The 57671-nt window shown below is 51.9% G+C and carries 53 protein-coding genes, 5 tRNA genes and 4 pseudogenes (1 of these 62 running past the window's edge); 39 read left to right on the forward strand and 23 right to left on the reverse strand.

Translation table 11 applies throughout. The annotated features are described in order from the left end of the window. From ABRZ28_RS11105 to ABRZ28_RS11145, 9 genes are all read left to right on the forward strand, one after another. The coding region (locus ABRZ28_RS11105) for a DUF2345 domain-containing protein (RefSeq protein WP_330520278.1) at positions 1-1133 on the forward strand (1133 nt) is incomplete at its 5' end. Positions 1134-1450: 317 nt separating this feature from the next. Continuing rightward, entirely contained in the window at positions 1451-2356 is a 906-nt protein-coding gene (locus ABRZ28_RS11110) for a MurR/RpiR family transcriptional regulator (RefSeq protein WP_319606054.1), read from the forward strand. A gap of 18 nt (positions 2357-2374) precedes the next feature. After that, complete coding sequence (locus ABRZ28_RS11115) at positions 2375-3337, forward strand: N-carbamoyl-D-amino-acid hydrolase (RefSeq protein ID WP_319606053.1); 963 nt, start codon at positions 2375-2377, stop codon at positions 3335-3337. A gap of 112 nt (positions 3338-3449) precedes the next feature. Continuing rightward, positions 3450-4229 (forward strand): ABC transporter substrate-binding protein, encoded by a 780-nt coding sequence (locus ABRZ28_RS11120; protein WP_319606052.1) that lies wholly within the window; start codon positions 3450-3452, stop codon positions 4227-4229. A 16-nt stretch (positions 4230-4245) separates the two neighbouring features. Continuing rightward, the gene (locus ABRZ28_RS11125; RefSeq protein ID WP_319606051.1) at positions 4246-4908 is read left to right on the forward strand and encodes an amino acid ABC transporter permease; all 663 of its coding nucleotides are present in this window, start codon (positions 4246-4248) and stop codon (positions 4906-4908) included. 8 nt (positions 4909-4916) lie between these two features. Then, positions 4917-5648, forward strand: a complete 732-nt coding sequence (locus ABRZ28_RS11130) for an amino acid ABC transporter ATP-binding protein (RefSeq protein ID WP_330520386.1) — start codon at positions 4917-4919, stop codon at positions 5646-5648. Positions 5649-5752: 104 nt separating this feature from the next. Next, positions 5753-6967, forward strand: a complete 1215-nt coding sequence (gene dpaL / locus ABRZ28_RS11135) for a diaminopropionate ammonia-lyase (RefSeq protein ID WP_330520279.1) — start codon at positions 5753-5755, stop codon at positions 6965-6967. A 141-nt stretch (positions 6968-7108) separates the two neighbouring features. Further along, on the forward strand, positions 7109-8293 hold the full coding sequence (locus ABRZ28_RS11140) for a YgeY family selenium metabolism-linked hydrolase (RefSeq protein ID WP_330520280.1): 1185 nt from the start codon (positions 7109-7111) through the stop codon (positions 8291-8293). A gap of 358 nt (positions 8294-8651) precedes the next feature. Continuing rightward, positions 8652-9629, forward strand: coding sequence for a chemotaxis protein (locus tag ABRZ28_RS11145; RefSeq protein ID WP_319606048.1), 978 nt, complete (start codon positions 8652-8654; stop codon positions 9627-9629). 66 nt (positions 9630-9695) lie between these two features. Here the strand turns inward: ABRZ28_RS11145 and ABRZ28_RS11150 are convergent, their stop codons facing one another. Next, positions 9696-10985: a histidine-type phosphatase gene (locus ABRZ28_RS11150; protein ID WP_330520281.1), complete on the reverse strand. Its 1290-nt coding sequence runs from the start codon at positions 10983-10985 to the stop codon at positions 9696-9698. Between the two features lie 822 nt (positions 10986-11807). Here ABRZ28_RS11150 and ABRZ28_RS11155 point away from each other — a divergent pair. Further along, on the forward strand, positions 11808-13430 hold the full coding sequence (locus tag ABRZ28_RS11155; protein WP_330520282.1) for a dipeptide ABC transporter ATP-binding protein: 1623 nt from the start codon (positions 11808-11810) through the stop codon (positions 13428-13430). Here the strand turns inward: ABRZ28_RS11155 and ABRZ28_RS11160 are convergent. From ABRZ28_RS11160 to ABRZ28_RS11190, 7 genes are read right to left on the reverse strand one after another with little or no spacing between them, the layout of a single operon-like run. Further along, positions 13418-14245, reverse strand: a complete 828-nt coding sequence (locus ABRZ28_RS11160) for a sulfurtransferase (RefSeq protein WP_330520283.1) — start codon at positions 14243-14245, stop codon at positions 13418-13420. The two genes, ABRZ28_RS11155 and ABRZ28_RS11160, sit on opposite strands and share 13 nt — an antisense overlap. Then, positions 14235-15242 carry an ornithine cyclodeaminase gene (locus tag ABRZ28_RS11165; RefSeq protein ID WP_330520284.1) on the reverse strand — a complete coding sequence of 336 codons (1008 nt, stop codon included), beginning with the start codon at positions 15240-15242 and terminating at the stop codon, positions 14235-14237. The genes ABRZ28_RS11160 and ABRZ28_RS11165 overlap by 11 nt, the downstream gene beginning before the upstream one ends. Position 15243: 1 nt before the next feature. Then, on the reverse strand, positions 15244-16242 hold the full coding sequence (locus tag ABRZ28_RS11170; protein ID WP_330520285.1) for a 1-aminocyclopropane-1-carboxylate deaminase/D-cysteine desulfhydrase: 999 nt from the start codon (positions 16240-16242) through the stop codon (positions 15244-15246). A gap of 42 nt (positions 16243-16284) precedes the next feature. Next, the gene (locus ABRZ28_RS11175; RefSeq protein WP_330520286.1) at positions 16285-17658 is read right to left on the reverse strand and encodes a M20/M25/M40 family metallo-hydrolase; all 1374 of its coding nucleotides are present in this window, start codon (positions 17656-17658) and stop codon (positions 16285-16287) included. Further along, positions 17655-18569, reverse strand: a complete 915-nt coding sequence (locus tag ABRZ28_RS11180) for an ABC transporter permease (protein ID WP_319606041.1) — start codon at positions 18567-18569, stop codon at positions 17655-17657. Before ABRZ28_RS11180 ends, ABRZ28_RS11175 begins: the two co-directional genes overlap by 4 nt. Position 18570: 1 nt before the next feature. Next, positions 18571-19431 carry an ABC transporter permease gene (locus tag ABRZ28_RS11185; protein WP_330520287.1) on the reverse strand — a complete coding sequence of 287 codons (861 nt, stop codon included), beginning with the start codon at positions 19429-19431 and terminating at the stop codon, positions 18571-18573. Further along, positions 19428-20921 (reverse strand): ABC transporter substrate-binding protein, encoded by a 1494-nt coding sequence (locus tag ABRZ28_RS11190; RefSeq protein ID WP_330520288.1) that lies wholly within the window; start codon positions 20919-20921, stop codon positions 19428-19430. Before ABRZ28_RS11190 ends, ABRZ28_RS11185 begins: the two co-directional genes overlap by 4 nt. A 185-nt stretch (positions 20922-21106) precedes the next feature. Between ABRZ28_RS11190 and ABRZ28_RS11195 the strand changes: the two genes are divergently transcribed. From ABRZ28_RS11195 to ABRZ28_RS11205, 3 genes are all read left to right on the forward strand, one after another. Further along, positions 21107-21769 carry an FCD domain-containing protein gene (locus ABRZ28_RS11195; RefSeq protein WP_319606038.1) on the forward strand — a complete coding sequence of 221 codons (663 nt, stop codon included), beginning with the start codon at positions 21107-21109 and terminating at the stop codon, positions 21767-21769. Positions 21770-21916: 147 nt separating this feature from the next. Continuing rightward, positions 21917-22240 carry an antibiotic biosynthesis monooxygenase family protein gene (locus tag ABRZ28_RS11200; RefSeq protein ID WP_319606037.1) on the forward strand — a complete coding sequence of 108 codons (324 nt, stop codon included), beginning with the start codon at positions 21917-21919 and terminating at the stop codon, positions 22238-22240. A gap of 114 nt (positions 22241-22354) precedes the next feature. After that, complete coding sequence (locus tag ABRZ28_RS11205; protein ID WP_330520289.1) at positions 22355-23056, forward strand: ArsR/SmtB family transcription factor; 702 nt, start codon at positions 22355-22357, stop codon at positions 23054-23056. Between the two features lie 213 nt (positions 23057-23269). On the opposite strand, the gene ABRZ28_RS11210 is transcribed toward ABRZ28_RS11205, so the two are convergent. Beyond that, positions 23270-24091, reverse strand: coding sequence for a class I SAM-dependent methyltransferase (locus ABRZ28_RS11210; protein ID WP_330520290.1), 822 nt, complete (start codon positions 24089-24091; stop codon positions 23270-23272). Between the two features lie 487 nt (positions 24092-24578). Then, positions 24579-25712 (reverse strand): MFS transporter, encoded by a 1134-nt coding sequence (locus tag ABRZ28_RS11215; RefSeq protein WP_442878688.1) that lies wholly within the window; start codon positions 25710-25712, stop codon positions 24579-24581. Positions 25713-25844: 132 nt separating this feature from the next. On the opposite strand from ABRZ28_RS11215, the gene ABRZ28_RS11220 reads away from it, so the two are divergent. Then, on the forward strand, positions 25845-26843 hold the full coding sequence (locus ABRZ28_RS11220; RefSeq protein WP_330520292.1) for an AraC family transcriptional regulator: 999 nt from the start codon (positions 25845-25847) through the stop codon (positions 26841-26843). Between the two features lie 66 nt (positions 26844-26909). On the opposite strand, the pseudogene ABRZ28_RS11225 reads toward ABRZ28_RS11220, so the two are convergent. Further along, positions 26910-27152, reverse strand: a pseudogene (locus ABRZ28_RS11225) (Arm DNA-binding domain-containing protein); the annotation flags it as partial. 162 nt (positions 27153-27314) lie between these two features. Continuing rightward, positions 27315-27390, reverse strand: a tRNA-Asn gene (locus ABRZ28_RS11230). Between the two features lie 378 nt (positions 27391-27768). Here ABRZ28_RS11230 and ABRZ28_RS11235 point away from each other — a divergent pair. Further along, positions 27769-28035 (forward strand): annotated as a pseudogene (locus tag ABRZ28_RS11235) (LysR family transcriptional regulator); the annotation flags it as partial. Between the two features lie 291 nt (positions 28036-28326). Continuing rightward, entirely contained in the window at positions 28327-28593 is a 267-nt protein-coding gene (locus tag ABRZ28_RS11240) for a sigma-S stabilization anti-adapter protein IraP (RefSeq protein WP_319606597.1), read from the forward strand. 157 nt (positions 28594-28750) lie between these two features. On the opposite strand, the gene cycA is transcribed toward ABRZ28_RS11240, so the two are convergent. Beyond that, positions 28751-30154 (reverse strand): D-serine/D-alanine/glycine transporter, encoded by a 1404-nt coding sequence (gene cycA, locus ABRZ28_RS11245; protein ID WP_319606598.1) that lies wholly within the window; start codon positions 30152-30154, stop codon positions 28751-28753. A 334-nt stretch (positions 30155-30488) separates the two neighbouring features. Here cycA and ABRZ28_RS11250 point away from each other — a divergent pair. Then, positions 30489-30564: transfer RNA gene (locus ABRZ28_RS11250), tRNA-Lys, on the forward strand. Positions 30565-31058: 494 nt separating this feature from the next. Here ABRZ28_RS11250 and ABRZ28_RS11255 read toward each other — a convergent pair. Next, complete coding sequence (locus tag ABRZ28_RS11255) at positions 31059-31283, reverse strand: DUF2594 family protein (RefSeq protein WP_319606599.1); 225 nt, start codon at positions 31281-31283, stop codon at positions 31059-31061. Between the two features lie 545 nt (positions 31284-31828). Between ABRZ28_RS11255 and uvrY the strand changes: the two genes are divergently transcribed. From uvrY to ABRZ28_RS11285, 6 genes are all read left to right on the forward strand, one after another. Continuing rightward, positions 31829-32485: a UvrY/SirA/GacA family response regulator transcription factor gene (gene uvrY / locus ABRZ28_RS11260; protein WP_319606600.1), complete on the forward strand. Its 657-nt coding sequence runs from the start codon at positions 31829-31831 to the stop codon at positions 32483-32485. Further along, complete coding sequence (gene uvrC / locus ABRZ28_RS11265; RefSeq protein ID WP_330520293.1) at positions 32478-34310, forward strand: excinuclease ABC subunit UvrC; 1833 nt, start codon at positions 32478-32480, stop codon at positions 34308-34310. Before uvrY ends, uvrC begins: the two co-directional genes overlap by 8 nt. 58 nt (positions 34311-34368) lie before the next feature. Beyond that, positions 34369-34917 (forward strand): CDP-diacylglycerol--glycerol-3-phosphate 3-phosphatidyltransferase, encoded by a 549-nt coding sequence (gene pgsA, locus ABRZ28_RS11270; protein WP_319606602.1) that lies wholly within the window; start codon positions 34369-34371, stop codon positions 34915-34917. A 141-nt stretch (positions 34918-35058) separates the two neighbouring features. Further along, positions 35059-35134, forward strand: a tRNA-Gly gene (locus tag ABRZ28_RS11275). Between the two features lie 40 nt (positions 35135-35174). Beyond that, positions 35175-35248: transfer RNA gene (locus tag ABRZ28_RS11280), tRNA-Cys, on the forward strand. 8 nt (positions 35249-35256) lie between these two features. Next, positions 35257-35343: transfer RNA gene (locus ABRZ28_RS11285), tRNA-Leu, on the forward strand. 209 nt (positions 35344-35552) lie between these two features. Here ABRZ28_RS11285 and ABRZ28_RS11290 read toward each other — a convergent pair. Genes ABRZ28_RS11290 through ABRZ28_RS24290 form a run of 3 tightly spaced genes read right to left on the reverse strand, consistent with a single transcriptional unit; the run spans position 35553 to position 37160 of the window. Beyond that, entirely contained in the window at positions 35553-35753 is a 201-nt protein-coding gene (locus ABRZ28_RS11290) for an ogr/Delta-like zinc finger family protein (protein ID WP_330520294.1), read from the reverse strand. Further along, on the reverse strand, positions 35714-36946 hold the full coding sequence (locus ABRZ28_RS11295; RefSeq protein ID WP_330520295.1) for a phage tail protein: 1233 nt from the start codon (positions 36944-36946) through the stop codon (positions 35714-35716). The genes ABRZ28_RS11290 and ABRZ28_RS11295 overlap by 40 nt, the downstream gene beginning before the upstream one ends. A gap of 1 nt (position 36947) precedes the next feature. Beyond that, positions 36948-37160, reverse strand: coding sequence for a hypothetical protein (locus ABRZ28_RS24290; RefSeq protein ID WP_413556483.1), 213 nt, complete (start codon positions 37158-37160; stop codon positions 36948-36950). Between ABRZ28_RS24290 and ABRZ28_RS24295 the strand changes: the two genes are divergently transcribed. From ABRZ28_RS24295 to ABRZ28_RS11315, 4 genes and pseudogenes are all read left to right on the forward strand, one after another. Next, a complete protein-coding gene (locus ABRZ28_RS24295) occupies positions 37159-37575 on the forward strand; it encodes a hypothetical protein (protein ID WP_413556481.1) in 417 nt (138 codons plus the stop codon). The two genes, ABRZ28_RS24290 and ABRZ28_RS24295, sit on opposite strands and share 2 nt — an antisense overlap. 289 nt (positions 37576-37864) lie before the next feature. Beyond that, a complete protein-coding gene (locus tag ABRZ28_RS11305) occupies positions 37865-38272 on the forward strand; it encodes a putative T6SS immunity periplasmic lipoprotein (protein ID WP_319606697.1) in 408 nt (135 codons plus the stop codon). Between the two features lie 181 nt (positions 38273-38453). Continuing rightward, positions 38454-38630 (forward strand): annotated as a pseudogene (locus ABRZ28_RS11310) (tyrosine-type recombinase/integrase); the annotation flags it as partial. Then, positions 38627-39157: a hypothetical protein gene (locus ABRZ28_RS11315; protein WP_319606696.1), complete on the forward strand. Its 531-nt coding sequence runs from the start codon at positions 38627-38629 to the stop codon at positions 39155-39157. The pseudogene ABRZ28_RS11310 and the gene ABRZ28_RS11315, both read left to right, overlap by 4 nt. A 58-nt stretch (positions 39158-39215) precedes the next feature. Here the strand turns inward: ABRZ28_RS11315 and ABRZ28_RS11320 are convergent. Beyond that, a protein-coding gene (locus tag ABRZ28_RS11320; RefSeq protein ID WP_330520296.1) for an IS5 family transposase occupies positions 39216-40060 on the reverse strand; the annotation gives its coding sequence in 2 pieces (ribosomal slippage) (positions 39216-39715 and positions 39715-40060; 846 coding nt in all). Positions 40061-40312: 252 nt separating this feature from the next. Further along, positions 40313-40452, reverse strand: a pseudogene (locus tag ABRZ28_RS11325) (integrase); the annotation flags it as partial. 110 nt (positions 40453-40562) lie between these two features. On the opposite strand from ABRZ28_RS11325, the gene ABRZ28_RS11330 reads away from it, so the two are divergent. Both ABRZ28_RS11330 and ABRZ28_RS11335 read left to right on the forward strand, forming a co-directional pair. Continuing rightward, the gene (locus tag ABRZ28_RS11330) at positions 40563-40808 is read left to right on the forward strand and encodes a hypothetical protein (RefSeq protein ID WP_319602957.1); all 246 of its coding nucleotides are present in this window, start codon (positions 40563-40565) and stop codon (positions 40806-40808) included. 205 nt (positions 40809-41013) lie between these two features. Continuing rightward, positions 41014-41211: an antitoxin VbhA family protein gene (locus ABRZ28_RS11335; protein WP_319602907.1), complete on the forward strand. Its 198-nt coding sequence runs from the start codon at positions 41014-41016 to the stop codon at positions 41209-41211. A 181-nt stretch (positions 41212-41392) separates the two neighbouring features. Here ABRZ28_RS11335 and ABRZ28_RS11340 read toward each other — a convergent pair whose 3' ends face one another. From ABRZ28_RS11340 to ABRZ28_RS11355, 4 genes are all read right to left on the reverse strand, one after another. Continuing rightward, on the reverse strand, positions 41393-42424 hold the full coding sequence (locus tag ABRZ28_RS11340) for a S66 family peptidase (RefSeq protein ID WP_330520297.1): 1032 nt from the start codon (positions 42422-42424) through the stop codon (positions 41393-41395). 197 nt (positions 42425-42621) lie between these two features. Continuing rightward, entirely contained in the window at positions 42622-42840 is a 219-nt protein-coding gene (locus tag ABRZ28_RS11345; protein WP_319602905.1) for a KTSC domain-containing protein, read from the reverse strand. Between the two features lie 187 nt (positions 42841-43027). After that, positions 43028-44698: a methyl-accepting chemotaxis protein gene (locus ABRZ28_RS11350; protein ID WP_330520298.1), complete on the reverse strand. Its 1671-nt coding sequence runs from the start codon at positions 44696-44698 to the stop codon at positions 43028-43030. A gap of 334 nt (positions 44699-45032) precedes the next feature. Next, on the reverse strand, positions 45033-46445 hold the full coding sequence (locus ABRZ28_RS11355) for a diguanylate cyclase (RefSeq protein WP_330520299.1): 1413 nt from the start codon (positions 46443-46445) through the stop codon (positions 45033-45035). A 198-nt stretch (positions 46446-46643) separates the two neighbouring features. On the opposite strand from ABRZ28_RS11355, the gene dsrB reads away from it, so the two are divergent. The 10 genes from dsrB to ABRZ28_RS11405 form a co-directional block, all read left to right on the forward strand. Next, on the forward strand, positions 46644-46844 hold the full coding sequence (gene dsrB / locus ABRZ28_RS11360) for a protein DsrB (protein WP_330520300.1): 201 nt from the start codon (positions 46644-46646) through the stop codon (positions 46842-46844). Between the two features lie 1589 nt (positions 46845-48433). Beyond that, complete coding sequence (gene flhD / locus ABRZ28_RS11365) at positions 48434-48787, forward strand: flagellar transcriptional regulator FlhD (protein ID WP_319602901.1); 354 nt, start codon at positions 48434-48436, stop codon at positions 48785-48787. Continuing rightward, a complete protein-coding gene (flhC, locus tag ABRZ28_RS11370) occupies positions 48787-49365 on the forward strand; it encodes a flagellar transcriptional regulator FlhC (RefSeq protein ID WP_319602900.1) in 579 nt (192 codons plus the stop codon). Before flhD ends, flhC begins: the two co-directional genes overlap by 1 nt. A 131-nt stretch (positions 49366-49496) precedes the next feature. Beyond that, entirely contained in the window at positions 49497-50387 is an 891-nt protein-coding gene (gene motA, locus ABRZ28_RS11375) for a flagellar motor stator protein MotA (RefSeq protein ID WP_319602899.1), read from the forward strand. Next, a complete protein-coding gene (gene motB / locus ABRZ28_RS11380; RefSeq protein ID WP_330520301.1) occupies positions 50384-51433 on the forward strand; it encodes a flagellar motor protein MotB in 1050 nt (349 codons plus the stop codon). Before motA ends, motB begins: the two co-directional genes overlap by 4 nt. A gap of 37 nt (positions 51434-51470) precedes the next feature. Next, the gene (gene cheA, locus ABRZ28_RS11385; RefSeq protein WP_442878689.1) at positions 51471-53468 is read left to right on the forward strand and encodes a chemotaxis protein CheA; all 1998 of its coding nucleotides are present in this window, start codon (positions 51471-51473) and stop codon (positions 53466-53468) included. Positions 53469-53501: 33 nt separating this feature from the next. After that, a complete protein-coding gene (gene cheW, locus ABRZ28_RS11390; protein WP_319602897.1) occupies positions 53502-53999 on the forward strand; it encodes a chemotaxis protein CheW in 498 nt (165 codons plus the stop codon). 137 nt (positions 54000-54136) lie between these two features. Beyond that, positions 54137-55828: a methyl-accepting chemotaxis protein gene (locus ABRZ28_RS11395; protein ID WP_330520302.1), complete on the forward strand. Its 1692-nt coding sequence runs from the start codon at positions 54137-54139 to the stop codon at positions 55826-55828. A 345-nt stretch (positions 55829-56173) separates the two neighbouring features. After that, complete coding sequence (cheR, locus tag ABRZ28_RS11400; protein ID WP_319602895.1) at positions 56174-57049, forward strand: protein-glutamate O-methyltransferase CheR; 876 nt, start codon at positions 56174-56176, stop codon at positions 57047-57049. Continuing rightward, positions 57049-57671, forward strand: partial view of a protein-glutamate methylesterase/protein-glutamine glutaminase gene (locus ABRZ28_RS11405; protein WP_319602894.1) — the 5' portion only. It continues 430 nt past the right edge of the window; the window shows 623 of its 1053 coding nt (coding positions 1-623); it begins with the start codon at positions 57049-57051; its stop codon lies beyond the right edge, outside the window. Before cheR ends, ABRZ28_RS11405 begins: the two co-directional genes overlap by 1 nt.

Raw genomic sequence — 57671 nt, forward strand, 5'->3', positions numbered from 1 at the left:
TCGGGGAGGGCAACCCGGACCGGCCGTACATTGCGTATGCGCTGCACGACTCCAGGCACCCGGACCACGTAACGCAGGCGAACAACAAGCGCAACGTCATCCGCACGCCGGCGAACAACAAGCTGCGGATGGAGGACGAGCGGGGCAAAGAGCATATCAAGCTGTCGACCGAGTACGGCGGCAAGTCGCAGCTGAACCTGGGGCATCTGGTGGACGGCAGCCGTCAGCGGCGGGGCGAAGGGTTTGAGCTGCGCACCGACCAGTGGGGCGCGATACGGGCGGGGAAAGGGCTGTTCATTAGCGCGGAGAAACGGGAACGCGCCAGCTCCGCTCAGTTGGATATGAAGGAAGCAATAGCGCAACTGGAGCAGGCGTTGCATCAGGCTGAATCGTTGCGTGCGGCGGCGGAAACGGCGCAAGCGGAACTGGCGGATGTGGAGCGGCAAAAGGCGCTGTTGACGGAAACGCTGGACGCGCTGAAACAGCAGGCGATAGTGCTATCGGCCCCGGAAGGGATAGCACAGGTGACGCCTAAAAATCTACAGATCTCGGCAGGTGAAAACGTGACGGTTACCAGCGGCGGTAGTACCGATATGAGCGTACTGAAAAAGTTCACCGTGGCGGCGGGCGAACGGATAAGCCTGTATGCGCAGAAAGCGGGCATGAAGTTATTTGCCGCCAGAGGCAAAGTGGAGTTGCAGGCGCAGGGCGATGAAATGGCGTTAGATGCCTTGAAAGATGTGCAGATAAGAAGCAGTGAAGGCCGAATCATCATCAGCGCGAAAAAAGAAATCATCCTGAGCAGCGGCGGCGGCTACCTGCGGATCGGGAATGGCGAAGTGGAAAGCGGCGCGCCGGACAAAATCATTCAGCGGGCGGCGGTGTGGCAGAAGTTCAGCGGGCAAAGCGCCAGCCAGATGTTTAATCAGTACCAGCAGGGGGATTATGAACTTCAGCCGCAAATGGCGTGGGTCGGTTCAGGTGAACCGGTAGCGGGTCAGCAGGTGGCGCTGCACGGCGAATCGGGAAACAGTACGCTGACCACCGCCGCCAGCGGGGAAACGGATAAGCAAAACCTGCTTTACGTGGATAGCGTGAAAGCTATTTTGAAAAATAAGGAAAAGGATGTCTGAGTCATCGCGAATGATAAAGATATCCCCGATTTTTGATCATTCCCCCCTGATGTTGACACGGCGCTGAAACATGCGGGGGCGTTTGACGCTGACGCCAGAGGCGAGCGTTGACGCTCCATTGTGGTGCGATGAATGCGTTTTTATGGGGCAGTGCGGCGTTAAATCGCATCTCTTTTAGCGACGTTAAAAATAAAATATTTATTTATTAGTATCTTATATATTTATTTTTTTATATGGCCCGTTAATTGCTTTTATTGGTTCATCTGTTTCATGATTTGTTTTTTCAAGAAACAATGGTGCCAAAGAGGCTAACGACCATGTCCAGCTATTCAGATAACCATTCGGCGGAAGCCATCGGCGAGCTACAGGATCTGATCCGTCAGATCCATCCGATGCTTTCTCCGGCCGAGAAAAAATTCGTTACGGTTCTGCTGCGCTATCAGCACAACCTCGCCAGCTATAGCGCAACCGAGTTGGCCAAGCAGGCCGGCGTGTCAAAATCGACGGCGGCGCGCTGTTTTCGTCATCTCGGCTTTACCGATTTTAATCATTTTCGCCGCACATTCAGGCCCGCGATGGTCACCGGTAAATCGCCGCTGACCCATCTTGAGAATACGGCGCCGGGCGCGGCGGATACTTATGAGCGTCTGGCGGCGCACGTTGAAACGGACAAGAAAAATATTGATAACGCGCTGGATAGCGTGTTCGCCGATAATCTGACCCAAGCGGTGGAACTGCTGGGGGGCGCCCGCCGTATCTGGATCACCGGATTCAGAAACAGTTATATCTCCGCCTATTATGCGTTGTCGATTTTTTCCAATATCTGCCCTGATGTTCGCCTGGTCAACGACAGCGCCGGTCGTTTTGTCGATAACTTGGCCGATCTGCACGCGGACGATGTCATGCTGGTGGTGGATTTCCCCAGACGCGTCAACATGCTGGATAAAATTGTCAACGTCGCCAAAAGCAGAAACATCAAAATGATCTGTTTATGCGATAGATTGATTTCTTCACTGAATGCGCAGGTGGACGTGGTGTTGGCCTGTCATACCGCCAGCCGAACGATTTTCGATTCTTATACGGTCGGCATCAGTATGATTAATTTTCTGGCCGGCGAGCTGGCATTACAACATCCGCAAAAAGCAAAGGAAAGAATGCAGGAAATCGAAAGAATACATCAAATGACCGGTGATCTATTTATTAATAATGATGAACAGGTTTGAAATACAGGAGAGTAAATTATGCCCCGTTATGTCAATGTGGCTATGGGTCAATTAGGTCCGGTTAATAGAACAGATAGCAGAGAAGATGTCGTCGCGCGTCTGATGGCAATGATGCGCGAAGCGAAAAGTTTGGGCGCGGATATTATTGTTTATCCTGAACTGGCGTTAACCACGTTTTTCCCCCGTTGGTATATTGAAGATCAGAATATTATTGATGAATGGTTTGAAACCGCCATGCCGAATTCGGCGACGCAGCCGCTGTTTGATTTGGCAAAGTCGATGAAAATAGGATTTTATCTTGGCTATGCGGAATTAGCATACGAAGACGGGCAGGTTAAACATTACAACACCGCTATTCTGGTGGATAAAACGGGCGAGATTATTGGTAAATACCACAAGGTGCATTTACCGGGGCATCGGGAAAATGAACCCTGGCGGGCATTCCAGCATCTGGAGAAGCGCTATTTTGCGCCGGGAAATCGTTTCGACGTTTATCCCGCCTTCGGCGGCATTTTCGGCATGGCGATCTGTAACGATCGACGCTGGGCGGAAACCTATCGGGTGATGGGGTTACAGGGCGTGGAGATGGTGCTGATTGGCTACAACACGCCGGTACATAACGCGCCCGCGCCGGAACATGATGATTTATCGCTGTTTCATAATCAGCTCTCGCTACAGGCGGGCGCCTACCAGAATGGCACCTGGGTTGTCGGGGTGGCTAAAGCCGGTTGCGAAGAGGGAATCGAGCAGATCGGCGGGAGCTGCATTATCGCGCCATCGGGAGAAGTGGTTGCTGCCTGTATTACCAAAGGCGATGAAGTGGCGATTGCGCATTGCGATTTGGATTTTTGCCAAAAATATAAAAAGACCACCTTCAATTTTGATATTCACCGGCAGCCCGCTGCTTATGGTCCTATTACGCAATATAAAGGAGAAACGTTGGATGCCGACGGTCAACGCCGTCATTTCATTGCTAAATGATAATCAATTAAACCCATTACCTATTGGGACTATCTAATCATTTTATTAAATAAATAGTTGATGAATTTCTCAACACCAGGGGCTTTATTGTTTTTTACTGATGAGGTAAATCATGAATATTTTTGTTAAAAAATGTCTTTGCGCCATGACTATCCTGTTTGGCGTTGGTATGAGTATGGCGGCCCAGGCCGATGATTCCACTATCGATAAAATAAAGGCACGCGGAGAATTGATTGTTGCGACCGGTAATTATCGCCCGTTCGAATATTATGACGATAATAATCAGATGGTAGGTTATGACATTGATATCGCCAAAAAGATCGCGGAGAAATTAGGGGTCAAACTGAAAATTAAAGATATGCAATTTACCTCGCTGATCCCGTCGGTACAGAGCGGTCACGCGGATATTGTGATTGCCGCTATGTATATCAACGATGAACGTAAAAAGGTGGTCGACTTTTCCGAACCTTATTTAAAAACCGGCATGGTGCTGGTGGTGAAGAAAACCAATAACGCCATTACCCGTCCGGAAGATTTGAAAGGGTTGACCGTCGGCGCCAAAGCGGGCGCAACCAGCGAGCAGGTGGCCCGCAAACTGAGCGAGACCACGCCGTTCACCATCAAAGCCTATCAGGATACCAGCGCGCAGACGCTGGACTTAACCTCCGGGCGCATTGATGCCGGTATTAACGACCTGCTCAATCAAATGGAGCTGAACAAGGTTTTTGATAACGTCAAAGTGGTCGGCCAGCCCTTCACCGAAGCCTCTCTGGGGATTGCCATCAAAAAGGGCGATAGCCGGTTGGTTACGCTGGTGAATACCGTCATCAATGAAATGCGGGCAAGCGGCGAACTGGACGCGCTGTACAACAAATGGATCATCGGCAAGTAATCATAAGGCGATTTAGATGATGAGCATCGATCTTAACTATGGTGTGGTTCTGAGTAAGTTGCCACTGCTGTTGGATGGTTGCGTGGTGACGCTACAGGTATCTGCTTGCGCGCTCCTGTTGGGAATGGCATCAGGGATTATCGGTGCGCTTTGCCGGTTATCACGTAATCCGTTATTACGCTGGCCCGCATTTCTCTATGTCTGGGTAGTGCGCGGGACGCCGTTCCTGGTGCAGTTATTTATTCTGTATTTTGGTCTGGCGGCCATCGGCCTGCCTATGGGCAGTATGGAGGCCGGCATTCTCGGATTGGGGATTAACGCCGGCGCTTACATCACGGAAATTATCCGCGGCGGCATACAGTCGGTGGATAAAGGACAGGCGGAAGCGGCGGCGTCATTGGGCATGAACGGGGGACAGTCGATGTTCCATATCATTGCCCCGCAGGCCATTAAGTTCTGCGTTCCCGCGCTGGTGAACCAGTTCATTATGACGTTGAAAAATTCGTCCATTGTTTCGCTGGTCACGATCGCCGAACTGTTTCATGTCGCCGATCGGATTAACTCGGCAACCTTCCGATCTTTTGAGGTCTACACCACGGTTGCCGCCCTTTATCTCATCATGAATACGTTTTTCATGCTGATAGCAGCCTGGCTGGAAAAAAGGATGGCGAGATCATGAGCGGTTATATCCTTGAAATGCACAACGTCGGTAAAAGTTTCGGCGATGTCGAGGTGTTAAAAAACTTTCATCTGCTGGTCAAGCCCGGCGAGAAAGTGGTGATTATCGGCCCGAGCGGCTCCGGCAAGAGTACGGTGTTACGCTGCATCAACCATCTGGAGACCATTCAGAGCGGGAATATCATTTTTGATAACAACGAAGTGCATGATAAAGCCGACCTCCGTTATCTGCGGATGCATGTGGGCATGGTGTTTCAGCGTTTTAATCTGTTTCCGCATAAAACGGTGCTGGAAAACGTGATGGCCGCACCGATGATCGTCAAAAAAATGCCGCGCGATCAGGCCAGGACTCAGGCGATTCAACTGCTGGAGCGGGTCGGATTGAAACAGAAAATCGAAAGCTATCCGCGCGAGCTGTCCGGCGGGCAGCAACAGCGCGCCGCGATAGCCCGATCGCTGGCGATGAATCCCAGAATCATGCTGTTCGACGAGCCGACTTCCGCACTCGACCCGGAATTGGTTGATGAAGTGCTGTCGGTGATGAAAGGGCTGGCCGATGAGGGAATGACCATGCTGGTCGTCACCCATGAAATGGCCTTTGCCCGTGAAGTGGGGGATCGGGTGCTGTTTATGGATCATGGCGTTGTCGTGGAACAGGGCCATCCGGAACAGCTCTTCACCGCGCCGCAGCAGGAGCGCACCAAAAATTTCCTGCGTCGGGTTTATCGGCACGCCGACTGATCAGACGTCCTCTGGCCCGGCGCGCCTTGCCGGCGGTTTTTTTCATCCGCCGCGTCGCCTGCCGGCTGGTGTTCACCCTTTTGATTACGGATTTATACCGCGTTATGACCAAATCTATTCAGTATTTCATTAATGATACGGACTTTTCCCGCCATCCCGCCGCCAGCACCGCCGACTTCCGGCGCGAGGCGCTGGAAGAGGCGCGCCAGTTTCATCGCACCATTCCCGGTTATCAGGAAACGCCGCTGGTGGAACTGACGCAGTTAGCGGATCGCCTCGGGCTGGGGGCGATCTTCGTCAAGGATGAATCGCAGCGCTTCGGTCTGAATGCTTTCAAGGTGCTGGGCGCGTCCTTCGCCATGGCGAAATATGTCGCCGGCGCGCTGGGGCAACCCTTAAGCACGCTGCCATTTCCGGCGATGGTGAGCGAGGAAGTGAAGCGGCGTATTCCTCCCGTCACCTTCGCCACCACCACGGACGGCAACCACGGGCGCGGCGTGGCATGGATGGCGCGCCAGCTCGGACAAAAAGCGGTGATTTACATGCCGCGGGGTTCGTCTGCGCAACGACTGGCGGCCATCCGGCGCGAAGGGGCGCAGGCGTCTATCGTCGATATGAATTATGACGAAGCGGTAAGAATGACGGCGCAACGCGCGGCCGAAGGCGGCTGGGCGGTGTTGCAGGATACCGCCTGGGAAGGTTATGAGGATGTGCCGCGCTGGATTATGCAGGGCTACGGCACGCTGCTGCTGGAAGCCTGCGATCGGCTGGCGCAGCAACGGCCGACCCACGTTTTTGTTCAGGCGGGCGTCGGCGCGTTTGCCGGCATGGTGCAGGGCGTTTTTCGCGCCCTCTGGGGCGAGCAGGCGCCGCGCGTGATCGTGGTGGAATCCGATCAGGCGGATTGTCTGCGCCGTTCGGCCGAAGGGCAATCCGGCAGCGCCGTGGTCGTGGATGGCATGCTGCAAACCATCATGGCGGGACTGGCCTGCGGCGAGGCCAATCAACTGGGGTGGGGTCTGCTGCGTGATTACTCCCACAGCTTCCTGTGTTGTCCCGACTACGTCGCCGCGCACGGGATGCGTATGCTGGGACATCCGCTGCCCGGCGATCGTCAGGTTATTTCCGGCGAATCCGGCGCGGTCACCGCCGGGGCGCTGGCGCTGATTATGCGCTCGCCCAGGCTGGCCGAACTGCGCGAGCAGTTAGGACTGAACGACAGCGCCAGAGTTCTGCTCATCAGTACCGAGGGCGATACCGATCCGGAACATTATCTCGATGTGGTCTGGGGCGGCAAAGAGCCCAGTTTTGCGGGATAAAAAATAAAAGCGGCGCAATAAACGCTCGCCAGACCCGCCGTGGCAAAAACAAATCAAATCAGACCGTTGACCAACTTATCGCCGCTCACCGGTCTTTGTCAGCAAACGCATTAAATAGATAGATTTCGGGGAATACCAGACATGTTAACTGAGAAACGTCATCAGCAAGTGATTGAATACTGCCAGTCTTTGGTGCGGCAAAAGAGTTATTCCGGTCATGAAGCGCCGGTGGTGGATGAGATTCGCCGCATCATGGAGCACTTCCGGTTTGATGAGATTCACATCGATGATTTCGGCAATATCGTCGGCGGTATTATCGGCAAGCAGCCGGGGAAGACGCTGCTGCTTGACGGCCATATCGATACGGTGCCGGTGGATGAAAGCCAGTGGCGGCAGGCGCCGTGGGGCGCGGAGATCCGTGACGGGAAAATGTATGGCCGCGGCACGTCCGACATGAAAGGGGCGGTCGCCGCCATGATCGCCGCCGTGGGATTTTTCGCCGAGGATCATCAGCGGAATTTTCGCGGCGCGATTTATGTCGCCTGCGTGGTGCATGAAGAGTGTTTCGAAGGCGTCGCGGCGCGGGCGATCAGCGCGCGTTACCAACCTGACATGGTGATTATCGGCGAGGCGTCGGCGTTGAATGTCAACGTCGGGCAGCGGGGGCGGGCGGAGATTGTCTTCGAAACTTTCGGCAAACCGGCGCACTCGGCCAATCCCGAGAAAGGAATCAATGCGGTGTATCACATGAGCAGACTGATTAACCGCTTACAAGCGCTGACCGCGCCGCAACATCCGCAATTAGGGAAAGGAATTCTGGAGATCACCGATATCAAGTCCTCGCCTTATCCCGGCGCGTCGGTGGTTCCCGATTATTGCCGGGCGACGGCCGACCGTCGTTTACTGGTGGGGGAAACGGAAGAGAGCGTACTGGCGCCGCTACGCGCATTGCTGGCAAAACTCAGCGCCGAAGATCCGCAGTTCCGCGCCCGTGTTTCATACGCAGAGGGACAGGAGACCTGTTACACCGGCAATATCATCGAGGGGAAACGTTTCTTTCCCGGCTGGATCACGGACCGACGGCACCCGCTGGTCGATGCGGCGCTGACCGCGCTGACGCAACTGGGACGTCCGCCGCAGGTGTCGACCTATTCGTTTTGCACCAACGGCAGCCACTACGCCGGAGAGGCGGAGATTGCGACGATCGGATTCGGCCCGTCGCGCGAAAATCTGGCCCATGTGATTGACGAGTATATTGAGGTCGAACAACTTACGCGCGCGGCGGACGGCTATTACGCGATTATCCGCCAGCTTTATACCCAATAGATGTCGAGTTGCGGGACAAAACGCATGGCGTTCTGAACAGCGCTTGCGCTGGCCCCGAAGGGGCGAGGCCCATGGACGGGCCGAGTAACGCAGCCAGCGCACCGGCAACTTGAAAGATGACGGCTATATGCTAATTAAGCGTCTCTACACAACATTTCACTAAACTTTAAATCCGACAGGTCGAAAATAGATAAATTGGACCGCTATTTTCTCTTTCTGCAAATGGAGCGTCGGCAAGAGCGATCTGAAGCGCGCAGTCAAGCGCGTACCGTGTGAAAAGGAGATGTTGGGCCTTCTTTGCTCGCATCATGAATGTCGTTTGGTTAGGCCCATCATTATTATTCGTATTGAGGCAAGCATGGATAATTTTCAAAAAGAAATCGATGAAAGGACAAATCTCACCTCGGCCAACAAGTTTGAATTGTTATTGTTCCGATTGGGAAACACCGAGCATGAAGGAAAATCCGAGTTGTTCGGCATTAATGTGTTCAAGCTGCGCGAAATCGTGCCGATGCCGTCGTTAACCAAGGCGGCGGGCATGAAACCCCCGATGCTCGGCATGGTGAACATCCGCGGACAAATCATTCCGGTTATCGATCTTCCGGCCGTTGCGGGCTGCGTACCCGCCACCGGCCTTAATATTCTGCTGGTGACGGAATACGCGCGCAGCACCCAGGCATTTGCCGTCGAATCCGTTGACGATATCGTTCGTCTTGACTGGGGGCAGGTATTGACGGCCGAAGCGGGCGTCAGCAGTCGTCATGTCACCAGCATCGCCCGTCTCGACAGCGATAAAGAGAGCAATCGCCTGGCCCTGGTGCTGGATGTCGAGCAGATTTTGCATGACATCATCCCGGTGGATCGCGATGTTCATATCGATAATATGGAAACGAAGAAATTTCCCATTAAACCGGGGGCGGTCGCCATCGTCGCCGAGGATTCCAAAGTCGCGCGTTCGCTGCTTGAGCAGGGGCTGAAAATGATGTCGATTCCGTCGGTGATGCATGTGACCGGGCTGGAAGCCTGGAAAAAGATCAAGGCGATGGCGCAAGAAGCCCAGCAGGAAGGCCGACCGATTTCGGACAAAATCGCCTTTGTGCTCACCGACCTGGAAATGCCTGAGATGGATGGTTTTACCCTGACGCGGAATATCAAGCACGACGATTTTCTGAAAAATATTCCCGTGATTATCCACTCTTCGCTGTCCGGCAGCGCGAATGAAGATCACGTCCGCAAGGTGGGCGCGGATGGCTATGTGGCGAAATTCGAAATTAACGAACTGGCGGCGATGATCCAGACGGTGCTTGATAAGGCGACGTCAGCCGCCGCTCGCTGATGTTAGCGCGCTAAGATTTTCGCGAACATCAGAACAGGCGACCGATAGAGGGTCGCCTGTTTGCGGTTAATGAAAAATGGCCTGCGGCGCACGGATCCCCGTCGCCATCGAGTTTTCCATCACCTGTACCATATGCCCAAGCGGACACAGCGTCCCTATCGCGGTTTTTCGGCAGGCATCGTCGGCATAATCCGCGCTGAGTAATGGGTGCGCGGCGTCGAAGCGGCTGAGGTTGCGCCATTGATCCAGCGACATGGCGGTGAATGACAGCCGAACCAGCACCTCGCCGCTGCGGGTATCGCGATAGCGTTCAAAAACCAGACTGCCGCCGGGCGGAATATCATTTTGCGGATATTCCCCCAGCGTCCACTTGAAGTTCAGCATGGTTTGAATCTGCGCGATATTGGTGTCATGACCGATCAGCAGCGTCAGCAGGGCGGCGGGTTGCGCCGTTGCCGCTGGCGCCAATGGCGTTCCCTGCGTTAATGCCGCCGCAAGCTGCGTCATCAGCAACGTGCCGCCGTGGCGAGCCAGTTCCGGGGTATCGCTGACCATATCGTATTTAGCGGCATGTAGCGCCATCAGCGCCGCCACCTGTCGGGCGTTGACGGCATGACCGAAAGCCACCTGGCTTAACGGCAACCCTTCGCTGTATTGCAGGCGGATGGTTTCGCCGATGTTGGCGCCTGCGGATAGCGGGCCTTTTAGCGAAAAGCGGTCTTCTTTTTCAACCAGCCGCCAGGGTTCATCCAGGAATGCGCAGGCGGCGTCGGCGCAAACGGCCTGACTCAGGCGTTCAACGTCGGGCTGATAGCGTTTGGCGACGGCCTCTTCGCTGCCGCCCATGCGTTCGAGTATCTGCTGTCTGACCAGCGCGCCGTTCGGTTTGGATAATGCCATGTCGACGCTTTGAAACAACGGATCCTGTTTTTCAACCGTGCTGCCGGCGGACAGGCCGCAGCCGGGAAACATGCCGTCAAGCAGGGCCTGCGCCGTCGCCCGGGTGCGTTGCAACGGGCTGGCCCAGGCAAACACCTGATCGGGAGACGGGCAGCCGGTATCGATCGGCAGCCCCGCATCGCGCCAGAGCGTAATTTGATAGGCGGCCTGATTGACGATGCCGGCGTAACCATGTCCGGAAAGATGGCCATCCTGAACATTCCACTGGGGCCATTGTTTCCCCGTGGCCTGATTCAGCTTTGACGTGTTGGTCTGCGAGCGAACGCCATGACGGCTCAGCATCACCACTTTCTCCAGCCTATATTGCTCGCCGGCGTCGGCAAGCGCGGGGGCGGCGGGAAGCCACCAGAGCGCGCACCACGCCGTAAGCGCCGCCTTTAGCGTTGATTTCTTCATATAAATTTTCCTGACGCGATAAAAATAAAACCGATTGTAAGCCTGTTGACGCCGGGATCCTGAGGAATCTCCAGAAAATAATTAAGTATCGTCTTAGATAGCAGGATTTTGTCTTTTAAAGGTTTTTCTTCGCGTAAAAAATTGCGCTGAGGTGGGCGTGACCGCCGGGTGAGCGGCATGGACGCCGCGAAAGCCAGTGCCGCGCCGGGAGCGCGTCAATGGCGGCCCGATCCGCGGTCACGAACGCCGAAGGCATCGCGTAGCGACGCGATTTCGCGAAAAGCCCGGGGTCATGGGGCGGCGGCGACTGAACCGCCCCGTGTCGGGCGCGTGCTGCGACGGTGGCAGAAATCGACTGAGGTTAGTGCGCACGAAACTCTCACTGTGCTTATAGATATTCCATACTCTGATTTCTGGCGATTCCTCAGTCCGGGAGCGATTTTAAACGTCGCCTGCGACGGCCCAACGGGTGACGGGCAGGGAAGCCCGTCATAAAAAATCGCCGGGAGCGATTTTAAACGTCGCCTGCGACGGCCCAACGGGTGACGGGCAGGGAAGCCGTCATAAAAAATCGCCGGGAGCGATTTTAAACGTCGCCTGCGACGGCCCAACGGGTGACGGGCAGGGAAGCCCGTCATAAAAAATCGCCGGGAGCGATTTTAAACGTCGCTTGCGACGGCCCAACGGGTGACGGGCAGGGAAGCCCGTCATAAAAAATATCCATCTGAGTCATAACCAAACGGCCTAACCGGCGCCTTGCCGCGCAAGAATATAGGATATATCCTCAGGGTGTAATCTAACCAACCGTTTTGGGGCAGAAAGATGGCGCTCTCGGATTCTTTACTCGACGTCGATAACCTTAGCATCGGCACGGAAAGCGGCTCGTCGCTGGCGACAGGCCTGTGTTTTTCCGTCGCCCGGCGTGAAATCGTGGCGCTGGTCGGCGAGTCGGGATCCGGCAAGACGCTGACCTCGCTTGCGTTAATGGGATTGTTGCCGTCGGGCGTGCATCAGACCGGAGGGGAAATCCGGTTTGAGGGGCAGACGATCGCCAGACCCGGCTCGCCGTTTGCCTCTCATCTGCGCGGCCAGCGCATGGCGACCATCTTTCAGGAGCCGATGACCAGCATGAACCCGGTGCTGAAAGTCGGCGAACAGATTGCCGAAGTGCTGGTGCGCCATCAAAAGCTCAGTTGGAAACAGGCGCAGAGCGAGGCGGTGGCGCTGCTGGATCGCGTCGGCATCGTTAATCCGGCGCTGCGCGCCCGGCAGTACATCCACCAGCTTTCCGGCGGCATGCGGCAGCGGGTGATGATCGCCAGCGCCATTAGCTGCAAGCCGTCGTTGCTGATTGCCGACGAACCGACCACCGCGCTGGATGCCACCATCCAAACGCAAATTCTGGCGTTATTACAGACCTTACAGCGTGAAATGGCGATGGGGATCCTGCTGATTACCCACGATCTCAGCGTGGTGGCCCGTTATGCCGACCGCGCCTGCGTGATGTATCGCGGCCGCATCGTCGAGCAGGGCGAGGTGCCGACCTTGCTCACACAGCCGCAGAATGACTACACGCGCAAACTGATCGCGGCCTCGCAGCCGCAACCCAGAGCGACGCGAGCGCCTGACGGGCAGGCCGCGCCGCTGGTCAGCATCGAATGCCTGACGAAAAGCTACCCTCAAAAAAATCGCCTGCCGTTTTTCCCGGCGCAGCGCCATACCGTGTTGTTCCCCACCTCAATGAATATCGGCAGAGCGGAAATCGTCGGCCTGATCGGTGAATCAGGATCGGGAAAAACTACGCTGGGCCGGGCGGCAATCGGCCTGATTCCGGTGGATAGCGGGAAAATCACCTTTGATGGCGATGAAGTCAGTTCACAAGGCAGACAGCGTTTGTTAAGGCGTCGGGCGCAGATTATCTTTCAGGATCCGTACGCCAGCCTGAACCCGAAAATGACCATCGGCGAACAGATCGCCGAGCCGGTGCGCGTGTATAAATTGCGCCCGGCCGATCAGATTCAGGCGCGCGTCGACGCCTTGCTGGCGCTGGTGGGGCTGGAACCCCATCACGCCCGCCGTTTGCCCGCCGCCTTTTCCGGCGGTCAGCGTCAGCGGATTGCGATTGCGCGCGCGCTGGCGCTTGAACCGGATTTGCTGGTGGCGGACGAAGCCGTTTCGGCGCTGGATTTATCGGTGCGCGGCCAGATATTGGCGTTGCTCGATCGTCTGCGCGAACAGTTGGGGCTGAGCGTGCTGTTTATCAGCCACGATCTGAGCGCCGTGCGCCAGCTGTGCGACAGGGTGGTGGTGTTGTATCGCGGCAAGATCGTGGAAAGCGGCGTCACCGAACAGATTCTGAATGCGCCGCGGCATGCGTATACGCGTCAACTGCTGGACGCGGCGCCGGATATCGGTCGGGCTTTGCGCCTGCGTCAGGCGTCCTGAGACCCTTGTTTGATGGGCAGTTCGTCATGTTCCGCCCACTCATGCCAGGAACCGACATACACCGCCAGATGCCGGTAGCCGGCCAGGCGCAGCGCGACCAGTACGGTGGCGGCCCGGGCGCCGCGATGGCAATAAATGGCGATCCGCTGGTCGGGATGCAATCCCGCCGCGGCGGCGCGTTGGGCGATATCCTCCGGCGAACGAAAGGCGCCGTCGTTAACCACATCTTCCCAAAACAGTAATTTTGCGCCGGGAATGCGCCCGGCGCGATGACAGCAGTCATGGACGAAACTGCCGTCGAACTCGGTGGGACGCCGGGCGTCAAGGATCACGTCGCGTCGGCCATCGGCGTCAAGCACCTGCCGGCGGCTGGCCGTCAGGTCGCGCGCAAAGCGGGTCGCCACGCCGCGCTGCGGCTGATGCGCCACCGCGCTATCGCTCCCCGTTCCCGGAGAAAGCCGACCGCCCGCCGCCAGCCAGGCCTCCACGCCGCCGTCGAGCACCACCGCATCGCTGCGGCCGATCAGCCAGGCAAACCACGCGCCGCGCGGCGAGCGCATGCCGGTTTGCTGTTCGAAAAACACCGGCGTCACGTCGCTGGCCACGTCCAGCCGTCGCCAGCCCGCCGTGACGTCGTCGGCCATCGCGTTGATACCGTCGTCGGTGCAGTCGTCGATAAAATAGTCATATACGTTGAAATGACCGGCTGCCGGCAACGAACCGGCCAGCCAATCGGCGCGATCGCGGGTATCCAACAGCGCGAATCGTTCGCCGGCGCGCAGGCGGCGCAGCAAATCATCGGCTTTAATCAACATCGGTATTCCTCTGCAATAAAGGGAGTAGAGCGCCGTCGGCGCGGCGTTCGGCTTCCTGCAATACGCGGGCGGCCAGGGCGATATCAAACACATTGAGTCCGAACGAAGAGAAATAGACGCTATCGTCCGCCTCGCTGCGCCAGCCGTCGATCAGCAGTTGGCCGAGATCGGCGGCTACCCGGCGGGGTTCGAATTCGCCGGCGCGGTACATCTGGAACAGGCTTTTCGCGCTGGTGCGGCAGAATTCGCCCCACAGATCGACCACCACTTTGCCGGCCTGACGGATGCCGCTGAACTGCATTTCATGGTAGCCGATTTGCAACACGATACCGCCCTGACGCAGCGCATCCGGCCCGAGAATCGGCGCGGCCGCGCTGGTGCAGGCGAGCAGCGCGTCATAGTCCGTCTGTAGTGCCTGGCTGAGCGTGTCGGGAAATTCCACCGGCCACGGCAAGGCGGGCAGGGAAGAGAAAAGACGTTGCGGCGTCTCCGGCGTTCGGTTCCACCACACCAGCTTTTCCAGCGTCGGGAACAGCGCCCGCAGCATCTCAATGTGCGCCTGCGCCTGTACGCCCGCGCCGAGCAGCAGCACGCGCCGTATCGCGCGCGGCGCCGCATGGCGTAAAGCGACGGCCGATACGGCCGCGGTGCGGGCGGCGGTCAGCGTCGCGCTTTCCACGATGCCGAGCGGCATGCCGTCGGACAGGCGATTAATCAGCGTCGTCGCCATCGCCTGCGGCAACGCATCCGTTCTTTGCGGGCGATGCACCGTCCATTTTACGCCCGCGGCATTAAATCGTCCGCCCACGCCGGCCGGCAGCGCATAGGCTTTGCCGCGCGGCGTCGCCAGATCGACATGCGATTCCGGCGTCATCTGCGTCTCTCCGCGCCGCATCAGCTTGACTACCTCGACCACATCGTCATAGGCTTGGCGCGGATCGGCGCCGCCCAGCCGGACGACGGCCTGACGATCCAGATAACGCAAGGCGGGCGACATGCTAGCGCTCCAGCAACGTCTGGGCGAAGGGATAGAGCGCGGGCGAGCCGCCGCAGTGAACGAATATCACGCTGGCGCCGGCCGGGATTTTGCCCTGCGCGGTCAAATCGATCAGCCCGTGCATCGCCTTGCCGGTGTAAACGGGATCCAGCAGCACGCCTTCATCCTGCGCGACGCGGTAAATGGCGTCGATGCCGCCGGCCGAAGGCACGCCGTAGGCCGCGCCGACGTAGTCGTCCTCTATCCAGATATCCTCCGGCGTCCAGCGCTGCGGCCAGGCCAGCAAATCGGCGCACTCCTGCGCCATGGCGGAGATGCGCGTCTGGAACCACGGCGCTTTGGCGCTGACGCTGATGCCGATGATTTTGGTCTGCGGCCAGTAGCGACGCGCGCCGACATAGAGTCCGGCCAGCGTGCCGCCGGAGCCGGTCGGCGCGACGATAAACTGCGGCGGCGGCTGGTCGCCGGCCTTCAGCTGCGCATCCATCTCCTCGATCGCCCGCACATAGCCCAGCGCGCCCAGCGGCGTCGCCCCGCCCAGCGGGATAATCAGCGCTTTTTCGCCTCGCGCCGCCGCCGCATCGGCATGGGCCTGCATCGCGCCGTCGATTTGCGTGAAGTAGGCGTCCGGATCGAGGAACTGGAGTTGCGCGCCGAACAGCTTATCCAGCAGCAGATTCCCCTGATAGGTTTGCGGCGGGTTGCCGCGCAGCACCAGCACCGGCTTCATGGCGAATTTCCGCGCCGCCGCCGCCACCATGCGCGCATGGTTGGACTGATGTCCGCCGGTGGTAATGACCACATCGACGTTCTGGCGACGGGCGTCGGCCATCAGGTATTCCAGTTTGCGCACTTTGTTGCCGCCGCCGCCGAAACCGGTGTAATCATCGCGCTTGATGCTCAAACTGATTCCCAGCGCGTCGCCGAACCGGTTGAGCGCTTCTAACGGCGTTGGGAAAAAACCTAGTGCGACACGTTCAAAATCATCAACATTTTTCATTATTTAATCCTGAAATCCGAGACAACGATTGTCCTGCGTTGGCTACGTAAGCGAACGGTCGGCCGACGCGGTAAAACGGGTCAGCCAATCGTCCAGCGACTCAACAAAACGCCGCAAACCGTGCAGCGTGACGAATTCATTAACGCCATGCGCATTACCGCCGTGGCCGAGGCCGCCGATTAAAAAAGCGGGCGCGATCGGCGCAAAAGCATAGGCGGGGGCGCAGCCGGGCGCCCACGGCCAGACTTGCGGCTGCGCGCCAAACCGCCGGTAGCTGGCGAGCAGTTGGCTAACGCCCGGCGCGTCGAGGGTGAAGCGGTATCCGGGATAGCTGTCGTCCAGCGTCAGTTCGGCGCCGGCCAGCGCGGGGTCGGCCAGGCGGCGAGACGCGTCGTCGATTAACCGCGCGCCGTCGATGCCGGGAGGCGTGCGCCAGGCCAGCTCCGCCTCGGCGAACGGCGGGATGACGCCGCGCGCCCCCGTCGGAGAGGTTTTGATTTCGGATAGATTGAGCACCGCGCTGCCGAGAAAGGTTTGCAGGCAGCTCAGGGTATCGCCGCTCAGCGTCAGACGCCGGCTGCGGCGAAAGCGCAGTTCGTCCGCGATACTGAAGTCGGCGGCCAGTTCGGCGAGCAGACTATTGGCTTCGTCGTCAGGGGGGAGGGTCGCGAGAACGCCGTTGCGCTCCGCCGGCGCGATGGCTTGCAACGCCTGCACCAGACGCCAGGCCGGATTGGCGATCCAACTGGCGTTGCTGGCGTGGATAGCCGTCTGCGGGCCGCCCCAGTCGCCGCCTTTAACCGTCAGGCGTCCGCCGCTCAGACCGGTAAACCCCAGATAGACGCGCGGCTGGCCGCCGCCATATTCGCACAGGGAAGGGAACAGCACCGCGAGAGCGGGCGCGATCGGGCAGGGCGTCTGCGCCAGATAGCGACGCAGTTGACCGCTGCCTGTCTCTTCTTCGCCTTCGAGAATAATTTCCAGATTGACCGCCAGCTTACCGCTGTCGCGCAGCGCTTTAACCACCGCGAGCATGCCGGCCAGCGGCCCTTTATTATTTTCCGCGCCGCGGGAAATGTAGACGTCGCCCAGCTCCGGCCAGCGGCGAATGCCGCCGATAAAGGGCGGAACGTCCCAGCCCGCTTCATCAGCGGGCATCACATCGTACATGTTGTACAGCACCAGCGTTTTATCGGCGCCGCTGTCGATACGCACGTGTACCAGCGGCGGCGCGCTCTGGCCGCGCTGTTGCGCGACCGGCAATACCGGCTGCGCGCCGACTTCGCTAACCAGCCACGCTTCCAGCCACTGCGCCAGCGCGCGCTGCTGTTCGATTTGACCGGCAACGCTGCGAAAAGGCGTAATCTGGTCGAGTAACGCCAGCGTCGCCGGTAACAGGGCATCCCGCGTTTTCACAGCCGTATCCTCGGATTGAGCAACACATAGAGCAGGTCGATGATCAGGTTTACCGCCACAAACACCAGCGCCGCCAGCAATACGATGGCCTGCACCAGCGGGAAGTCGCGATTCTGGATCGCCTGCACCGCCAAACGACCGATGCCCGGCCAGGCGAAAATGATTTCCGTCACCAGCGCGCCGCCCAATAGCGAGGCGAAGTACATGCCCTGAACGGTGACCACCGGGATCAGCGCGTTACGCAAGCCGTGGCGCACCAGAATGCGCCAGGCGCTCAGCCCTTTGGCGCGGGCCGTGCGGATGTAATCCTGCTGCATGACGTCGATCAGGCTGGCGCGCACCAGACGGGCGATGGCGCTCATGTAGTACGCGCCAAGGCTGACGGCGGGCATAACCAGGTGGCTCGCCGTACCGTAACCGCCGGACGGCAGCCAGCGCAAATCCAGACTGAACAACAGGATCAGCAACAGACCCAGCCAGAATACCGGCACCGCCTGGCCGGAGAAGGCCAGCAGACGGGATAACAGATCCCAGATGCTGTTTGGCCGCAGCGCGCTGATGATGCCGAGCGTCAAGCCGAGCAGCGTGCTCCAGGCCAGCGCGGTGACGGCGAGCAATAAGGTGGCGGGAACGCGATCGCCGATCAGCCGGGTGACCGGCTGGCTGTAGCGCAGCGAATCGCCGAAATCCCCTTGCAGCACGCCGGACAGGTAATGGCCGTATTGCCACAGCAGCGGGCGATCGAACCCCATGCTATGGCGGAAATGATCGATCTCCTGCTGCGTGGAGCCGGGCGGCATCATCACCGCCGCCGGGTCGCCGGTCAGATGGAGACTGTAAAAAATCAGAATCGATACGCCGAACATCACCAGAATCGATTGCCCGATGCGGGACAGCACATATCTCGCCATATCAGTCCAGCCTTGTGCGGGTTTTACGCAGCAGGCTGTCGCCCACCAGATTGCAGCCGACCACCAGCGCGGCGATCGCCAGCCCCGGATACAGCACCAGCCACTGCGCCAGCAGCATATAAGAACGGCCTTCGCCGATCAGATTGCCCAGCGTCGGCGTCGGCGGCTGGATCCCCATGCCGAGAAAGCCGATGGAGGCTTCAAGTACGATCAGCCGCGGGATATCCAGCGTCAGCAGGACAATCAGCGGCGTAGCGAGATTCGGCAACACGTGACGCAGCAAAATGCGCGGCGTGGAAAAGCCCATGGCGCGCACCGATTCGATATATTCCAGCTCGCGAATTTCCAATGTTTTGGCGCGGGCGACGCGGGCGTAAATCGCCCAACTGCTGACGCCCATAATGATGATGATATTGCTCAGCGAAGTGCCGAACAGCGCCATCACCAGCAGGATTAACAGAATAAACGGCACCGCCAGTTGGATATCGATCAGGCGCATTATCAGCGCATCCAGCCAGCCGCCGGCATAGCCCGCCAGCATGCCGAGCAGGCTGCCGATAACCGCGGCGATCGCCGCCGCCATCAGCACCACGAATAATGATAACCGGGCGCCGGAAAGGATGCGCGCCAGCATATCGCGCCCCAGTTGGTCGGTTCCCAGCCAGTGCATGCCCGAGGCGGTATCGCTGCCCGGCGGCAGGAAGACGTCCGCCAGATTGTTGGCCAGCGGGTCGGGCAGGGGCAGCCAGGGGGATAACAGCGCCGCGGCGAGGGTTATCGCCAGCAGTAGTCCGCCGATAATGCCGTCGCCGTAAAAACGGCGGCGCGGCTTCCTGTTTAATGCATCCCCCTGGGCGATCATTTCAGCCTCAGGTCGAACAGCGGGATACGGGCGTCGGCTCGACCGGTAAACGTCAGCGCATCGCTGCTGGCATAGAGCGAATCCTCGCGATAGAGCGGGATCAGCGGCTGCTGTTGCGCAACAACCTCCTGGATCTGCTGCAATATTTTTTCGCGTTTCACGGCATCTACCGTCAGGCGGCTTTCGTTGAGTAATTTATCCAGTTCGGGCAGGCTGACCGTCGAATAGGGTTCGCCCGAATGCAGGATCGGATATAACGCCGCATCGGCATCCAGCGTTTGCGTCGAGCCCCAGGCCAGCATATAGATCGGCGCCTGTTTCTTCGCCGCCACCTGCTGGGTGTAAACCGACCATTCCGGCACTTCCAACTGGAGTTTGACCCCGATTTTGGCCAGATCCTGCACTATCGCCTGCGCGACATCGGCGCTGGCGATATAGCGGCGCGGCGCCTGGAAACGCAGGGTAAAGCCGTCCGGATAGCCTGCCTGCGCAAGCAGGGATTTCGCTTTGGCGATATCCTGCGCCGGCGCGGCTATCGGCTGGTAGCCAAAGTCTTTCGCGCCGGCCATGGTGCCGGTGGGCGCGCCGAAGCCATGCAACAGCTGGCTGGTATAGGCGTCGCGGTTCAGCGCCAGCGACAGCGCCTGGCGAACGCGGACATCGTCCAGCGGTTTCTGATCGTTCTTGAGCCCCAGATAGATGGTCAGTCCGCCGCCTTTTACCTGCTCTAAATGGATACCCGGTTTGTTTTTCAGCGCCGGCACCAAATCCACCGGTACGCTGTCGACGAGCTGCACTTCGCCGGTCAACAGCGAGGTGATGCGCGCGGTGGCTTCCGGTATCGGACGCCAGGTGACGGTGTCAATCGCCGGTTTGCCGCGCCAGTAGGCGGCATTGGCCTGCATCACCACCTTTTCATCAGGAATAAATGTTTCGACCCGGTAAGCGCCGCTGCCGATCGGCTTGCGGGCGAATTCCGATGCGCCGACTTTCTCGACGTATTGCGGCGGCACGATATAAGCCGGATAACGGCTCAGACGCGTCGGCAGCAAAGGATCCGGCCCGTCGGTATGAAAGCGCACCTGATACTCGCCGGTCGCTTCTACCGATTTAATGGTGCGAATATAGGATATAGTCGGCGCATGGTTGGCCGGATCGAGGATGCGGTCGATAGAGAACTTCACGGCGTGCGCATTGACGGCTTCGCCATTGGTAAATTTCACGTCCTGGCGCAGCGTAAATTCCCAGGTCGTGTCATCAATGGCTTTCCACGATGTCGCCAATCCGGGCTGAAGTTTCATCTGTGAATCGCGTAATACCAGCGTATCGAAGACATTATCCACCAGCGTGGCGGATTCTTTGAGAAAACCGGGGTCCATCGCAGTGGCGGAAGCGGGTTGCGCAATCGTCAGCTCCGCCGCCATCGACAAGGGTGATAGCAGACCTGACAGCATTGCCAGTGAAGCGAATGTTAAGGCGGATTTTTTCATTATGATCGTTCCCAAAACGAAGCCCGAAGGGCTGACGGTAAGCATTGGAGATGCGCTATTCGTCACAGATTTGGACGAATGCCGCCGACTGCAAATACAGGATATATCCTATATAATATGTTATTAGCAGGCTAATGATTAAACTGCAAAAGCAAAGTCATCTTTTAACTAAAGGAAAAAGTTATATGTTCGGGATGGGAAAGGCTCAGCGCCTCAGTCTGACCATGCAGGTAGAGGCCCAACTGAAGGGCGCGTTGATGGTCGGCATGTTGAAACCCGGCGCTCGTCTGGTGACCAGCGAGATCGCCGCGCAGTTGGGCACCAGCGTCACGCCGGTGCGTGAAGCCTTGTTGCGCTTGGTGTCGGCCGGCGCGCTGGAGGCAACCCCGGCAAAAGCGTTTTTAGTGCCGGTGATGCCGTTGAGTCAGTATCAGGAAATTACCCTGATCCGTAAACAGCTGGAGGGGCTGGCGGCGGCGCAGGCGGCCAGAGCGATGGATGCCGATAAACTGGCGCATTTGACCGCGCTGAACAGTCAGTTTCGTTCCAACAAGATGGTGCAGAATATTGAAGAATCCCTCAAGGCGAACCGGGAATTTCGTTTTACGCTGTATGGCTATGCCGATATGCCGACGCTGGTTTCGCTGATCGAACAGCTATGGGTGCAGATTGGCCCCTGTTTCAACTACCTTTATCCGCAGTCGGCGGAGATTGTTCATCGTCAGCACAATTACGATGAACTGCTGCTGGCACTGGCGGAAGGAGATAGCGAACGCTGCGTGAAATCGATCCATAAAGCGATCGACGATGGCGTGTCGATACTGGAGAAAAACTATTTTCATTGTTGATTGCCGGCGGGTACGACGGGCGCCGGTTGAAGAATCCTGCGTGACTTATCTTTGTCTCAGACCACATTCATATTTCGCTCTGCATCGAAGTGTGCAGGGCGGAAAACGTTAAAGTCATGTCCTTTCGATATACCAGAGGACGGAAATATGATTGCAGTGCTTTTCGAGGCGGATGTGGTTGATACGCAACAAGGGCGCTATCTCCAGCTTGCCGCGGAATTAAAGCCGCTATTAGCCGATATTGATGGATTTATATCCATCGAGCGCTTCCAGAGCCTGACCACGCCGGGGAAGATCCTTTCCTTGTCCTGGTGGCGGGATGAACACGCGGTATTGCAATGGAAAAGAAACGTCCTGCATCAGGCGGCTCAGGCTGAAGGCCGTAAGTCTATCTTCTCTTTTTATCACATTCGCATCGCCCGGATGACCAGAGAGTATTCGTCGGCGAGCAGAGAAAGCGCGGAGCCATGATGTTGATTATTCTTCCGCGATACAGCGAGCGTTCAAATCCGCTGATTCTGGTGACCGACGATGCTATGGTTGTCGGCCGGGCGACGTAAACATGGGCGGCAGGGTCTGAATAATATGCTTAAACATATTGAGTCGGCAGAGAATAGCGATGCGCTTGAGCGTTCGATGGCGGCGGTCGCGGCCGCCATTTCCGATCCTTCCCGCGTAAAAATGCTCTGTGCGTTGATGGATGGTCGGGCGTGGACGGCCACGGAGCTGAGTGCCGTGGCGGATATCGCCTCTTCCACCGCCAGCGCCCATCTGGCGCGTCTAGTCAGTGGGAATCTGATTTCCTGTCTTTCTCAGGGGCGTTATCGTTATTATCGTCTGGCCGGGAAGGATATTGCCGACCTGATTGAAAAAATCATGGGCGTTTCATGGCGATCCGAGTCAGAAGCCAAAGCCAGTACGCCTCCCTCGTTACGGAAAGCCCGAACCTGCTATGACCATTTAGCCGGCGAAATCGCGGTTAAAATTTATGATTTTATGATCGCCGAAAGCTGGTTGACCGCTGATGGCAGTTCGGTCACGCCGACAGGGCAAAAACAGTTCCAACAGTTAGGCATGACGTTGAATCCCAAAACACGGCGTAAAGCGTGCTGCGCCTGTCTTGACTGGAGCGAAAGGCGATTTCATCTTGGTGGAGACGCCGGTGCGGTCTTTTTAATTCATTGCGAACAAAAAGGATGGTTAGCCAGAGTACCGGGATTTCGGGAAGTTAACTTTACCGTCAGCGGCAAGCTGGCCTGCAAAAAATGGTTTGGCGTGATTGTTTAACGCCGTCCTGGCTGTGAATGAGGTGCGCGGATAGCGCCGGCGACCGGCGGTTTATAGCGCTTAACCACCGCCTGTGCGTTGGTCAGCGTATTGTAGGCGGACGAAAATTTTGGCGGCCTGGTTTATTTCAGTCGGCTCATGATCCGGCGAGCGCCAATAAACGCTCACCGGGGATGCAAGATAAAAATGCGCGCCAAGTCATGCGGTTAGTTACTATTTTATCGCGTAAGTCACCATTTTTGATGCTGTTTTATATCTATCAACATGCGCCATCATAAACGAGATAATTTTACCCATTTTCTTGTGTTCGTTGAACTCAGTAAAAAGCTTTGTCTTTACGTAGATTAATTTATGATTCCAGCGTTCAATTTCTTTTTCATCATCAAGACCAAATGAGAATTCAGCGCCTGAGTTTTTCACTGTGTCATGTTTCGCGGAGTTTTTACTTAGCCATGAATTAAGCATGTCAAAAATTATTCTGCTTTTACTGAAATTTTCACAAAGGTTATTAAATATATTTCTCACTTGTTTTTCAGGAAAGTACATCAAAACGCCTTCTATAAGAAAAAACAGATTTTCGTCATGATGTAACTCTCTTTTCACTTCATCGATCCAGCCGTTATCCAAAATAGACCCCGCCAGGTATTTTTCATTTTCATGGCAGGGGATGAGTTTTTTTCTGGCCTCGATCACGTCCGCTAAATCGATATAATAAAATTTTGCTTTTTTTGCTATATCGCCGATTCTTTGATATCGGGCATCTAATCCGCAACCTAAGCTAATTATCACCGGCTTTTCGTTTTTACCAATAAACGCGATGACTTCACTGTCAAAATATTTTGCTCTGATAGCGGTACCCACTCGACTGGTTTTTTTATTTTTGTATTTTTTAATATCGAAATGTGTTTTTTCCAGAATATCACAAGCGACATTGTCTACGATGATGGGATGTTTCTGCCTGCTTTCTTCTGCCTTACAGGCTAGTGGAATTAATAATGTGTTTGATACTTTATCTGCGAAATAATTTCCGTTCATTTTAATACCCCAACTAAAGCAAATAATTCTCATTATCATTGTGAGTAATTATCTTAATCCTTGCGATTTTATTGATAAAGCCATTATCAGAAAAATGTACATTCTCGACTCATCTGCTGACTGTCCGGTCCTCTCGACAGTTGGTCGCAGGCGTGCTTATTTTGCGACGTTGACGACCAGGCATGTGGGGCCGACAGCGTTTGGCCGTTTATCTTCCTGCGCGGTTTGGGCGTAAACCCGCGTTTAAAATCTCCAGCGCCTCACTTAGGTCAATATTCTGCAACGATTTGAGGCTACCATCCAGGTACCATCCCATACACATGTGACAATAATTTCACCGATTCTCCGGTGAGGTCTGTGTGGTATTTGATCATAGGGAACTGGATGCATGGTTACTCCCTCTCTCTGTGTTAATTTAGGTGTAGGGGATCCATTCTTTGTAAAGTTAAGGGATTGCAGTCAGAGATTCATTATTAATTCGGTCGTGTTATCGCAATTCGACCCGAACCCATAGCGTAATTACTAGCGCAGCGATCAACATTACTGTTCCTGCTATAATGAAGACGCCAGTGACGCCACCTATACCGAATACCAGCCCACCCAATGCGGCGCCAGCAGCTATCGAGGATTGCACCGAAGCTACAACCATGCCCCCGGCAGTCTCGGCTTGGTCGGGAATGGCGCGTGCTACCCAGTTTGACCAGGCAACTGGGACTCCGCCGAAGGCCAGTCCCCACAGAGCCACCAATAGCATCAGCCCGGTTCCCTGTATAGGCAACCAAATCATGCCAAACGCAGCGATACCGACCAAGGCGGGCATCAATACCAATGTAACGCGTAGACTACGTTCCATAAGCCATCCTGCTAGTAGCGTGCCAACGAAGTTGGCGACGCCAAATCCCAATAGCATTAGAGATAACGTATCAACATCAATGTGAACCACGCTTTCCAGAGCAGGCCGAATATAAGTGAATAGGGCGTATTGACCTGTATGGGCGAGTATGCAACCCATCATTCCAATGCCAATTCCTGGGCGACGTAGCAATTCCAAAACCGATGCGGTACGCAGCATCTTACGCGGCGCCATTCGAGGAAGCGTAATCCATTGAAAGATTAGCGTTAGTAATCCAACAGCCGCTGCGGCTACAAAGGCGCTGCGCCAGCCGTATAAACTACCCAGATAGCTTCCAAGCGGCACAGAAACTACGGTTCCGACTGCAATACCGCTAAAGATAATGGATAGTGCTCGCGGAACCAGCTTTGCGGGCACTAATCGCATTGCCACCGCTGCCGCCATACTCCAGAAGCCTCCCAAGGCGATACCTAACAAAATTCTCATTACTAATAAGACGGTCAGGCTGGAAGACAAAGCCACGAGTAGATTGGATGCAATCATTAGTACAGTAAAAGCTAACAGAACCTTTCGGCGGTCAAAACTGCGGGTCAGACCAGGCACCATCAGACCAGCAAAGAGAGCAACGACAGCGGTTACCGTCACGGCTTGGCCAGCCAGTGCTTCCGACACGCCAAGATCGTATGCCATTGGTGTCAGTAGACTGGCGGGTAAATATTCTGCTGTTAATAATCCAAATACACCCATTGCCAGTGAAAACACAGCCATCCACACAGCTGAGGTGGGCGCTGCATTAGAAGGGTTACTATCAGATATGGGGTCACAAGCATAATTACTCATCGAAAAAAATCCTAAAAAGGAGTGAAGCCGAAAGTCTAGAGAAATATTTCAGGATGATCTATGATGATTCGTCTTGATTATTTGATTGAAACCCCGAAAATGACTGAGAAAGATAAATTTGCCATTTCGTCCGATCTCATCAGCGAACTGCTGACTGGCATGCGCTTACGTGGCGTCCAGTACCGCCGTATTCAAACCGGCCCTTCTTTTGGCTTAGGTTTTGATGCTAGACGGGGACATGCCTATTTTCATTTTCTGGCTGTAGGCTCAGCTATCTTACGAACCAGCGATGGTGCTTTACATGAATTATCCGCCGGCAGTGCGGTGTTTATGCCCCAGGGCGAGGCTCACCAACTTCTATCCGATTCAGATGTTTCTTTTCACGACATAGACAACTTTGCTACAGCGCCCTTGGGGGATACTGTTAGCGGCATAAATACTTGCCCTAGCACACTCCCTACTCCAAGCGTTGTTCTTTTCTACGGATGCATGGAGTTTGATCTAGGCGGAATGCAAGGACTCGGCAAGCTGATGCCGAGCGTCATGGTGGCTGCTACGCAAGAGGAGCGATACCCCGGATTAATGCCGATTCTTGACTCTATGAAACGTGAAATATGTGCAGGTCGGATTGGTTTCGCGGGTATCCTGGCACGGCTCGCCGAAGTGGCGGCGGCAATGATTGTCCGTGGTTGGATAGAATGTGGTGGTGAGAACGCCTCTGGTCTCGTTGCCGCACTACGCGATCCCCGTTTAGCTCGCGCTATATTGGCGCTGCATCGAAAGCCTGGTCATGACTGGACGGTTGCAGAGTTGGCTGCTGAATCACATATATCTCGATCTGTCTTCGCACAACGATTTCAATCCACTATCGGTATACCACCACTACGTTATGCAACTGAGTTGCGGATGCGTCTCGCCAGTCAATGGCTGACTCACGAAAAGCTATCTATCGAAGTAGTAGCACAACGTTTAGGCTATACATCTCAAGCCGCATTTAGTCGCGCTTTTAAGCGTATAAATGGTCAGTCGCCGGGAGCAAGCCGACAAACTATTTTGTAATAATGCTAAAACACAAATTGACCGTGACCGTGAAAACGTAGAAAGGCGTTATGTATTCTTGAGGAACGGATTGATATTCTGCGCCAGCAGTTTGCGGATGCCGTCGCGCTGTTGCCGGGCATCGGTCAGCGATACATCGGGATAAGTGCCTAAACTGAGGCGAGACTCTTTGCCATTGATACGATATTTGAGATACCAGAGACGTGAACCGCCTGGATTAACCAAAAGGTATAGACCGTGTGAATCGGAAACTTTGAAGGGATTAGCGGATGATTTTAAGTTGCGGATTTTTGAGTCGTTAAGAGACATTTGGGGGTCACTCCATTATCGAACCAACCTGACCCCAAATTTGACCACCATTTTTTCCCGATGCGGAGGGAAAACTAGAAACGCATCGGGAAGGTTTTTCACGCTAACCTGTTGAATCAATGTACAAATAGGGATTCGCAAGGATGCATGAAAACAAGTAAATGGCTCCTCTGACTGGACTCGAACCAGTGACATACGGATTAACAGTCCGCCGTTCTACCGACTGAACTACAGAGGAATCGGTTAGCTGCGGGGGATAATAGCGGGAGCATTTCACCTTGTCAAAGGCTGTTATGCTTTATCGTGACTGATTGCTGAAGTAATAATCAACACCTTGAAATTACAGCGCAAGTTGCATATGGAATTTGATATCGTCTCTTCGCTTCCGGCAGGCGCTTGCACCTTGAGATAGCAGCGATTGCATTAGTGTGGTGCATGTTCAGTGAGAGAAAAATCAATAACCCCCATTTTCCGACAGGCTGAATTAACTCATTAACCATCTCTTTTCCTTATTATACCCGTGTCTTATCAAACAGGTATCGGTTTCCATTATAGTACCAATACAATCTGGCGCGGATCTTGCTACCTATCTCGGGTAACTACTCAGGAGGCAGACATGAATCTTAGACGGCTCAAGTACTTTGTGAAAATCGTTGATATCGGTAGCTTGACTCAGGCTGCTGAGCTGTTGCACATTGCACAACCGGCGCTGAGCCAGCAGGTCGCTACGCTGGAAGGTGAGCTGGAAAAACAGTTGCTGGTTCGTAGTAGACGGGGAGTTACTCCCACCGAGGCAGGGAAAATCCTTTATTCACATGCGCAAGCTATTTTGTATCAATGCGAGCAGGCTAAAAGTGCGGTGAATGGCGTCAGGCAGTCGGTAAACGTATAGATTTTGGGTAGCCAGCCATCAGGCGTGATCCCGGTGGCTGACTATATAACATAACCTTTCAGAAAATATTAACCTGCTTATATTTTTCGTATTTATTTTTTTCTTCCATCGTTCAGTTTTTATCGCATAATATTGGGCGTTATGGCCGTTATATTGTAATATCTGCTGGCGGTAGCCTTGGCTTGGGTGTTACATTACTACGCACATCGCTTTCTCTTATCCTACTTGCAACCGACTGTGATCCCTCCGGGGTCTTATGGCTGTTATTTTTAAGGAGTTAAAATGAATAACCTTCTCTCTCAGCTCTTAATGAAACTGGCTGAAAAAGAGGTCGGAGAAAAAGAACTTAGTGCTAAAATAGAATTGTTAGAAATATTGGTGTTTTCTATTATATCTATGTTAGATGATGAGCAAATAAATGAGTTAACGAAGAAGGTGGAGTGTGTATTAGCAGAAGCGCCGCTGCATAGAGGTGATGATACTTGCTTAACCATCGAGTTATTGAATCGTAGTATTAATCGATTCACGACAACATCAATAAGAAACTAACTCTATTATTATCGCGCTAACCGGTTATGGATGATATCTTTGGTTTTATTAACAATAAGTTATCTAATTATTGTTAATATTTAGGTTGTTGGTTTAATACAAAATAGTAAGACGCTGATTTATGATCAGCGTCTTTTTTTCTGTGATAGTTTTTATATTATGCCGTTTGTTTCTTCTTTCGAATAATCTGATAAGCAACGGCCAGAATAATAAACCACAACGGCGTTACAATCAGTGCTTGCAGCGTGTCGGGTTGCAGCGTCAGCAGGACGATGACAAAAGCAAAGAAAGCCAGGCAAATCCAGCACATGAAAATACCCCAGGGCATTTTATATTGAGAGTCGACATGTAACTGCGGTCTTTTTTTACGGTACGCCAGATAGGAGCAGAGAATAATGCTCCAGATGAACATGAACAGTATCGCGGAAACGGTGGTTACCAGGGTGAAAACCGTCATCACATTCGGGATGAGGTAAATCAAGACCACGCCGGATAACAGACAGATACAGGAAAACAGTAATCCGGCGGAAGGAACCGCGCGTTTCGACAACATGCTAAAACGCTTCGGCGCGTCTCCCTGTTGGGCTAAGCCAAATAGCATCCGGCTGGTGGAGAATACGCCGCTGTTGGCTGAGGATGCGGCGGAGGTCAGCACCACAAAGTTAATTACGCTGGCAGCGGCGGGCAAGCCAACCAGGACGAACATTTCAACAAAGGGACTGCGATCGGCGGCAATGGCGCTCCATGGCGTAACCGACATGATCATGATTAATGAAAACACGTAAAACATGATGATACGAAGCGGGATTGCATTAATCGCTCTGGGAAGTACGACGTTTGGGTTCTTCGTTTCCGCCGCGGTGGTGCCGACCAGCTCGATACCGACGAAGGCGAATACCGCTATCTGGAAGCCGGCGAAAAAACCGCTGATACCTTTAGGGAACATTCCGCCGTCGTTCCAGAGATTATTAAACGAGGCGATAGAGCCTGATGGTGAAGGGAATTTCATCATGACCAGCGCTACGCCGATGACAATTAAGGCGACAATGGCCACAATTTTTATCATTGCAAACCAGAATTCCATTTCACCGAACATTTTTACCGTGGCCAGATTAAGCGAGAGCAGTAACAGCACGCAGAGGAGTGAGGATATCCACTGCGACAGGTCGGGAAACCAAAATTGGGCATAGGCGCTGATGGCCACTACGTCGGCGATGCCGGTCACGACCCAGCAGAACCAGTATGTCCAGCCGGTAAAAAAACCCGCCCAGGGGCCGAGCAGATCGGCTGCAAAATCGCTGAATGATTTATAGTTCAGGTTAGAAAGCAGCAATTCTCCCATTGCGCGCATAACGAAGAACAGCATAAAGCCAATTATCATATAAACGAAGATGATCGATGGCCCTGCCAGACTAATCGTTTTTCCTGAGCCCATAAATAACCCAGTGCCGATAGCCCCGCCAATGGCAATAAGCTGAATATGACGATTAGTCAGGTTTCGCCGTAGTCCGTCGTTGTCGGACCCTGCAAGGTCTGCGGCCTCTTTTGATTGATCTACCATTTAATATAATTTCCTATTTTATGTGATGTCGTTTTGAGCTCTTAATCGGCTCTCTCATTCATTAATACGGACATGGATAAGATAGCGTAACCGCTACACAGATTATAGGGAGTGACTGGTATAAACGCGGTGAATAATCGAACAATGTGACTCTGTATGCTTTTTGCTCTGATAACGAAGGTTATCGCAATATGAAAGGAGGAGTCTGGCCGGCGAACAGGTTAACAAAATTGCCCATTACGCTCAATATAATTTTAGAATGTGGAAAAAATAAGAAAAAATCAATGCTAACTATTTGACAGTCGCCGCCAAGTGGAGAATAATCCACGCCGTTGGGTCGTTAGCTCAGTTGGTAGAGCAGTTGACTCTTAATCAATTGGTCCGGGGTTCGAGCCCCCGACGACCCACCAACACTTCAAGCAGTTAAGTTGTAAGTTACCAATCCCACCCACCGTGTAATACCTGGCTAATTTTAGGCCGTTTCTCTATCTCCCAACGGCATTGTTGCATAACAAATAAAATGAAACGTTTTATTTGCAATAACGACGTTTCACGGAAATATCTATAATAATTAATTAGTCATATTATTTCTTATCTTTTATTTAAAAAATAAAATCATTTACTCTTTTGTTTTAATGAGATTTGAATGAATCATTAATTTTTTGTGCTTTTGATAACGATAAAACAACACAAACCGAGATGTTTTTCAAAAGGCGCTGAGTCGGGAAAGGCGGTGTTGCAAGTGTCGCATGCTGAAGAGGAAAAGAATGCCGGAATATCATCGGCAGGGTGTCTTACCGGTCTGGTCATCTGACGTTTTTCTAAATAAGGGAATGTAGCGAGTTGACATGGGCATCTGAAAAGCGCCGTCGGCATCAAAAGCGATGAGCCGACGGAAGAAGGATTACTGACGGTAACCGTGTTTGATTTGTTTGAGGGTGTTGCCCAACGCTTCCGCCTGTTCCGGATCTTCCAATTGGGCAATGTATTTTTCCATTTTAACGATCACTTTGCCCGCATCAGCCTGCCCGATGGCTTTTAACAATAATGTAACGGTTGCTTTCAGGCAGGTGACTTCGTGTGCTAATGACTCGACAGACGCAGATGTGGAAAAATCTATATTGCTCATGTTTTCTCCTTAACAAGGAACGGCAAAAAAAGTGTTTTAGCCTGCCCGCAGCTGACTTGAAAGCATTTGCTGCGGGAGACAATCAGATTGCCGGCAGTATAGCACAGAGTGTATCGCTGACGGCCATTAATTAATGAGCCGCAACTATGTAATGAGCGTTTTTTACACACTTAACTTGTTTTTAATTGTATTTAATTGCCTGGATTTATATAGTGAATCTGTGGCTAAATGTGTTCGATAGAATACATGAGACTTTCCGTACAGGCGTTTTCTTACCCTATAAGTGTTGCTGATGGCCGATGAGCAAGTCTCAAATCGCCGGCAATCGCAATGTGAAATGTTAAGAATATGATCACCATGCGCCCTGAGAGTCGCGGTATATTGTTATCATCATGCGGTAGTCTCTGTGGTTTATTGCTTCATGACATATTTGAGAAATACATAACTTATATAAGTCGGTATTCATTATTTTTCGCAACCAACGTAGTATCACCTGCACGCAGCTTGTTATGTAAGTGCTACTCCCTTTTTTGGAGAATTATTCTTTGATTAGCGTTTTTCTTGTTGATGACCATGAACTGGTGCGGGCAGGGATACGGCGCATTCTTGACGATATCAAAGGTCTCAAAGTCGTTGGCGAAGTGTCATGTGGTGAAGATGCCGTCAAATGGTGCCGCAGCAATGATGTCGATGTTGTCTTAATGGACATGAATATGCCGGGGATCGGCGGTCTTGAGGCAACGCGAAAAATTCTGCGCTTTTCTCCTGATATAAAAGTTATCATGCTAACTATTTATACAGAGAACCCATTACCTGCTAAAGTAATGCAGGCGGGGGCGGCCGGGTACGTCAGCAAGGCGGCAGCTCCGCAGGAAGTCATTTGCGCCATTCGGGCGGTGCATGCGGGGAAACGATATATCGCTTCTGATATTGCGCAGCAAATGGCGTTGAGTCAGTTAGAGCCGCAGACGGAAACGCCGCTGGAGTGTTTGTCTGAGCGCGAATTGCAGATTATGCTGATGATCACCAAAGGGCAGAAGGTCACCGAAATTTCCGATCAGTTGAATCTGAGCCCCAAAACGGTGAACAGCTACCGCTACCGGATGTTTAACAAACTGAACATCAATGGCGATGTGGAGCTAACGCATCTGGCAATTCGCCACGGCCTCTTTAATGCGGAGACGTTGTTAAGTAGTGAGTGAAAGTTTCAATGCCTCGGCATTTCTTAAAACGGTAACCAGCCAGCCTGGGGTTTACCGTATGTATGACGCCGCGAATACGGTGATCTATGTTGGAAAAGCAAAAGATTTAAAAAAACGACTCTCCAGCTATTTTCGCAGTAATGTCGCCAGCCGCAAAACCGAGGCTTTGGTAAAAAGTATCGCGCAGATCGATGTGACGATCACGCATACCGAGACCGAAGCTTTACTGCTGGAACATAACTACATCAAGCTTTATCAGCCGCGTTACAACGTCTTACTGCGCGATGATAAATCTTATCCCATGATCTTTCTCAGTGCCGACCGGCACCCGCGTCTGGCCGTTCATCGCGGCGCCAAACACGCCAAGGGCGAGTATTTCGGACCGTTTCCGAACGGAAACGCCGTACGTGAAACACTGATGCTATTGCAAAAGCTTTTTCCGATTCGGCAATGCGAAAACAGCGTATATCGCAATCGCTCGCGACCTTGTCTGCAATATCAAATAGGCCGCTGTCTTGGCCCTTGCGTTAGCGGATTGGTCAGTGAAGAGGACTACCGGCAGCAGGTCGATTATGTGCGGTTGTTCTTGTCGGGGAAAGATCAGCAGGTGCTCAATGCGCTTATCGCCCGGATGGAAGCGGCCAGTCAGGCGCTGAACTTTGAGGAAGCGGCGCGTATTCGCGATCAAATCCAGGCTGTGCGCCGAGTGACGGAGAAGCAATTCGTTTCGGGCGATGGGGAAGATCTGGACGTTATCGGCGTAGCGTTCGAGGCTGGCATGGCATGTATTCATGTACTGTTCATTCGCCAGGGCAAAGTATTGGGCAGCCGCAGCTATTTTCCGAAAGTTCCCGGCGGAACTGAACTGGGTGAAGTCGTACAAACCTTTGTGGGGCAATTTTATCTGCAAGGAAATCTGGCTCGAACGTTACCTACAGAGATTCTGCTTGATTTTGTGTTGCCGGATAAAGACCTGCTTGCTGAGTCTTTGACCGAGGTCGCGGGGCGAAAAGTGCAGATTCAGACTAAACCGCGCGGCGATCGCGCCCGTTACCTGAAGCTTGCCCGCACCAATGCCGCGACGGCTTTGGTAACGAAATTGTCCCAACAATCAACCATTCATCAGCGATTATCTGAATTGGCCAACGTTTTACATTTGCCTACAATTAACCGCATGGAGTGTTTTGACATCAGTCATACTATGGGGGAGCAGACTGTGGCATCCTGTGTGGTATTTGATGCGAATGGGCCGCTGCGTTCCGAATATCGCCGCTATAATATTAGCGGGATCACGCCCGGCGACGACTATGCCGCGATGACCCAGGTGTTGAAGCGTCGTTACGGTAAGGCGTTGGATGACGGTAAAATTCCTGACGTCATTGTCATTGATGGTGGTAAAGGGCAGCTTGGTCAGGCCAAAGCCGTGTTTGATTCGCTACAGGTACCCTGGGATAAGAACAAGCCGCTGCTGCTTGGCGTTGCCAAAGGCAGTGACCGTAAAGCCGGGCTGGAAACGTTATTTTTTGAGGCGACGGGAGAGGGTATCGTGTTACCGCCTGATTCTCCGGCCTTGCATGTCATTCAGCACATTCGTGATGATTCTCACGATCATGCGATTGGCGGACATCGTAAGAAAAGAGCAAAAGTTAAAAATACCAGTACACTAGAGCTTATTGAAGGCGTCGGGCCTAAACGCCGGCAGACCCTGCTGAAATACATGGGGGGGTTGCAGCCTTTGATGAATGCCAGCATTGAGGAACTTGCAAATGTGCCGGGTATTTCACACGCGTTGGCGGAAAAGATCTTCCATGCGTTGAAACACTAGGGACAATGTAGCAACATACTCGTAATATTCACTCCAGCCAGATAGTTACCTAAGCGCTATGCAATTTAATATACCGACGTTGCTGACTTTGTTTCGTGTTGCTTTAATCCCGTTTTTTGTGCTGGCGTTTTATCTTCCATTCGTCTGGGCACCTCTGATATGCGCACTCATTTTCGTTTTTGCCGCCGTTACCGATTGGTTTGATGGATTTTTGGCCCGTCGCTGGAAGCAAACGACACGATTTGGGGCGTTTCTCGATCCCGTCGCGGACAAGGTGATGGTCGCGGTCGCTTTGGTTTTGGTGGCGGAGCACTATCACTCCTGGTGGATTACGCTACCGGCCGCCACGATGATTGCGCGTGAAATCATTATTTCCGCATTGCGTGAATGGATGGCCGAGATAGGTAAGCGCAGCAGCGTGGCGGTTTCCTGGATTGGCAAGGTAAAAACCACGGCGCAAATGCTGGCGCTGGTCGCGTTGTTATGGCGTCCGGAACGTCTGGTGGAAGGGGCGGGCGTGATTGCTTTATACGTCGCGGCGGTATTGACTTTTTGGTCAATGTTTCAATATTTGAACGCGGCAAGACATGATTTGCTTGAACCTTGATCGAAGCGCCTTAAAAACCAGCAAACGAACCTGCTGAGCTGATAATTCTATTGACTCAATGCGTCAGGTCAGTAGAATGCACCGCATCAACAGCGACGCTGGTTTGTTTAAAGTGAGTAGAAATCAGCAGGTTCGCATGATGCGGGAATAGCTCAGTTGGTAGAGCACGACCTTGCCAAGGTCGGGGTCGCGAGTTCGAGTCTCGTTTCCCGCTCCAATATCCTCAGCCGCGCAGGCTGAAAATGATTTAAAGGTAAGGCGCGTTGGCAGAGTGGCCATGCAGCGGATTGCAAATCCGCCTACCTCGGTTCGACTCCGGGACGCGCCTCCAATTTCCAAGCCCGGGTGGTGGAATCGGTAGACACAAGGGATTTAAAATCCCTCGGCGTACGCGCTGTGCGGGTTCAAGTCCCGCCCCGGGCACCATCGATTAAAACCTAATTAAAACAAGAAGTTAGTCAAAATTGATAGCCGCTTAATAAGCGGTTTTTTTTGTTCCTGAAAATGATAAGTGGCGACAAAATGGCGGCAGAGTGGCGACACTTATTTTTTTACCTTCATAAAAAATGATGTTTCCTATCATTGATTAACTATTTTATTTAATCGATGGTTGATTGATTATTCATAACATCTGACTAAACCCACATTTGGAACTGGTTATCCGCGACAGGGTGGGGCGTGACAGGATTTATCTTTCCTGGCTCCACAATAGAGCGAGTAATGCTTTCAAGAGTAACAACAGTATGACCGCAATTTATATTTGTGCATTGGTGATAACGCTCTTTGGTTGATTCACTTAGGTAACGGCTTGGGCGGCATGTCGGCAAATGGGGCAATGCATCATAATTATATCCTTAACTGGCTTTTTTCTATGCCATTCGCTCCCTTCATATTCCACATCTGACAGTCGTACCTCCAATTCCAACGTGGTGATATAGCCGTTATTGCTCAATGCGTGCGTCACTTTTGAGATCGTCCACATTTGCTCATCGATCACCTGTTTAAATCCGCTAACCTGTACCGGCGTCTCAGGGAACAGGTCGGCGCGGCCCATTGCCAGCGTGATAGAAAACCCGGCGACGCCTCGCTGTAAGCTGTCCCATTTTGCCTGGGCGTCATGCATGGCTTGCTCCTTGGTCGCGTAGAGGGTAGTCAGGGATAGGACATTCTCATCAGTGCCGACCATATACTCCCCCTTGTGGGCTTCCGGTGTTTTCGTCGGTTTTTTCGCTTTTGGGTGGGTTTCCTGTGGCCCCTGATGCAAAAGTATCTTTTGTGTTCGCTTAACCTTGACCTTTTGAGGTTTCGGTTCTTTGGTATGCAGCCAGCTTGCCGTTACGCCAGTGTAGGCTCCCCGGTCAGCCAGGCTAAAGCTGTGCTGATCCCCATCGCTGCGTTCAATTATCTGTTGAGGGATAGATTTGCCGCTGGCCCTCTTTCCCGTGCCGGCTCGAATAAACAGCAACCATCCGGCTTTCACCGCTGCAATCGCACCGTTTCGTTCAGCCAACCGGGTGATAAATGTCGCATCGGTTTCTTGTGTTTGGTCGATATGGGGGATTTTTATCCCGGCGAAACCGCCGGCCAGTATGGGCGTCAGGTTGTTGCGTTTCGCCACTTGCTCAACAATCGCGCCTAGCGTGGCAGACAGCGACGAGTCCACGCGCGTAAGTGTGACGGTAAACTCAATCCGCCGGGCGCTGCCGGCAGGGGAAAAATCGGTTTTCTTCTGGCTGATACGGGTGACCACAAACACGCCGTAAATGGTGCCGCAGCCCTCAATCAGCGACCATACATGCCCTTGATCGGCCATCGTTTCCAGCATCAACAGCGACAGCTTGCCGCCGGTAATTTCCGGCAGCAGTTCACCTGATAGGGTGATTTTTTCCTCTTCAATGCCTAAGAACTGCAATGCCGGACGCTGACCGACGCGACTGTTGGACGGCCAGCGGTAATCAACGTTGCGCTGCATATTCTGGTACGGTAGGGTTTGCAACTGAAAGACAAATAGCCCTAATGTGAGCATCATATTAAAACTCTCCCTGATAGCTGTAATGACTGAACGCGCGCGATCGCGCCGCCCGTTCCCGGCTTTCAAGTTGGCGCGCTACTTCCTGCGCAATGTCCTGTGCGCTTTGACCGGGCTGCGCCATCATACTGATGGGCGCGTGAATGCTTACGGGTGACGGCGCGGCGCTGACTTGAACCGTCGGCGCTATCGGACGATAGGCGGATATGTTCATGGCGGCGGAGGCCATCGCGGCGGCTGGTTGCGTTGACCGGGCCTTCAACGATCTCCGGGCCATGCTCGCCGACGACGGCAAATTTCCCCAGCGGGATGCGTCCGCCGTTGTCATATTCGCCGCTATACCTGGCCCTGATGGCGTTCGCATCGTTACCCCGCGGCGCCGGAGCGGCGAACCCCTCTACCACGCCGCCGATAAACGCCTTGATAGGCTCCCAGTATTTCCTGATAACCAGCGCACCCCCGACCAGTGCGGCAACAGCCGGCCCTATCGGCGACAGCAAGACGCCCAGCGCGCTGCCAATCAGGGTAATCCCGGTACGTTGGCAGATAGGGTGAATCCGGGCATAAAAAAGCCCACCGCCTCGCTGTCGGTGGGCTTCGCTTTCCCTGGTGTCATTATTTTTATCTGAATTTCAGCATCATAATGACATTGGGCATGATGATTTTATAAACGTTTATACAGATCAATTCCGTGTTATTGATCGGTTGTAGCGATCAATGCATCCGTTCTTATGCTGCCTTTCCCAAAACCTGATAGTGCATAGTGGTTTTATTGCCGACTCCATATCTGTTCACATCCCAAACAAATTCCTGGATGCGAGCAAAGAATTTTAAAGGTATCGTTGGTTTTGGTTTGAAGGAAAAATATCAAAATGCACTAAAATACTTTCTTATATCCCCACGCGACAGGAAATGTTTATGGAACTGAAATTATTTTCTTTCAGCTTAATTGTTTTATTATTAGCTGGATGTGGACATAAAACCGCTTTCCGTGTGGCTTCTGTTACGTTGAGTAATAATCAGCCTTGTATTTCCGTTCAGAAAGAATCTGTCACTAAGGATGGTCGCTCAAAACTGGTTAGTGTCACTATTTACCAAAGAGATAGAGCTGGTGAAATGCGCACGGTTTGGGAACAAAATGATATAAAAAATCCAACTTATGTAACATTACCTCAGCAATGTATCCCAATATCATATAACTTTGAATCGGATAAAGAATATAGTGTCAGTGTAGTAACAGATATTTCTGATGATACAGTGGAGTCCAAGCGTATATGGGTAAGAAATTTTACACTGGAAGAATTGAAATCGCAGGAAGATAAGTAACTGATGTTATGAATTGCCCCGAATTACGGGGCAATGTGTTTTATTGGTTCAGATGTTCTATCAGCAGCTCGTCAACCGTTTTCATATCCGCCTACTAACCCCCAGCAGCGGCCTTGCCTCATACTGCACATCGTCACTATGGCGGTTTGGGCGATCGCGCAGGCCATATAGGGTCAAATCCATTCTGCGGCATACCTTTGCCAGTCACTTTATGATGAATGGTGGTAATATTCTGGTGTCTAAAAGACATCCTCGGCCATACCTCCATCCAGATGACAAAGCGCTATGCACACTTTGCCCCGATCACCTGGATGCGGCCGTAACGTTGAATCCGTATGACCGATTGGGTGAGCCATGAGAAAAGTAATTTCTGATTTGAAGATGGTTATGAAACCCTTAAAAGAGGATGCAGCCAGGTTTATCAGTACTTTTTTGATTGTAGGTGTTGGTTTTACCTTGATTGCATATCTTCGTGGGGGAGAGTCTGCGTTTGAGCGCGTATTCTCTGCGCTGGTTAGTGGTGAGCCTCTATACAAAAGTAACCTTTACGGAGCCTTTGCCGTAGGGTTTTTCTTGGAGCTCACCTTGAGCTTTATCCGTTCATACTTTGGCTGTCGAATAGATTTCGCAGTCAATGTCGCTCATCAACTTCGTGGCCTATTAGAATCTGTATATTTGATTCTCGCTGGTACTTGTATTACTGGTGCCCTTGTTGTTTATAGAAATCCGGCATTAGGAAAGGTTAGCGCTATGCTGGCCTATAGTTTGGTCTTTTTGATTTTTTATGCAGCTTTGTTATGTCTTACCGAGCACGTGAAAAATCTCTTTTCATCACAAAAAATGAATGGCGACAGAACGACAGCTAAGAAAAATAGACAGCAATAACCAGAAACGTGAATGGCATAAAATACAATAACTTGTTGTTTTTACTAGGCTGTGTCCCTTAATTGCATAACTTCTTGTAAAAGAGTCGGATGCAGCCCAGTTTCACCATCGACAGATAATTTCTCGCCGTTTTGTCGTAGCGTGTGGCAATACGCCGGTACTCTTTTAACCGGCCAAAACATCTCTCCACTACGTTGCGGCGACGGTAAACGTCACTGGCGAACCGTGAGCGTCCGTCAGAAGCCATTTTTTCATTAGATTTTCGAGGGATAACTGCTTTTATCCCTTTTCGTTTCAGTTCGTTACGAAGCGCATGCCCTGAGTAAGCTTTGTCAGCCAAAACCGCATAACCACGGCGCTTCATACTGCCGTTCTGACGCTGAACACCAATACCATCCAGCAGGCGTAATGCGAACTGGCTTTCATGAGCCTGTCCGGGACTCAGTACAATGTTTAGCGGGAGACCGCCTGCGTCTGTCGCCAGATGGATTTTGGTGCCAAAACCACCGCGAGAGCGACCCAGCCCATTATCTCCGGTGATATCGGGATGTTTTTTTGAGCACCGGCAGCGCATTTCAGCGCACGGATATTACTGCCATCCAGCGCAGTAGCAGACCAGTCAACAAGGCCATGTGCATCAAGTAATGAAAGTAACTTGTTGAAAATAATGTTAATGACACCAGATTTAGACCACCGATTAAAGCGATTATAAACCGTTTTCCAGGAGCCATATCGCTCAGGTAAATCGCGCCATGGCGCACCAGAACACAACACCCAGAACATACCGTTGATGACTTTACGATGCTCAGCCCATGGGCGTCCGGCTCGTGGGGATGTAGGTTCAGCAGGCAGTAAGGGCTGGATGATGCTCCATGCTTCATCGGGAAGATCGTATCGGGCCATATCTTAAAGTGTTGTGGAAATAAGTAGTTACTATAGCTCAGATGATTAAGGGACACAGCCTACACCTTTACAAGTTTTCAAAACCCCCTCGGCGTACGCGCCGTGTGGGTTCAAGTCCCACCCCGGCACCATCGATTAAAATCAAATTAAAACAAGAAGTTAATCAAAATTGATAGCCGCTTAATAAGCGGTTTTTTTGTTCCTGAAAATCCCTTTCCTAATATGATTTTCACCTCGATGTTAGATATGTATTTATTTTGACTTTTTATTCTGCCCGCCGACAACCGGTACGATCGCTATTTTACGGTCATATCTGACGGTTTGTCTGATTGTCATATGTCCTGAAATAGCCTGCTTCTCTGCCAGGTCCCTTCTAAATCAGAAACCCCTTTCTATGACCTCCGTTAAAAATGGGGGGATTACCGAATAACTCATTCACGATGGTATACTAACGTTGGTTATTAGTTTTTGAGCGATAGATTACAGGGGTATAATCATGAGTATGGATTTATCACATCTGGCCGAAATGACGCCATCTGAGGAAGCAAGGTTCTTTACCATTTTTGATCGACAACTGGAATATGATGACGGTGAAGAGTCCCGCGCCAATCTCCGTAGTGGCGTCGCAATTTATTACGCCGAACGAAATACGCCAGAAGGATGCGTTATCAAGGAGTATCCAGATGGACGTAAGGAACTGGTTAGCTTTATGACCGGCACTGAAAAAGTAGTTGAGGTTAAAGCCTGATGCGTCCCCAGCTGTGGGTTATTGCTGCCCCCAACGGGGCCGGTAAATCAACCTTAGTTAAACGTCATATCATGGGAAAGATGGCGGTTGTTATTCCTGATGATATTGCTCATTAGAAGGGGATAAGCAATCTTTACAGTTTTGCATGATTTTAGCGGCTAACATACTACAATACATAGCTAAAAAATTTTAAACGGAAGGGCTCATGTCAAACAGTGCAATCAGGATAAGAGGATTTCAAAAAGCAGAGGCGAGTCTGGAACTTGAAGGCATGAACCCAAACGGTACTCCTCTGTATGAAGATATTAAAAAGCGTATTATTTCCGGTGAAATATCCTACGAGCAGGGCAAAGCAGAAGTTTTTGAGTACCATTCCCGCCGTGCTAAACAATATCAAGCATGAATGACAAAAAAGGTCCGTATAAATCTGGTAAACCCTTTTATCGTCTAATCAGTCAATATCAGGAACAGATGGGGTCGTAGTCATCTTTCGATGCTACATACAAGATGTTGCAAGACATGGTCTTCATTCCTATATGATTCCCGCAAGTCTTTTACTCTGCCTCTACTTCTGCATATTCTGCTTATGCATCAGATAAAAATCGGCTAATGATGGAAACGCTTTGCTGGTCAAAATCGATGTTCAGGGTCGCGCCAAGCGGCAACGTCAACATAGGATGCGTATGGCAACAGTCGAATCCATCAATAATCGGCATGGATTGATCGCCCAGCACTTCGCGTAAAACATCATAGGGTTGGCGCCCGCTGCCGGCATGATTAAAAAGCTCGTGTTTGCCTAATATGATCGCGCTGACCTTAGCGAAAACACCATTTAGCTTAAGCATGGAAAATGAACGTTCAACGGTGGCGATATTCTTCATACTGTCTTCGATAAAGAGGATGTCGCCGCGACGGATCTCAGGCATCCATTCACTTCCCCAAATTCCCGACAAGGTATTGAGATTCCCGCCGATAACGCGACCTTCAACCTGTCCTGAACCGATAAAGCGGCAGTTATTATCATAGAGTTTTTTGGCGCGTACAGGTTGCTTATCATTCCAGTTCAGGCGCTCGTCAGTCCAGCTTTTTGGCAAGGTATAGCGATAGTTGCCGCTCCAGGGGCGTATCAATAGGTCAAAAAACGATTGATAAGTTAAATCAACAAGCGGAGGAAATTCGCCGAAAGAAGCCACCAATGCCGGGCCATAAAAGGTTATCAAACCTGTTTTAGCATAGATACCGGCCAGCAGCGCGGTGGTATCTGAATACCCGATGATGATTTTGGGATCGGCGATCAGCGCATCGTAATCCAAAAACGGCAGCAGAGAGTTACTATTACTGCCGCCAATGGTGGACATCACGCAACGAACCTGTGGATCGCGAAGCAGCGCATTGAACTCATCGGCACGCTCTGCTATTGAACCGGAACGATAATAGTCGGACTTTCCAGTCAAGCTACCGGCTTTAAGCCTAAAGCCTTTTGCTTGCAGATAGCGTCTTCCCCGATTAAAGCGGATGGGGGCTTCCACCGTGGCCGGTGAGGATGAGGAAAAGAAACCGATCGTATCGCCGATTTTTAATCGATTGGCTAATCGCCGAGCGCTTGATCCCAACATCTTAGCTCCTTGTTTTCTCTACTGAAGAGACCAACGGGATTAAATAAGAAGCAGAATATATCAATTGCGAGGCATACCGTCTAACTGGCGCGATTCGATCAATCACCGCCTGTCAGAGAATGAAACATACTATGCAGGGGAGGGGCGTCACTTGCGATAACAAGTGACAGGTTCTTGTATCCGGTTAATTTTTATGATTATTTTATTTTCCGGCACAAGAATTTATCTTTTATCACCCCATCAAAAAAGCGGCCTTTAGAGACAACCGCGGCAGAAATAAATTTCCCATGGGTACGAACAGGAACACCAATGTACTGATAAATATCTTTGTTAATAAATTCTATTTCAAGAATGCGTTTTTCCGGATCGTATCCAATCGAACGAATCCTTGATGATGACACCAATTGCCGCTGCAATGACTGTCCCTCCTTTGTATGGAACGTTAGGTGAAACTATAAAGGATTTTAAGCGCGTCGTGTTGTCAATGATCAGGCTTATTTGTTGAATAACCATCAGAGTTTCGTTTTGCTATCGATTTGAATAAGGGAAATTCCAATGCGTTGGCGAGCGATATGCGGGCGATATCGCCCGCATGCGTGTCGGTTAAAAGGTTTCCCAATTGGTGTTATCGGTACTGGTTTTTTTGGACGCGGTTGAGGTTGAGGTCAGCGTCGGCATTGGCTTTATGGTTTTTTTCCCTCCCGGTTTTTCTACCGAGTCGGAAAGTTTGAAAATAGAGACGATTTCAGTCAAACGGCGCGCCTGCTCTTCAAGAGACGCGGATGCGGCGGTCGATTCTTCAACCAGCGCGGCGTTTTGCTGAGTAACGCTATCCATTTCGACAACGGCCTGACCAACCTGACTGATCCCTTTGCTCTGTTCATTCGACGCGGATGCGATTTCACCCATGATATCGGTGACGTTGGTTACGGCTTTCACAATGTTTTCCATGGCGTCGCCGGCAAGCGTTACCTGGTCAGAACCGGTTTTGACGTTATTAACCGATTCATCGATTAGCCCTTCAATCTCTTTTGCTGCCTGCGCACTACGCTGAGCCAGACTACGAACTTCACTGGCAACCACGGCAAATCCGCGCCCCTGTTCTCCGGCGCGCGCCGCCTCGACGGCCGCGTTCAGCGCGAGAATGTTGGTTTGAAAAGCAATGCTATTGATAACATTGATGATATCGGCGATTTTCTGCGAGCTGTTGGTGATTTCTCCCATTGTCTTGATGACATCATTGACAATATCTCCGCCATTGTTCGCCAGTTTCGACGCATTCTGCGCCAAAACGCTGGCCTGACTGGCGTTATCCGCATTCTGTTTAACGACGGCGCTGAGTTGCTCCATGCTGGCCGCGGTCTGTTCCAATGCCGATGCCTGTTCTTCCGTACGGGAAGATAAGTCCGTGTTGCCGGAGGCGATTTCACCTGAACCACGATAGATGGCGCCTGCGCTGTCGCGGATATCCGATACCGTCGTCACCCAGTTGTTCTGCATTTGCTGGAGAAAAGGAATCAACCGTCCGACGCAGTTGTTGCCCATATCAATAATATGGGTATGTAAATGACCAACCGAAAGAACCTGGAGATGTTGTTTAATTATTTCAAGTGGTTTGACCACGAAAATGGCCAGATAGCGATCGGTGAGCAGTACGATAGCCAGACCAATAACCAGCGCGACAATCAGGATCTTCTGGCACCAGCTAACCCAGGCATCAATCCGGTGTTGCGCATCGCTTTTCAAGCCATCGATAACGACGTTGTATTTATCAATCGCGTTGGTGAAATTTTGGCGCAGAGGACGATAGGTCTGGGTGGCATAACTCACGAAGTCGTCAATACGGTCGGCTTTGACGGCTTCATAAAGCGGCAGTACGCCGTTGCTGTATAATTGATATGAGCTGTTATATATATCGTCAATGGTGGCGGGAGCGATATTGGCATGATCGGTCGTTTTGAACTCATTCAGACCGTTCCTGATTTGTTCTAACTCACTGCTCACTAATTGAAGTTCCGTATCCGCTTCAGCCGCATTGTTGTTCTGTTTTGCGCGTACGGCTCGCTCAAGCGCGCTGATAATACGGTAATACTGCCCGTTAGCGCCATTAATGATATCGCCGTTATTTTGCTGCACGTTGGTTAATTTCAGTTCAGACGTTAACTGACTCAGTGAATACAATGCAAACGCTGAAACTCCCCCCCAAAGTAGAGAAAAGAGTATAAGGATCAGAATCATCATGGTTCTGATTTTGATGTCGCGTATCAAGTGCATAGTTTAAATCCTGGTGGTAAATGATAAAACGATAATCCTAATGAAGACAGGATCGCTATTCGCGTGTCCCTTCGGGGGTCAGCCTGTCTGTAACCCAGCAGGCTGATCAATTGTCCATGGCGGTATATCTCTTGCGTTTTTGTTATCGGCAGGTAAATGGCTAATTCCATCAGCATTTACAATTATTTATTCTGATTAATGTTAATTTTTGTTACCGATGAGAATGACAGCCGAGACAGCGATACCGGGGAAGCAACGAATGGTCTAATCCGTCGCTAAATCAGGGTATCGCCGGGGGATAATTATCGATAGGGGAGAACAGGAAGATGAATGACTACTCCTGTGAGAGCGCTATGCGGTTCCTGCCATTGGCTTTTGCCTGATAAAGCGCGACATCGGCCGCATTTATCAAATATTCATAATCAGGATGCCCGTTGTACTCCGCAATGCCCGCACTAATGGTTATCGTGACTACCTCATTGTTTTGCAATCGGATTTTGTGGTTTTGAATTTTTTCTCTAAGCCGCTCGATAAAGGTATAGGCCGCATCTTTCGACGTTTCAATGAGGACGAACATAAACTCTTCTCCACCATAGCGAAATATGTAATCACTGCTTCTGGTGTTTTCATAAAAAAGTTCCGCCGTTTTCTTCAACACCGTATCGCCGACCGTATGACCGTAGGTATCGTTAATGGCTTTAAAATGGTCAATGTCGATCATCGCGATAGTGAGAGGGGCGCTTTTACGCATGGCCAACGAGGTTTCATGCCGCAAGATGGTCGGCAGAAAACGGCGATTCAGTAATAGTGTTAATGTATCCTTGCCGCTTTCCAACTTTTGTACTTCATCAAATAAAGATCCGATAAAAACGCGGATTTTATGGATCCTGTTTCTCACCGACTTAAGTAATGGCGCGTAGGCATCCTGCGTCAGAGGAATATTGTTATTAAAATGTCCGATATCTTCATCAACGGCGTTTATCATATCGCTGATCGCCTGCGCATCCGGTGTATTGCCGAAGTAAGGCTTCCCTTTGTGGTAAAACCATAAGCCGAAATCTGAATCCGTCAAGGATTGAACGGTTATCAGCGGCGCGCCGGTGGCGATATTAAAAATAAATGTGTTCTCCCAGTTTAACAGCGCCGCGTTTTGACGCTCCCGTTCTATATCGGCGTTATTCAGAAGTGATAACAGGCGGTATGATTCTTCTCTTTTTGCCGCGCTGGCGTGTGAATGCGAATAGGTGGCGCTCATTATCTCCGTTGCGATATCTATGGATATGGATGCAAAGCGCAGCGTTTCGAAACAGATGGACTTGTCGCTCGTCATCTGTGAAACATATTCATAGAGTTTCCATTTTAAGCGCCGGGCGCCGCGGCCGACCAATTCAATCGGAATACCGATGCGGGCATGAATCAGGCCGATTTTTTTCTGGTAGGCGATCAATTCATCCAAATTTTCGCCTGTGTTGGACAAAATCACTGCGATCCATTGCTGCATTGAGGAGAAAAGCCGGCTATGCACCTGCTGACTTGAGAGAAAAAGCGCCGCTTCCGGATCCTTTAGCATATGCGAGTAAAACTCACCCGCCAGCATGGAGGACTTTTCCCTGGCTAGGGTATGCAACAGATTAAATGCATCTGGCGAGGTTATCGATATCAGTTTTTTCCATTCGGCTAGGGTGACGTGATTATCGTCTGTTTCTTCATTTGCTATTTGTCGATTAGAATTCAATAGTTCGTCCAACTTTCAACCTCTTCTACGGCTAGGAGGAGTGTACCAGATGAAGCTGATTAGTTTAGCCTGAGTGGTTGGCTTATGAAGAGGTATTTCTGCAAAAGCATGAGGGGTGGTAATTAAAGCAACGGTATATCATTTTCTTTATCGTCGGGTTTTCATCGATGGGGAAAATGTCTTTTCCACTGGGTATTTTGAGAAAGAGCTATGAAAGTTAATGATGTAGTTACGGTCAAGACCGACGGCAGAGCGCGCAGGGAAGGCGTTATTCTGGCTGTTGAAGCGTTTCAGGAAGGGACCATGTACTTGGTCTCGCTGGAAGATTATCCCGACGGCGTGTGGTTTTTCAATGAAGTTGAAAGCAAAGACGGGACGTTTGTCGAGCTTAAGCATCCGTCAGGCGAGTAATTTACGGCCGGTATTGTCCGACTAACGGTCAATACCGGCTGCGAGGAGGACGCCGGGTTAGCCGACGCTGCCGTTTTCGCTGCTCGACCCGACGGGTTAATTACCGCTACGGATCGTGATAACCGCGTCATTTGCTGACAACCGCGCAAAGCCGCCCAGAATAATGACAAATAAAGAAACGAACGATAAATGACTTGGCATACCAGGTTTGCCTTACAGTTCATATATTGCCGCTTTTATCTCCATTCGCTCATAGCCAGAACATGTAATTATATTTATCCTACGGCTGCGGTTCGTGCTGAGATTGTGTATTTAACTGTCGGCGCCGCTTCAGTTTTTCTAAATATTCCATCTGAATATCATCGCCGCATTGCAGTAAATCTGAACCCTGGCTTCTTGCGTTCTCCGTTATGCCGCCTATCCCTTTAACCAGGGAGGGCGTCGCGGGTTATGAATCGCAAAAGGCGGATAACTATTTGATGATAAAATGGAAAGATAGAGTGTTATTACTCAATGCCGGATAGGCGCGGCCGGTTATGCTGACGATGCGATGTTATTCATCGTTTTTCTGAATTCAATCATCGGGTATTCCTGCATCAGGATGATGATTTGATTTATCGGTAATTTACCTGACAGATGTCTTGCAGCCTATGGGTAATGAATCCATTGATGTCGCCTGTCGGCATGATGTTTTAAAATAAAGGGTTTCCCCATTATTTATGGTGTGTATGGAAAAGCATTATCGTTATAGGAATTTATTAAATGACGTTATTTTTGTTGCAACAGTTTTATTCCAAAAGTTAACAATGTTGAGCGAGGATGCTTTATAAAGGTTAATTAGTCTTATTTAGCGCTTTTTTATTAATTGATCCGCGAGATTGCGCCATTATGCGAAACTTGCCGAGCCACTTTCGATAATACATCTTACCTTATCAATTCGCCTGGCGGAGGTCGGTTCATGGATGGCGTCAATCGGCAAGGATTTACATTTTATGACAAAAAAATGCTGGTGTTAAATTAGCGCGCCCATAAATGTTAGTTTTATGTAAATAAAGTAATTATTAATATTAATATAAAACTCGTATAACTTTTCTTTTTTCATTTTTTTATTTAATTATCAATTGTATATAAAAATTCTAGTGATTTTTTGAATGTTTTTTATATCGTTTTGTAACATGTAATAGGATTTTAGCGCATTAAAAATGCAGGATTAAAAGCGATTGTGGGCGGAAAAGTTGCTCATGATGCTTTCAATTTTGTGATCCGTATCACATAATCATCAAAATCACTCGTCGGCCGCGTTGTATGTGCTAAGGATTAGGCGGTACAGTTGCATTGATTTAGGATTAATCCTATGCTGTGGCTTTACAGATGTAAGCTTGAACGATTTTAATGTACAAGATGGCGAATGGAGTCGACGCATAATGGATAAAGTTGACAGATGTGCATACGGTCTAAATAAATATAAGAAGAGATAACCAGCATTTGGCTGGTGCTTTTATGCCATCCATGGAGAGTGATTTTTGAACTGGGCGATATGCTCTATCACCTAACTTATGTGTTAAACGTAGCCTGTTGGGATGGGAATTATGGGTACCTCTGAATTACTCAAACACATTTACGACATTAATCTGTCTTATTTGTTACTGGCACAGCGTTTAATTAACGACGAAAAGGCTTCGGCTATGTTTCGTTTAGGCATTGATGAAGAGATGGCCGATATGCTGATGAATCTCACTTTGCCGCAAATGGTTAAATTAGCTGAAACCAATCAACTGATATGTCATTTCCGTTTTAATGATCACAATACCATCAAACTCTTGACTCAGGAATCGCGTGTGGACGATCTGCAACAGATACATACGGGGATTCTGCTGTCGAGCCATTTATTACAACAGTTGACTTCGAAAGAAGAAAATCTGCCTAAGAAAAGGGCATTGTAATGGCGGAAAAAAGTATTGTTCAGGAAGCGAAAGATATCCAGTTAGCAATGGAGCTCATTTCTCTGGGTGCTCGTTTGCAGATGTTGGAAAGTGAAACACAGTTAAGCCGCGGCCGCTTAATCAAGTTATACAAAGAACTTAGGGGAAATCCGCCGCCAAAAGGCATGCTGCCTTTTTCAACGGATTGGTTTATGACCTGGGAACAGAATATTCACTCATCGATGTTCTACAACGCCTATAGTTTTTTGTTAAAAAGCGGTCAGTGCTGCGGCGTCGAGGCGGTAATTCGCGCCTATCGTCTCTATCTGGAGCAATGTCCGCCGCAAAATGATACGCCATTGCTGGCGTTAACCCGCGCATGGACGTTAGTGCGTTTTGTCGACAGCGGTATGTTGCAACTCTCTGCGTGCAGCTGCTGTAACGGTATGTTTATCACTCACGCGCATCAACCCAAAAACAGTTTTGCCTGTAGCCTGTGCCAACCCCCTTCCAGAGCGGTAAAAAGACGTAAACTTTCACAAAACCTTGCCGATATTATACCTCAACTGCTGGATGAACAGGTAAAACACGCAGTCTGAGCCTGGTAGCGATTTGTGAATCTATCACTGTTTGTTATTGAGGGCAGTGATAGATATCTTCTCAAGTAATTCCTGCCGTCGCGCTGCGTTTTATCTCTCTCCAGCCCACCTTTTGTTTATAAGGATCTCTTGTGCTGGTTATATTGGGTTATATCGTAATTATGGGGTCGGTACTTGGCGGTTATCTCATGGTCGGTGGGGCCCTGGGCGCGCTTTATCAACCTTCTGAACTATTGATCATCGGTGGGGCCGCCGTTGGCGCCTTTATCGTTGGTAACAATGGTAAAGCGATAAAAGCCACGTTGCGCGCGTTACCGCTTTTAATGAAAAAATCTAAATACAACAAAGGGTTGTATATGGATTTGATGGCGGTTCTTTTTCGACTGATGGCCAAGTCGCGTCAACAGGGCATGCTTTCGCTGGAGTTTGACATCGATAACCCCAATGAGAGCGAAATCTTCTCCAGCTATCCCAACATTTTGTCTGATAGCAACCTTATCGAATTCATCACCGACTATCTCCGTCTGATGGTGAGCGGCAACATGAACGCGTTTGAAATTGAAACGCTGATGGATGAGGAAATCGAGACCGTCGAACACGAAAGCGAAGTGCCGGCAACCAGCCTGACCATGATGGGAGACGGCTTGCCCGCGTTTGGTATCGTGGCGGCGGTAATGGGAGTGGTGCATTCTCTGGCCTATGTTGACCGCCCGGCGGCGGAACTGGGGATGATGATCGCGCATGCGATGGTTGGGACCTTCCTGGGGATCCTGCTGGCCTACGGCTTCGTTTCTCCGCTTGCCGCGCTGTTACGGCAGAAAAATGCCGAGAAGATCAAAATATTGCAGTGCATCAAGGTGACGCTGCTTTCCAGCCTGAATGGCTATGCGCCGCAGATCGCCGTCGAATTTGGCCGCAAAACCCTCTATTCGACGGAGCGTCCTTCGTTCACCGAACTGGAAGAGCACATCCGCCGCGTGAAAGCGCCGGCTCAGCAGAAAACGTCGGAAAGTGACGCATGAAACACCAACACCCCATTATTCGCAAAAAGCGTAAATCCGGGCATGCCGGCCATCACGGCGGCTCCTGGAAAATCGCCTATGCCGATTTTATGACGGCCATGATGGCGCTGTTTTTGGTGATGTGGTTGATTGCGATTTCCACGCCGATGCAGCTTGCGCAGATCGCGGAATACTTTCGCACGCCATTAAAAATAGCCTTGACCGGCGGCACCAAGGCCAGCGAAAGCGAAAGTCCCATTCCCGGCGGCGGGGATGATGCGACCCAGCAGCAGGGCGAAGTGAAAAAAAATATAAAAATAGACTCGCCGGAACGTCGGTTGGATGAAATCAGGCTGAATCGTCTGCGCGAGCGGTTGGATCAGCTTATTGAATCCGATCCGCGCTTGCGGGCCTTGCGTCCCCATTTGCTGATTGAAATGGTGGATGAAGGGCTGCGTATCCAGATTATTGATAGCCAAAACCGCCCGATGTTCAAAACAGGCAGCTCGCAGGTCGAGCCTTATATGCGGGATATTTTGCGCGCCATTGCCCCCATTTTGAATGATATTCCCAACAAACTGAGTATTTCCGGGCATACCGATGACGTTCCCTACGCTATGGGCGAGCGCGGCTACAGCAACTGGGAATTGTCCGCCGATCGCGCCAATGCGTCACGCCGGGAGTTGATCATCGGCGGGTTGTCCGAGGGGAAAGTTCTGCGGGTGGTCGGCATGGCGTCAACCATGAGCCTGAAGCAGGCCGCTACCAGCACGGATGAGATAAATCGCCGTATCAGTCTGTTAGTGCTGACCAGAGAGGCGCAGAGAAATATCGAGCATGAGAATGCCGAACAAGCGACGAAAGATTTGGGATCGCCGGAAGATTTACGCAATATGGGGCTGGAAAATCCTAAACCTACCGCTTCATCTGCCGACAATAATAGTGATGTGGATAAAAGGGATGAAATTTCACCACAACCCGTAAATGGAGTTCCTGCTCCAGAGCGTCAACAGCCGACTACTGAGTTGCCTGCTGCGCCAGACAGTCAGGCGACGCCTTCTCAATAAGCCGCGATTCACAAGAGGTGACCACGTGAGCATGGACATGAGCGCTTTCTATCAAACATTTTTTGATGAAGCCGATGAATTACTGGCGGATATGGAACAGCATCTGCTGTTGCTCGATCCGCAAGATCCTGATACGGAACAAATGAATGCCATTTTTCGGGCGGCTCACTCGATAAAGGGGGGCGCCGGGACATTCGGCTTTACCGTTTTACAGGAAACCACGCATCTTTTAGAAAACCTACTCGATGGTGCCAGACGCGGTGAAATGCGTCTTAGCACCGACATTATCAACCTGTTTTTGGAAACTAAAGACATTATGCAGGAACAGTTGGACGCCTATAAAACCGCGCAGGAGCCCAATGCCGAGAGCTTTGAGTATATCTGTCAGGCTCTGCGCCAACTGGCATTAGAGTCTCAGGCGGAAAGCGCCGCGCCGCAGACGCCGACCGCGCCGGCCGCTGAGAATAATCCAGCCGCGCCTGCGTCAGTCGGGCAGGGCGAGATGCGAATTTCCCTGACTGGTCTTAAGCCGCAGGAAATTCCGCAAATGCTGGAAGAACTCGGCAACCTGGGTACCGTGAAGGATCCGCACCAGACGGATAACAGCCTGGAAGTCACGTTGGCGACATCGGACAGTGAAGATGATATCAGCGCGGTTTTGTGTTTCGTGCTGGAGCCTGAGCAAATCAACTTTCACGCGGTGACGGCCACGGCCGGTCAACAGGAAACCGCGCCAGCGCAAGACGAAGCGAAACCAGCTGTAGAAGCGCCAGCGGCACCAGCAGCACCGGCTCCCGCCGCCGCCGCCAAGCCGCAGCACGTCCCCAGCGCCGCGAAACATAAAACCGGCGACACCAGTATTCGCGTAGCGGTGGAGAAGGTTGATCAGTTGATAAACCTGGTCGGCGAATTGGTCATTACCCAGTCCATGCTGGCCCAGCGTTCCAGCGAACTTGACCCCGTCGCACATGGCGACTTGCTCAATAGCATGGGGCAATTGGAGCGTAATGCCCGTGATTTGCAAGAGTCGGTGATGTCCATCCGTATGATGCCGATGGAGTACGTGTTCAGTCGCTTCCCGCGTCTGGTTCGCGATTTGGCGGCCAAGCTAGACAAACAGGTGGAACTGACATTGCTCGGCAGCTCTACCGAGTTGGATAAGAGCCTGATTGAACGAATTATTGACCCGCTTACCCATCTGGTGCGCAACAGTCTTGATCACGGTATCGAATCACCGGAGAAACGCGTCGCGGCGGGTAAATCGGAAGTCGGCAATCTGACGCTGTCCGCCGAACATCAGGGCGGCAATATCTGCATTGAAGTCGTCGATGACGGCGCCGGTCTTAACCGTGAAAAGATTTTGGCGAAAGCGCTTTCGCAAGGACTGGCGGTCAGCGACAGCATGTCCGATGAGGAAGTCGGCATGTTGATCTTCGCCCCCGGCTTCTCTACCGCGGAGAAAGTGACCGACGTTTCCGGGCGGGGCGTTGGCATGGATGTGGTGAAACGTAACATTCAGGAAATGGGCGGCCATGTTGAAATCCATTTCCAGGCGGGGAAAGGCACCACGATCCGCATTTTGTTGCCGTTAACCCTGGCGATCCTCGACGGCATGTCGGTGAAGGTTAATAACGATGTCTTTATCCTGCCGCTTAACGCGGTGATGGAGTCGCTACAGCCGCAGGCCGAGGACTTATACCCGCTGGCCGGCGGAGAACGCGTGTTGCAAGTGCGCGGCGAGTACTTGCCGCTGGTTGAGCTGTTCCATATCTTTGATGTGGATGGCGCGAAAACCGATCCGACCCAGGGCATTGTGGTGATATTGCAAAGCGCAGGGCGTCGTTATGCGCTGTTGGTGGATCAGTTAATCGGCCAGCATCAGGTTGTCGTCAAGAACCTGGAAAGTAATTATCGCAAGGTGCCGGGCGTTTCCGCCGCGACTATTTTGGGTGACGGCAGTGTCGCGCTGATTGTGGATGTTTCGGCGTTACAGGCGCTTAATCGTGAAAAACGCGTGGTTGAAACCGCTGCTTAACAATAAATAGAAGGTTGATGAAAGGTGGAAAACATGACTGGACTTGCAAACGTCACGAAATTAGCGGGTGAAACGGTGGGACAGGAATTCCTGATTTTTACTCTGGGTGACGAAGAGTACGGCGTTGATATCTTAAAGGTACAGGAAATCCGCGGTTATGATCAGGTAACCCGCATCGCCAATACGCCCGCCTTTATTAAAGGCGTGACCAATCTGCGTGGCGTGATTGTTCCTATTGTCGATTTGCGTATTAAATTTGCCCAGCAGGAAGTGGATTACGACGACAACACCGTGGTTATCGTTTTGAATCTCGGGCAGCGCGTGGTCGGCATCGTTGTCGATGGCGTATCCGATGTGCTTTCTTTAACCGCCGATCAGATTCGCCCGGCGCCGGAATTTGCCGTCACGCTGTCAACCGAGTACCTGACGGGATTAGGTTCATTGGGCGAAAGAATGCTGATCCTGGTCGATATAGAAAAACTGCTCAGCAGTGAAGAAATGGCGCTGGTCGACAGCGTGACGAAAATCTGAGTGCATTGTTGATCCGCGGGGCCATCTGCCGGCCCCGCGCTTTTCCCTTCGTATTTCTCCCGCCATTCGAAAAATCATAAAGATTTTCGTCGTCATGCCGATACTAGCGACAGGTGATCTGCTCAAGGGAAATGAATATGTTCAATCGCATGAAAGTTGTTACAAGTTTGATCCTGATATTGGTGTTATTTGGCGCGCTTCAGCTGGTTTCGGCTGGTTTGTTTTTTGGCTCGCTAAAAAATGATAAAGATATTTTCAGTTCAACGCAGGTTATCAATCAGAAGAAAGCAGACTTAGATGCCGCGTGGTCATACTTGCTACAAACGCGAAATACATTAAACCGGGCGGGCATTCGCGTTGCCCTGGATAAGGAAGGGCAAGGCGTGGGCGCCGCGTTTGATGAACTGCTCGCCCTGGCCAAAACGCAGTTGGACTCGGCCGGTACGCATTTTAGCAACTATGAAAAAACGGCGCTGGTCGAGCAACAGGATCCGGCGGTCGCCCGCGCGGTGAAAGAGAACTATGCGGCGCTGCATCAGGCTCTGTCTGAACTGGTCCAGTTTCTGGCCAACGATGAGTTCGCAAAATTCGTCGAACAGCCCACCCAGGGATTTCAGGATAACTTTGAAAAGGCCTATTACGCCTATCAGGCGGATAGTGAGAGGTTGCATCAGTCGGGGATCGCCGAAAACGACTCGGCTTATGATTCTGCGCTTTGGGTATTAGGCGCCATCGTTATTTTGGTTCTCGCCCTGGTGCTGATTGCCTGGTTCGGCGTTCAAAAATTAATCACCCGGCCGCTCCATACCCTTGTCGAGCATATCCGCCATCTGGCCCGGGGCGATCTGACGAAGGCGATCGATTTTCACAGCAAAAATGAAATGGGGATATTGGCGGACAGTATCCGGAATATGCAAAGCGAGTTTATTACCACGGTAGGCGCGGTGCGTCAGGGCGCGGATGCCATTTATAGCGGCGCCGGCGAAATCAGCGCGGGCAATCACAATCTTTCCTCGCGCACCGAGCAGCAGGCAGCCTCTCTGGAGGAAACGGCGGCCAGTATGGAGCAACTGACTTCCACCGTGAAACAGAACGCCGAGAATGCCCGTCAGGCCAGCCAATTGGCGTTAAGCGCGTCGGAAACCGCGCAGCGGGGCGGCAAGGTCGTCGATAACGTGGTCAAAACGATGCACAACATTGCCGGCAGCTCGCAAAAAATTGCCGATATCACCAGCGTGATCGACGGCATTGCTTTCCAGACCAACATTCTGGCATTGAACGCGGCCGTTGAAGCGGCGCGGGCCGGGGAGCAGGGGCGCGGTTTTGCGGTGGTGGCCGGCGAAGTGCGTAATCTGGCGCAGCGCAGCGCCCAGGCGGCAAAAGAAATTAAAGGTTTGATTGAAGATTCTGTAAATCGTGTCGATGAAGGATCTGTGCTGGTTGAAAGCGCGGGTGAAACGATGGAGGAAATCGTCAGCGCGGTAACCCGCGTAACGGACATCATGGGTGAGATTGCCTCCGCTTCCGATGAGCAAAGTAAAGGTATCGATCAGGTCAGCCAGGCGATCACCGAGATGGACAGCGTGACGCAGCAAAATGCGTCGTTAGTCGAAGAGTCCGCTTCCGCCGCCGTGGCGCTGGAAGAGCAGGTGAAGCTGCTTAATGAGGCTGTCGCGGCATTTCGTATTGCCGATACCGATACCGGTGGCAATGTTTCCCCAACCGCACAGGCGGAAAGCCGGCAGAAACCGGCTTTGTTGGCGGTCGCCGGGAATACGGATAAAAAGCCGAAAGGAAGTCCGTCGGCGGAGAATTGGGAAACGTTCTGATAAAGAGCGTCGCCACGGGATAAGGCGAGAATGCCTGCCGATATGCGCGTCAGTCGCATGGCGAGTTTGTCGGCCGGCGCTTCAGGGCGCGCGTTCATGGGCAATCGAGTAAATCGTGCAGGCTGTTACTGAGATGGGTAGCGCCACAATACAGCGTTAGTAGAACAAGTATCGCGTTCGCTCGCGGAGCGGGTCGCGTTACTGACCATACAGAGTCAGTTTTGATCTTGTCTCGCCACAAGATGACTATCTGATAAATGATAACAAAGACAAACCTGCTACAGCTGTAAGGGAAGTTCAGATTGGAAAAGACCATAGCAAACATAGATATTCGGGCGGTCTAACATGAAGAGTATACCATCGCCAAATCGCCCGGAGCCTGCATCTATCTTGACGCAGATGGTAGACCGGTTGCCGTTGTCGGACGTCCATTTCCGTCGCATCAGCCAGTTAATTTATCAGCGTGCCGGTATCGTGTTGGCCGACCACAAAAGAGAAATGGTTTACAACCGTTTGGTGAGGCGTTTGCGTTTGCTTGGGATCAATGATTTCGGTCAGTACCTGGCATTGTTGGAATCCGATCCCAACAGCGCCGAATGGCAGGCTTTCATTAATGCGCTAACGACCAACCTGACGGCATTTTTCCGTGAAGCGCATCATTTCCCGATATTGGCCGAACATGCCCGTCAGCGGCCCAATGGCTACAGCATCTGGAGTACCGCGGCGTCGACGGGGGAGGAACCCTATTCTCTGGCGATGACGCTGGCCGAAGTATTTGGTCATCGTGCCAACAGCAGTTGTCAGGTCGTCGCCAGCGATATCGACACGCAGGTATTGGAAAAAGCCTCGGCCGGTATCTACCGGCAGGAAGAACTGCGTTCGCTTTCTCCGCAGCAACTACAGCGTTTCTTTTTGCGGGGGACCGGCCCACACAGCGGATTGGTGCGGGTGCGGCCGGAACTGGCGTCGATGGTGCATTTTCAGCAACTGAATTTGTTGGCGCCGGAGTGGCCGGTTCCTGCGCCGTTTGATGCTATTTTTTGCCGTAACATAATGATTTATTTTGATAAAGAAACGCAGGAACGTATTTTGCGTCGCTTTGTCCCGTTACTTAAGCCAGGCGGATTGCTATTTGCCGGTCATTCAGAGAATTTCAGCCAGATTAGTCGAGAGTTCTATTTGCGCGGGCAGACTGTCTATGGACTGGCTAAGGAAAGATAATGAATAAAATTAAAGTATTATGCGTTGATGACTCTGCCCTTATGCGCCAGATCATGACCGAAATCATTAACAGCCACCCCGATATGGAGGTGGTCGCGACGGCGCCCGATCCGCTGGTCGCCCGCGACCTGATTAAAAAATTTAATCCGCAGGTATTAACGCTGGATGTCGAAATGCCGCGTATGGACGGATTGGATTTTCTCGAAAAGTTAATGCGTTTGCGTCCGATGCCGGTGGTGATGGTGTCGTCTCTGACCGGTAAAGGATCTGAAATCACCTTACGCGCCCTGGAATTGGGGGCGATCGATTTTGTCACCAAACCGCAGTTGGGCATTCGCGAAGGCATGCTGGCATACAGCGAATTGATCGCTGAAAAAATTCGCATGGCCGCCAAGGCGCGCCTGCCGCAGCGCAGACAGTCCAATGAGCCGATGGCGATTATTCAACATACGCCATTGCTCAGTAGTGAAAAGCTCATTGCGATAGGGGCATCGACCGGGGGAACCGAGGCGATACGTCACGTATTGCAGCCTTTGCCGCCGACCAGCCCGGCGTTGCTGATTACCCAGCATATGCCGCCCGGATTTACCAAATCTTTCGCCGAACGGCTGAATAAATTATG

This window comes from Brenneria sp. g21c3 (assembly GCF_040240345.1).
GTDB lineage: Bacteria > Pseudomonadota > Gammaproteobacteria > Enterobacterales > Enterobacteriaceae > Brenneria.

What these genes read in the sequence shown, in the direction of transcription:
- ABRZ28_RS11170 (WP_330520285.1), bottom strand. Translation starts at nt 16,242, where the DNA reads ATGAAAAATGTTGATGATTTTGAACGTGTCGCACTAGGTTTTTTCCCA.
- ABRZ28_RS11110 (WP_319606054.1), top strand. Translation starts at nt 1,451, where the DNA reads ATGTCCAGCTATTCAGATAACCATTCGGCGGAAGCCATCGGCGAGCTA.
- ABRZ28_RS11190 (WP_330520288.1), bottom strand. Translation starts at nt 20,921, where the DNA reads ATGAAAAAATCCGCCTTAACATTCGCTTCACTGGCAATGCTGTCAGGT.
- ABRZ28_RS11215 (WP_442878688.1), bottom strand. Translation starts at nt 25,712, where the DNA reads ATGGCTGTGTTTTCACTGGCAATGGGTGTATTTGGATTATTAACAGCA.
- ABRZ28_RS11150 (WP_330520281.1), bottom strand. Translation starts at nt 10,985, where the DNA reads ATGAAGAAATCAACGCTAAAGGCGGCGCTTACGGCGTGGTGCGCGCTC.
- pgsA (WP_319606602.1), top strand. Translation starts at nt 34,369, where the DNA reads ATGCAATTTAATATACCGACGTTGCTGACTTTGTTTCGTGTTGCTTTA.
- ABRZ28_RS11115 (WP_319606053.1), top strand. Translation starts at nt 2,375, where the DNA reads ATGCCCCGTTATGTCAATGTGGCTATGGGTCAATTAGGTCCGGTTAAT.
- ABRZ28_RS11340 (WP_330520297.1), bottom strand. Translation starts at nt 42,424, where the DNA reads ATGTTGGGATCAAGCGCTCGGCGATTAGCCAATCGATTAAAAATCGGC.
- dpaL (WP_330520279.1), top strand. Translation starts at nt 5,753, where the DNA reads ATGACCAAATCTATTCAGTATTTCATTAATGATACGGACTTTTCCCGC.
- cheW (WP_319602897.1), top strand. Translation starts at nt 53,502, where the DNA reads ATGACTGGACTTGCAAACGTCACGAAATTAGCGGGTGAAACGGTGGGA.
- cheR (WP_319602895.1), top strand. Translation starts at nt 56,174, where the DNA reads ATGAAGAGTATACCATCGCCAAATCGCCCGGAGCCTGCATCTATCTTG.
- cycA (WP_319606598.1), bottom strand. Translation starts at nt 30,154, where the DNA reads ATGGTAGATCAATCAAAAGAGGCCGCAGACCTTGCAGGGTCCGACAAC.
- ABRZ28_RS11350 (WP_330520298.1), bottom strand. Translation starts at nt 44,698, where the DNA reads ATGCACTTGATACGCGACATCAAAATCAGAACCATGATGATTCTGATC.
- flhC (WP_319602900.1), top strand. Translation starts at nt 48,787, where the DNA reads ATGGCGGAAAAAAGTATTGTTCAGGAAGCGAAAGATATCCAGTTAGCA.
- dsrB (WP_330520300.1), top strand. Translation starts at nt 46,644, where the DNA reads ATGAAAGTTAATGATGTAGTTACGGTCAAGACCGACGGCAGAGCGCGC.
- ABRZ28_RS11210 (WP_330520290.1), bottom strand. Translation starts at nt 24,091, where the DNA reads ATGAACGGAAATTATTTCGCAGATAAAGTATCAAACACATTATTAATT.
- ABRZ28_RS11125 (WP_319606051.1), top strand. Translation starts at nt 4,246, where the DNA reads ATGATGAGCATCGATCTTAACTATGGTGTGGTTCTGAGTAAGTTGCCA.
- ABRZ28_RS11295 (WP_330520295.1), bottom strand. Translation starts at nt 36,946, where the DNA reads ATGATGCTCACATTAGGGCTATTTGTCTTTCAGTTGCAAACCCTACCG.
- ABRZ28_RS11165 (WP_330520284.1), bottom strand. Translation starts at nt 15,242, where the DNA reads ATGTCGCCCGCCTTGCGTTATCTGGATCGTCAGGCCGTCGTCCGGCTG.
- ABRZ28_RS11315 (WP_319606696.1), top strand. Translation starts at nt 38,627, where the DNA reads ATGAGAAAAGTAATTTCTGATTTGAAGATGGTTATGAAACCCTTAAAA.
- ABRZ28_RS11220 (WP_330520292.1), top strand. Translation starts at nt 25,845, where the DNA reads ATGATGATTCGTCTTGATTATTTGATTGAAACCCCGAAAATGACTGAG.
- ABRZ28_RS11155 (WP_330520282.1), top strand. Translation starts at nt 11,808, where the DNA reads ATGGCGCTCTCGGATTCTTTACTCGACGTCGATAACCTTAGCATCGGC.
- ABRZ28_RS11240 (WP_319606597.1), top strand. Translation starts at nt 28,327, where the DNA reads ATGAATAACCTTCTCTCTCAGCTCTTAATGAAACTGGCTGAAAAAGAG.
- ABRZ28_RS11185 (WP_330520287.1), bottom strand. Translation starts at nt 19,431, where the DNA reads ATGATCGCCCAGGGGGATGCATTAAACAGGAAGCCGCGCCGCCGTTTT.
- ABRZ28_RS11140 (WP_330520280.1), top strand. Translation starts at nt 7,109, where the DNA reads ATGTTAACTGAGAAACGTCATCAGCAAGTGATTGAATACTGCCAGTCT.
- ABRZ28_RS11180 (WP_319606041.1), bottom strand. Translation starts at nt 18,569, where the DNA reads ATGGCGAGATATGTGCTGTCCCGCATCGGGCAATCGATTCTGGTGATG.
- cheA (WP_442878689.1), top strand. Translation starts at nt 51,471, where the DNA reads ATGAGCGCTTTCTATCAAACATTTTTTGATGAAGCCGATGAATTACTG.
- ABRZ28_RS11160 (WP_330520283.1), bottom strand. Translation starts at nt 14,245, where the DNA reads ATGTTGATTAAAGCCGATGATTTGCTGCGCCGCCTGCGCGCCGGCGAA.
- flhD (WP_319602901.1), top strand. Translation starts at nt 48,434, where the DNA reads ATGGGTACCTCTGAATTACTCAAACACATTTACGACATTAATCTGTCT.
- ABRZ28_RS11330 (WP_319602957.1), top strand. Translation starts at nt 40,563, where the DNA reads ATGGATTTATCACATCTGGCCGAAATGACGCCATCTGAGGAAGCAAGG.
- ABRZ28_RS11145 (WP_319606048.1), top strand. Translation starts at nt 8,652, where the DNA reads ATGGATAATTTTCAAAAAGAAATCGATGAAAGGACAAATCTCACCTCG.
- ABRZ28_RS11395 (WP_330520302.1), top strand. Translation starts at nt 54,137, where the DNA reads ATGTTCAATCGCATGAAAGTTGTTACAAGTTTGATCCTGATATTGGTG.
- motB (WP_330520301.1), top strand. Translation starts at nt 50,384, where the DNA reads ATGAAACACCAACACCCCATTATTCGCAAAAAGCGTAAATCCGGGCAT.
- ABRZ28_RS11195 (WP_319606038.1), top strand. Translation starts at nt 21,107, where the DNA reads ATGTTCGGGATGGGAAAGGCTCAGCGCCTCAGTCTGACCATGCAGGTA.
- ABRZ28_RS11305 (WP_319606697.1), top strand. Translation starts at nt 37,865, where the DNA reads ATGGAACTGAAATTATTTTCTTTCAGCTTAATTGTTTTATTATTAGCT.
- ABRZ28_RS24295 (WP_413556481.1), top strand. Translation starts at nt 37,159, where the DNA reads ATGGCGGCGGAGGCCATCGCGGCGGCTGGTTGCGTTGACCGGGCCTTC.
- ABRZ28_RS11200 (WP_319606037.1), top strand. Translation starts at nt 21,917, where the DNA reads ATGATTGCAGTGCTTTTCGAGGCGGATGTGGTTGATACGCAACAAGGG.
- ABRZ28_RS24290 (WP_413556483.1), bottom strand. Translation starts at nt 37,160, where the DNA reads ATGAACATATCCGCCTATCGTCCGATAGCGCCGACGGTTCAAGTCAGC.
- ABRZ28_RS11335 (WP_319602907.1), top strand. Translation starts at nt 41,014, where the DNA reads ATGTCAAACAGTGCAATCAGGATAAGAGGATTTCAAAAAGCAGAGGCG.
- ABRZ28_RS11205 (WP_330520289.1), top strand. Translation starts at nt 22,355, where the DNA reads ATGCTTAAACATATTGAGTCGGCAGAGAATAGCGATGCGCTTGAGCGT.
- ABRZ28_RS11120 (WP_319606052.1), top strand. Translation starts at nt 3,450, where the DNA reads ATGAATATTTTTGTTAAAAAATGTCTTTGCGCCATGACTATCCTGTTT.
- ABRZ28_RS11255 (WP_319606599.1), bottom strand. Translation starts at nt 31,283, where the DNA reads ATGAGCAATATAGATTTTTCCACATCTGCGTCTGTCGAGTCATTAGCA.